Origin of the sequence: Paracoccus ferrooxidans, from assembly GCF_029909815.1 — a bacterium.
Taxonomy (GTDB): Bacteria; Pseudomonadota; Alphaproteobacteria; order Rhodobacterales; family Rhodobacteraceae; genus Paracoccus; species Paracoccus versutus.
The window spans coordinates 1-54341 of the sequence record NZ_CP038202.1; the positions used below are offsets into that span (position 1 = coordinate 1).

Here is a 54341-nt window from a genome sequence, read left to right on the forward strand (position 1 = left end):
ATGGACAGACTTTGGGGGCAGGCGCGTGAAGAACTTCAGAAGATCGTCGGAGCCGACAGTTTCTCGACCTGGATCGAGCCCCTGCGCCTGACCGGCGTCGAGGACGGCACCGCCACCATCGCCTGCCCGACCCGTTTCCTGTCCGACTGGGTCTCGCGCCATTACAGCGACGACATCCTGAAGGTGCTGGACCGCATGGGCGGCCCCGTGCAGCGCCTGAGCTTCCAGACCCGCAGCCAAACCGCGCGCCAGGCCGCGGCGCCCGCCGTCAAGCGCCCCGCCCCGCGCCCCGCGGGCGAGGAGGAGCTGGCCGCGCCGCTGGACAGCCGCTTCACCTTCGAGAATTTCGTGGTCGGCAAGCCCAACGAGCTGGCCCATGCCGCCGCCCGCCGGGTGGCCGAGGGCGGCCCCGTCACCTTCAACCCGCTGTTCCTTTACGGCGGCGTCGGCCTGGGCAAGACCCACCTGATGCATGCCATCGCCCGCGAGATCCAGATCCGCCAGCCCGAGGCGCGGGTGCTTTACCTGTCGGCCGAGCAGTTCATGTATCGCTTTGTCCAGGCGCTGCGCGACCGCACGGTGATGGATTTCAAGGAGCTGTTCCGCACCGTTTCCGTGCTGATGGTCGATGACGTGCAGTTCATCGCCGGCAAGGATTCCACGCAGGAGGAATTCTTCCACACCTTCAACACCCTGGTCGACCAGGGCAAGCAGATCGTCATCTCGGCCGACCGCGCGCCGGGCGAGATCAAGGACATGGAAGAGCGCATCAAGTCGCGCCTGCAATGCGGCCTGGTCGTGGACCTGCACCCGACCGATTACGAGCTGCGCCTGGGCATCCTGCAAAGCAAGACCGACAGTTTCCGCGCGCAATATCCCGGCTTGCAGATCGCGCCGGGGGTGCTGGAGTTCCTGGCCCATCGCATCACCTCGAATGTCCGGGTGCTGGAGGGCGCGCTGCAACGGCTGTTCGCCTTTGCCAGCCTGATGGGGCGCGAGATCACGCTGGACATGACCCAGGAATGCCTGGCCGACATCCTGCGCGCCAACGACCGCAAGGTTTCCATCGAGGAGATCCAGCGGAAAGTGGCCGAGCATTACAACATCCGCCTGGCCGACATGATCGGCCCCAAGCGGGTGCGCACCGTCGCCCGGCCGCGGCAGATCGCCATGTATCTGTCCAAGCAGATGACCTCGCGCAGCCTGCCCGAGATCGGGCGCCGCTTCGGCGGGCGCGACCACACCACCATCATGCATGGCGTGAGGAAGATCGAGGAGCTGCGCGGCTCGGACCGCAGCCTGGCCGAGGACATCGACCTGCTGCGTCGCCTGCTGGAGGCGTGAACGCATCTGCTTGACCTTGCGCGGGATTGTGCCACATTGGCGCCCCGCGTCGCCGGGTGCGGGACGAGGCCAGAACGACATAAGGGTTGACCATGAAATTTTCGATCGAACGTGCCGATCTGGTGAAAGCCGTTTCCCAGGCCCAGTCCGTGGTCGAACGCCGCAACACGATCCCGATCCTTGCCAACGTGCTGATCGAGGCCGCGCCGGACGGCGTCAGCTTCCGCGCAACCGACCTGGATACCGAGATCGTGGACCGCGCCACGGCGCAGGTCGAGCGGCCCGGCGCCACCACCGTCTCGGCTGGGATGCTGAACGACATCGCCCGCAAGCTGCCGGACGGCGCGCTGGTGCAGCTTAGCCTGGATGCCGCCTCGGGGCGGCTTTCGGTGCAGGCGGGGCGCTCGAACTTCAGCCTGGCGACCCTGCCGCGCGAGGATTTCCCGGTCATGTCCTCGTCGGAATACAGCGCGAATTTCTCGGCCCCCGCGGCGGTGCTGCGGCGGCTGTTCGACAAGTCGAAATTCGCCATCTCGAACGAAGAGACCCGCTATTACCTGAACGGCGTCTACATGCATGTCGCGCAGGCCGAGGACGGGCCCAGCCTGCGCTGCGTCGCGACCGACGGCCACAGGCTGGCGCGGATCGACGCGCCGCTGCCCGCCGGGGCCGAGGACATGCCCGGCGTGATCGTGCCGCGCAAGACCGTGGCCGAACTGCGCAAGCTTCTGGACGATGACGAGGCCGAGATCGCCGTCTCGGTCAGCGAGACCAAGGTGCGTTTCGCCACGCCGACGATCACGCTGACCTCGAAGGTGATCGACGGCACCTTCCCGGATTATTCCCGCGTGATCCCCTCGGGCAATACCCGCAAGCTGGAAGTCGATGCCGGCGATTTCGCCAAGGCGGTGGACCGGGTGGCGACGGTCAGCAGCGAGCGTTCGCGCGCCGTCAAGCTGTCGCTCGACGAGGACCGGCTGGTGCTGTCGGTGAACGCGCCGGATGCCGGCGCGGCGGACGAAGAGCTGCCGGTCGCCTATGCCGACGAGCCGCTGGAGATCGGCTTCAACGCCAAATACCTGCACGAGATCGCCAGCCAGATCGAGCGCGAGAACGCGGTCTTCCTGTTCAACGGCTCGGGCGACGCGGCGCTGATCCGCGAGGGCGGCGACACCAGCGCGGTCTATGTCGTCATGCCGATGCGCGTGTGACGCTGAGCCGCCTGCACCTGACCCAGTTCCGCAGCTGGGCCAGGCTGGAGATCGAGGCCGACCGCCGCCCCATCGCCATCCATGGCCCGAACGGGGCGGGCAAGACCAATATCCTGGAAGCCGTCTCGATGCTGTCGCCCGGCCGCGGCATGCGCGGCGCGGCGCCCGGCGACCAGGCCCGCAAGGGGCCCGACGTCGGCTGGCAGATCCGGGCCGAGATCGGCCAGCATCAGGTGCTGACCCGCGCCCTGCCCGGCCAGCCGCGCGAGGTGGTGATCGACGACAAGCCCTCGACCCAGCTGGCGCTTGGCCGGCTGATGCGGGTGATCTGGCTGACCCCCGCCATGGACCGGCTGTGGACGGATGCGCCCGAACAGCGGCGGCGCTTCCTCGACCGGGTGACGCTGAGCTTCACGCCCGGCCATGCCGAGGATGCGCTGGCTTACGACAAGGCCATGCGCGAGCGCAACCGGCTGCTGCGCGACGAGGTGCGCGACGCCGGCTGGTATCGCGCGCTGGAGGCGCAGATGGCCGAGGCGGGCGCGGCCCTGACGCGCAACCGGCTGGACGCCATCGCCCGGATCATGGCGGCGCAGCAGGGGGCCGAGACCGCCTTTCCCTGGGCCAGCCTGGTGCTGCTGCCCGGCGAAGGCGCGGCCGACGACCCCGACCCGGACAGCATCGCCGCCCGGCTGGCCGAGGGGCGCGGCCGCGACATGGCCGCCGGGCGCACGCTGACCGGCCCGCACCGCGCCGATCTGGGCGCGCATTGGGGGCCGCAGGCGATGCCCGCCGCCCTGTCCTCGACCGGCGAGCAAAAGGCGCTGCTTCTGTCGCTGATCCTGGCCAATGCCCGTGCGCTGGCCGACGAAAGCCCGGTGCTGCTGCTGGACGAGGTGGCGGCGCATCTGGATGCCGACCGCCGCGCCGCGCTTTACGACGAGATCTGCGCACTCAGGGCGCAGGCCTGGCTGACCGGCACCGGCCCGGAGCTGTTCGCGGCGCTGAGCGGCCGGGCGCAATCCCTGGCGGTCGCGCGCGAAGGCGACAGCTCGCGGCTGGTCGGGGACGGTTCGTGATCGGGCCCTGACGGGTTTCCTTGTCCGTCGGGACCACCCTTCGGACGCCGGGACGCTCGGCCGTTTCCTGGGTATTTGTCCAACGGAGAAGCGCATCAGGCGTCGAGGTCGATCCAGACCGGGACGTGGTCGCTGGGCTTGTCCTTGGCGCGTTCGTCGCGGTCGATGCCGACGTCGATCAGCAGGTCGGCGGCCTGCGGCGACAGCAGCACGTGGTCGATGCGGATGCCGTTGTCCCTTTGCCAAGCGCCCGCCTGGTAGTCCCAGAAGGTGAAGGGGCCGCGCGTGCTGCCCGGATGGCGCAGGCGCACCGCATCGGCCCAGCCGTCGAACAGGATGCGGCGCAGCGCGGCGCGGCTTTCGGGCTGGAACAGCGCATCGTCCAGCCATTTTTCCGGGAAGGCGGCGTCGCGGGGCTCGGGGATGACGTTGTAGTCGCCCAGCATCGCCACCGGCGTCTCGGTCGCCAGCAGCGCCCTGGCCCGCGCGTGCAGCCGCTCCATCCAGGCCAGCTTGTAGTCGAATTTCGGCCCCGGCTGCGGATTGCCGTTGGGCAGGTAAAGCCCGCAGATGCGCACCGCGCGATGGCCGACCACCGTCGCCTCGATATAGCGGGCCTGTTCGTCGCCGTCGTCGCCCGGCAGGCCGCGGCTGACATCCTCGAGCGGCAGCTTCGACAGGATGGCCACGCCATTGAAGCCCTTTTGCCCGTGGGTTTCGATATTGTAGCCCAGATCGGCGATCGGCTCGCGCGGGAAGCCCTCGTCCTGGGTCTTGATCTCTTGCAGGACCACGACATCGGGCCGGGCTTCGGCAAGCCAGCCGGTCAGGGTCTCGATACGGGCACGGATGCCGTTGATGTTGAATGTCGCGATCTTCATGCGCGCGAGACTAGCCGGCCCGGCGCGCCCGCGCCAGACCGGATCGAAAACCCGCGGTCAGATCGAAAACGAGGTGCCGCAGCCGCAGGAGGCGCTGGCATTGGGGTTGTCGATGGTGAAGCGGGCCCCGATCAATTCGTCGGCGAAGTCGATGGTGGCGCCGGCCAGGAAGGGCAGCGAGACCGGATCGACCACGACGGTTTGCCCGGCGCCGCTGAGGACCAGGTCGTCCTCGGCCGCCTCGTCCAGGCGGATGTCATACTGGAACCCCGAGCAGCCGCCGCCCGCGACCGCGACCCGCAGGGGCCGGGCGGGGCCGCCTTCGTTGATCTCGGCCAGGCGCGCAAAGGCGCGTTCGGTGACCTTGGGGGGCAGGTTCAGACCTGTGTTCATGGGGCGTTCCCGTTTCCGACTTCCGGTCTGGAATATAGGCTCTGGCCCGAACCCTCGCAAGGAACGCAGGACCAGATGACGGCACCCTATGCCTGCCAGCCCCAAGACAGCCGCGGCCGCCGCTGGCCCGAGCGCATGTCCACCTTTCGCAGCCCCTGGCAGCGCGACCGCGACCGCATCATCCATTCCAGCGCCTTCCGCCGGCTGAAGCACAAGACCCAGGTCTTTGTCGAGCACGAGGGGGATTACTACCGCACTCGCCTGACCCATACGATCGAGGTGGCGCAGGTCGCCCGCACCATCGCCGGCGCGCTGGGGCTGAACACCGACCTGGCCGAGACGGTGGCGCTGGCGCATGACCTGGGCCACCCGCCCTTCGGCCATACCGGCGAGGATGCGCTGGCCGCGCTGATGGCGCCCTATGGCGGCTTCGACCACAATGCCCAGGCCCTGCGCATCGTGACCCGGCTGGAACGGCATTACGCCGATTTCGACGGGCTGAACCTGACCTGGGAAAGCCTGGAGGGCATCGCCAAGCATAATGGTCCCGTGACCGGCGAATTGCCCTATGCCCTGGCCGAGGTGAATGCGGAATGGGATCTGGAGCTGCACAGCAATGCCAGCGCCGAGGCGCAGGTGGCGGCAGTGGCCGACGACGTGGCCTATAACCACCACGACCTGCATGACGGGCTGCGCGCGGGGCTGTTCACCGAGGCGGATCTGGCACAATTGCCCGTCGTCGGCGAGGCCTTTGCCGAGGTCGATGCCCTGCATCCCGGCCTGGCGCCGATGCGGCGCCGGCACGAGGCGCTGCGCCGCGTCTTCGGCGTGATGGTCGAGGATGTGATCGCGGTGGCGCAGAACCGCCTGACCAGCCTGCAGCCGCAAAGCGCGCAGGACATCCGCGACATGGAGGGGCCGATCATCCGCTTTTCCAAGCCGCTTTACCAGAATCTCAAGGCGATCAAGCTGTTCCTGTTCCAGCGCATGTATCGCGCCCCCTCGGTGGTGGTCGAAAGGCAGCGCGTGACCGAGATGCTGAACGGGCTGTTCCCGCTGTTCCTGGCCGACCCCTCGAAGATGCCCCCGACCTGGTTCGAGGCCGCCGAGGCCGCCGGGGACGAGACCGGGCGCGCGCGAGTGGTGCTGGACTACGTCGCCGGCATGACCGACCGCTTCGCCATCCAGGAGGCGCAGCGCCTGCTGGGCTGAGGACGGGCGCCGCTGGCGACGGGATGGCCGGCATGCGCTTTCCCTACGCGCCGGGGGACGGGGCTTTATACCGTGGCGGGCACGCTGGCTGTGCTACGCTTTCCCTGCGCGCCGGGGACGGGCGATTGAACCCGCGCAAGGGATCGCGCGTTCGCCCCCCAGGTCACGGCAGAAAAGGAGAACGGCGATGATCGTGAATTCCGGTTCGGCGAAATGGGAGGGCGGGCTCAAGGACGGCAAGGGGTCGCTTTCGACCAAGTCCGGGGCGCTGAGCAGCCAGCCCTATGGCTTCAACACCCGCTTCGAGGGGCTGCCCGGCACCAACCCCGAGGAGCTGATCGGCGCGGCCCATGCCGCCTGTTTCAGCATGGCGCTGTCGATGATCCTGCAAGAGGCGGGGATCGGCAATGTGCGGATCGAGACGACGTCCGAGATCGGGCTGGCCAAGGAAGGCGACGGCTTCGCCATCAAGACCGCGCATCTGAACACCAAGATCTGGGGCGACGGCGACAAGGCGGTGATCGAGGATTGCGCGCGCAAGGCCGAAAAGGGCTGCCCGGTCAGCAAGGTGCTGAACGCCGAAGTGACGATGGACGTGACGGTGGCGTAAGATCGGCCATGCGGTGCGGCCTTGCGCCGTGCCGCATGCGGTCGAGGCGGCGGTTATGCGGGACGGAGCGGACATTCGGTAATCCCGCTTAGCGGCAACTATCCTCGCTGGCGGAATGCATCGCCTCACACTGCCGTCACGCCGGTAGCCTCAACAGCCCGATCATGGCCGACATCGCGAAACTATTTGCGCAATTTCCATTCTGTCCCAGCCCTTGGCTCTGCTGACGAGATGCGGGATCAGGAGACACCTAGTTGGTCGGCCCATCCATTTGGCATCCCCAAATTGGTGAAACGGCCCGGAAGAGAGATTGGCGGGGCCACATTCCAAGATGCGACGACCCAGTACGGCCTGCTTTGCTTCATCGCCATGAACGATAACCATCAGCGGCCGTAGAGAGGACAAATAGTCCGTTGCGATCTGTGCGCCGATGGACCGAACTGGAGACCGCTGCAACTCCGACGAGTCCTTCGTGGGGAGCGCATTCGAATTAGTTTCTGCTACTCGGAACTGAGAATAGGCCTCTACGAGCTGAGACAGCCGCTTGCGTGTAGGTGAAGTACTGGACTTACCTCTCGCGACCCTGAGCCGCTGATAAACTTCTTCGAAAGCAGATCTGTCGGTTAAAAGCTCACTATAAGTCTCTATAGGGCATTCGGCCGGCGTTATGGGCGTAGCAGGATTGAGTCCGACAATCGCTATCTCGACAGCAAATGGGTCCCCCTCGGTCACAAAAGGTCGGCTCCATCGCCCGCCTATTTCACGAACTAATTGGTCGTACACTGCTACCCCCCCCCGGTGTGTTGCGTAAAACCGCGATATCAGCAAAGATGAAGGTCAGCCTACGATAACTCCTTTGGCGAAGGTCGGCTTTGTGGGCTCCTCCACGCCGTTCAGGAACCGCGGGGCGACATGCGCGCACCATAGCCCGTCAGACAAGCCGGGCTTTTGCCGAGATCGGCGCGCTTACACCATCATCTCCTTGGTCGCCGTCAGCTTCAGATCGGGATGGTCGCGCTCTACGCGGTCGATGTCCCATTGCAGCCGCGTCAGGTAAACCAGGTCGCCGTCATGGTCCTGCGCCATATGGCCCTTGTTCGTATTGGCGAAAGCCTCGACCTTGTCCTTGGGCCCGGACACCCAGCGCGCGCTGGTGAATTGCGAGGATTCGAAGCGCACCGGCAGGCCGTATTCCAGCTCGATGCGGCTGGCCAGCACCTCGAATTGCAGCGCCCCCACCACGCCGACGATGAAGCCCGAGCCGATCATCGGCTTGAACACCTTGGCCGCGCCCTCCTCGGCGAATTGCATCAGCGCCTTTTCCAGGTGCTTGGCCTTCATCGGATCGCCCGCGCGCACCGTCTGCAAAAGCTCGGGCGCAAAGGACGGGATGCCGGTGAAGCGCAGCGCCTCGCCCTCGGTCAGCGCGTCGCCGATGCGCAGCTGGCCGTGGTTCGGGATGCCGATGATGTCGCCGGCCCAGGCCTCCTCGGCCAGTTCGCGGTCGGCGGCCAGGAACAGGACCGGGTTGCTGACCGCCATCGGCTTCTTGGACCGGACGTGCAACAGCTTCATCCCGCGCTCGAAATGCCCCGAGGCCAGGCGGACGAAGGCCACCCGGTCGCGATGCTTGGGGTCCATGTTGGCCTGCACCTTGAAGACGAAGCCCGTCACCGGCTTTTCCTCGGGGGCGATCTGGCGCTCGGCGGCGTTCTGCGGCTGCGGCTGGGGGCCGAACTCGCCGATGCCGGTCATCAGCTCCTTGACGCCGAAGCTGTTGATGGCGGAACCGAACCAGATCGGCGTCATGTGCCCTTCCAGGAAGGACTTGCGGTCGAAGGCGGGCAGCAGTTCGCGCGCCATCTCCAGCTCTTCGCGCAGCTTTTCCAGCAGGTCGGCGGGGACATGCTCGGCCAGCCTCGGATCGTCGAGCCCGCTGATCTGGATCGACTCGGCCACCTTGTTGCGGTCGGCGCGGTCCATGATCTCCAGCCGGTCGTTGAGCAGGTCGTAGGCGCCGATGAAGTCGCGGCCCATGCCGATGGGCCAGCTGACCGGCGCCACGTCGATGGCCAGGTTTTCCTGGATCTCGTCGATGATCTCGAAGGTGTCGCGGCTTTCGCGGTCCATCTTGTTGCAGAAGGTCAGGATCGGCAGGTCGCGCAGCCGGCAGACCTCGAAGAGCTTGCGGGTCTGGCTTTCGACGCCCTTGGCGCCGTCGATCACCATGATCGCCGCATCCACCGCGGTCAGCGTGCGATAGGTGTCCTCGGAGAAATCGCTGTGGCCGGGCGTGTCCACCAGGTTGAAGCGATAGGGCCCGAAATCGAAGCTCATGGCCGAGGCCGAGACCGAAATCCCCCGGTCCTGCTCCATCTTCATGAAGTCCGAGCGCGTGCGCCGCGCCTCGCCCTTGGCGCGGACCTGGCCGGCCATCTGGATCGCGCCGCCGAACAGCAGGAACTTTTCGGTCAGCGTGGTCTTGCCCGCGTCCGGGTGCGAGATGATCGCAAAGGTGCGGCGGCGGGCGATTTCGGGCGGAAGTTCGGGACGGTTCATCATGCCCGGCCGTTTAGCGCGCGCCGCGCACAGTCTCAAATGGAATCGCGGCTCAAAGGGAATCGGGCTCGAACGGAATCGCGGCTCAGACGAATTGTTCGCGGATCAGCCGTTCCTCCAGCCCGTGGCCGGGGTCGAAAAGCAGGTGATGGCGGATGGTGTTTTCCGAACGGATCTCGACCCACAGCACCGAATCGACGCCGCGCGAATCGGCATCGGCCATCACCGGGCGCTTGTCGGGGTCCAGCACGTCGATGCGCACCGTCGCCGACTTGGGCAGGATCGCACCGCGCCAGCGCCGCGGACGGAAGGGCGCGATCGCGGTCAGCGCCAGCACGTCCGAGCCCAGGGGCAGGATCGGCCCGTTCGCCGAATAGTTGTAGGCGGTCGAGCCCGCCGGGGTCGACAGCAACATACCGTCGCAGATCAGTTCCTCCAGCCGCACCCGGCCGTTCACGCTGATGCGCAGCCGCGCCGCCTGCGGTCCGGCGCGCAGCATGCTGACCTCGTTGATCGCCAGCGCGCAATGCTCGTGCCCGTCGGTGGTGCCGGCGGTCATGGCCAGGGGATTGACCACGGTTTCCTCGGCGGCGCGGATGCGGCCGGGCAGGTCGTCCTCGGAATAGGCGTTCATCAGAAAGCCCACGGTGCCCCTGTTCATGCCATAGACCGGCAGGCCGCGATTCTGGTGCATGACCGACAGCATCAGCCCGTCGCCGCCCAGCGCCACGATCACCTCGGCCTCGCGGATCGGCACATGGCCGTAGCGCGCGGACAGCGTCTCGGCGGCGGTCACGGCGGTTTCGGTGCTGGAGGCGATGAAATGCATCTTCATGCGGCCATCATGGCCAGCCGCCGGGCGGAAGCAAGTCCCGGCGACGCATGGAATATCTACCACCAAGGCGTCGCATCCGTCCTAGCGGGGCGCGGCGAAAGGCGCTAGAAGGCCGGCAAGCCGCTTTTTGCATGAGGACCAGATGACCGACACCGGATTCTTCACCGAGACGCTGGACAGCCGCGACCCCGACATCTTCGGCGCCATCCGCAAGGAACTTGGCCGCCAGCGCGACGAGATCGAGCTGATCGCCTCGGAAAACATCGTCTCCAAGGCCGTGCTGGAAGCGCAGGGCTCGGTGCTGACGAACAAATATGCCGAGGGCTATCCGGGCAAGCGCTATTACGGCGGCTGCCAGTATGTCGACATCGTCGAGGAACTGGCGATCGAGCGCGCCAAGGAACTGTTCGGCTGCGCATATGCCAACGTCCAGCCGAACTCGGGCAGCCAGATGAACCAGGCGGTGTTCCTGGCGCTTCTGCAGCCGGGCGACACCTTCATGGGCCTCGACCTGAACTCGGGCGGGCACCTGACGCATGGCTCGCCGGTCAACATGTCCGGCAAGTGGTTCAATGTCGTCAGCTACGGCGTGCGCCAGCAGGACCAGTTGCTTGACATGGAAGAGATCCGCAAGAAGGCGCATGAGAGCAAGCCCAAGCTGATCCTGGCCGGCGGCACCGCCTATTCGCGCGTCTGGGACTGGGCTGAATTCCGCAAGATCGCGGACGAGGTCGGCGCCTGGCTGATGGTGGACATGGCCCATATCGCGGGCCTGGTGGCCGGCGGCCAGCATCCCTCGCCGCTGCCGCACGCCCATGTCGTGACCACCACCACCCACAAGTCGCTGCGCGGCCCCCGCGGGGGCATGGTGCTGACCAACGACGCCGACATCGCGAAAAAGATCAACTCGGCCGTCTTCCCCGGCCTTCAGGGCGGCCCGCTGATGCATGTCATCGCCGCCAAGGCCGTGGCCTTCGGCGAGGCGCTGCGCCCCGAATTCAAGGACTATGCCGCGCAGGTCGTGGCCAATGCGCGCGCCATGGCGGACGAGCTGATGAAGGGCGGCATCGACATCGTCTCGGGCGGCACCGACAACCACCTGTGCCTGGCCGACCTGCGTCCGAAAGGCGTGACCGGCAAGGCGACCGAGGCGGCGCTGGGTCGCGCCCACATCACCTGCAACAAGAACGGCGTGCCCTTCGACCCCGAAAAACCCTTCGTGACCTCGGGCATCCGCCTGGGCGCCCCCGCCGGCACCACTCGCGGCTTCAAGGAAGAAGAGTTCCGCCAGATCGCCCGCTGGATCGTCGAGGTCGTCGATGGCCTTGCCGCGAACGGCGAGGAAGGCAATGCCGAGGTGGAAGCCCGCGTCAAGGCCGAGGTCGAGGCGCTTTGCGCCCGCTTCCCGCTTTATAACGGTATGTAATCCCGGCGCGGCGCGGGTCCGAACGAACCCGCGCCGCCCCTTATTGCCCCGCCAGCCGTTGCCCCGGCCGGACAGCAGGGCGGCCCCGGCACCTGGGCCGGTATCCGGGCCTCTCCCTCCTTTGCCGTCCCGCCCAGCCGGCACAGTTCCTCGCTTCGCCCGGCAGCGCCGAACCTACCACAAGGCGCGCAACCCGGAGCCGACCGCGCGGCTGTCCTGACGCCAGCGGCGACGGTGCTGCAAGAATCAGGTCCACCGGAGCCAGTCGAGCCGGCTTCAAAGCGGGCGATGCGGACAAGACGTGCGGCGGGGCCCCTTCACGAATCGCAACACCTTCACCGGCAGGGAGCAAGCGAAGCTCAGGTCACCTCACGGCGACTGCGGCCAGCGTGCCGGCTTGGCACAGATACTGCGGCGACGGCCCTGACAATCTTGGAAAAAGCGGCAATCCATCGCAATCCACTGATTTATATAAAGAAACAAGCATGCGGCCGCACTTCCAGCAAGGCGCACGGCAAGTCTCTTCACAAATCGGGACATCTCCATCGGCGCAGAGCAAGCGCCGTTCCGATCAGCCCGCGGCGGCCTTTCCGGCGCAAGACGCCCAGTTCGGCGCAGATGACTGAACCGCGCGGCCACTCCATCCCCGGCGACGGCCTAGTCTTGCAAGAAGCGCGATCCAACGTAACCCGTGGGTCCGGTTGAAAAGCAGGCCTTCCGAGAGGACGTGGAAGGGCCTCTCCACGAATCGCGACACCCTTGCCGGCGCCCGGCAAGCGACCCTAGATCAGCCCGCGGCGGGTCATGATCCAGAGGGCGACGGCACCCAGCAGCAGCAGGCCGAACAGCACGCTGGCCGCGATGCTGGCCGCGCCGCCCCGCAGCCGCATCCCCTGCCCCAGCGGCCGCAGATAGGCCGTCAGCGCCTTGTGCGCATGTTCCAGTCGCGTGAAATCCACTTGGCGCGCCAGCTTGGGCTGGCCGGCCTTGCGGTCGGCCTCGGCCAGGATGCGCGCCTCGCGCCGCAGCCGCCGCGGCAGCGCGCCGCCGCGCTTGCGCAGCATGCTTTCCAGATCGGCCTGCTGGCCGCGCCTGAGGCCGCCGAACCGCGCCGCCATCAGGCTGGCGACCTCGTCCGCCATCGGCCGGATGCTTTCGATGCCCATCGCCCCCATCCCGTTTTCGCCAAGGCTAGCGCCTCTGGCGCCGCTTCGCCAGTGCCGCTAGGCTGCACGCATGATGCTGAACATGACGATGACAGGAATGGATTCGGATCGCCCGCCGGTGCTGCTGGCACATGGGCTGTTCGGATCGGGGCGCAACCTGGGCGGCCTTGCGCGGCGGCTGGGGGAAAGCCGGCGGGTGATCTCGGTCGACATGCGCAACCATGGCGACAGTTTCCACGATCCCGACCATGGCTATGCCGCGCTGGCCGGCGACCTGGCCCAAGTGATCGCGGCGCAGGGCGGCCGGGCGGATGTTCTGGGGCATTCGATGGGCGGCAAGGCCGCGATGATGCTGGCGCTGACGCAGCCCGACCTGGTGCGCCGGCTGGTCGTCATGGACATCGCCCCCTTCGCCTATGGCCACAGCCAGAGCGGCCTGATCGACGCGATGGAGGCGGTGGACCTTGCCGGGCTTCGCCTGCGCTCCGAGGCGGATGCGCGGCTGGCCGAACACGTCGCCGATCCGGGCGTGCGGGCGTTTCTGCTGCAATCGCTGGACCTCAAGGCCGATCCGCCGCGCTGGAAGTTCAACCTGCCGGCGTTGCAGGACCAGATGCCCCGGCTGGTCGGCTGGCCTGGGGCGCCCAAGGGTGGTTTCACCGGCCCCGCGCTGTTCCTGGCCGGAGCGGATTCGGATTACTGCCGCGCGCCGCAAGCCGAGGCGATCCGCGAATATTTCCCCCAGGCCGAGATCCGCGTCATCCCCGGCGCGGGACATTGGCTGCATGCCGACCGCCCGGCCGAGGTCGCCGAAGCGGTGGCGGCCTTCCTGGACTGATCCCGCCGGCGGCACGGGCCCTTCAGCCGTCGGGACAGCGCAGCGACAGCCTCGCCTCGCCGGTATCGCCGGGGATGCGGCTGCGCAGGCTGTTCGGAATCGCCTGGCATCCGGTCGTCCGCTCGGCGGCGATCACCATCAGCTCCGGCACCACTGCCCGCGCATCCCGGCCAAGGTAGCCCAGGCGGATCACCTCTGCCTGGCTGCCGTCCTCGATCTGCTGGACCCTGCCGAGCGCGTGAAAGACCCTCTCTTGCGCGGCTTTCGCATCCTGCAGGCCGGCAGGGCGCAATGCCTTTCCGATAGAGGCAAGGTCGGCAAGAAGCGCCCTGCGCCGCATGATCAGCATGGTCTTGCGCGCATTCAGGTCCATGGAACTTCCTCTCTTGATCCCGGCGTTCTGGCACAGCTGCGCGGCGGCCCGCTTGACTTGCGTCAAGTTGTCACGGGGCCGCGTGGCGGGCCCCGCCCAGCCGGATCGGCCGGGATCCGCCTGCGGGAGCGTCCCTTTCAAGACAATCCTTGCCGATCGGGCGGGCGCTGGCCCGGCTGTGACTTGAGCGGCTTGCCAAGGAGATTAGGCTTTGCCGACAACGAGCAGAAAAAAGAAAGGAACGAGCATGCGTCGGATGGTTACGGTCGGCCTTTGCCTGGCCGGCATGGCGGTCGCGGGCTGCGAGACGATGCAGGGCGCGGGGCGGGACATGCAGACCGCGGGACAGTTGCTGAGCGAACAGGCGGCAAACAGCCAGGTGCAGATGGGACAGCCGGCCCCCTATGGAGCCGCACCGGCCCCTTATACGCCGCCGGAAGTGGCGCCCGCGCCCTACTGATCCAGGCGGCCGGCCGGCTGTCCAGGCCGTCGCGGGCTAGGCCGCGCCCGTCTCCTTGCCGGCCAGCCGCGACAGGAGCCGGTCCAGCGCGGCGGCATCCGGCCCCAGTTCGGCCAGCAGATCGGCCTGGAACGCCTCGGCGATGCGGCCCAGCCGCAGCATCAGCGCCTGCCCCTGGGGCGTCAGTTCCAGCACGATCAGCCGCCGGTCGGCGTCGTTGCCCGATTTCCGAACCAACCCCGCCCCCTGCAGGCGCGAGGCGGCACGGCTGACCACGGACTTGTCCAGGTTCACGCGGGCATGGATGTCGCGGATGCTGACCGCGCCGGAATGGTCCAGATGCGCCAGCACCCGCCATTCGGGGATGGTCAGCCCCGCCTCGGCCTCGTAGAGCGCGGCGAATCGGCGGCTGACCTGCGCCGCCGCCACGGACAGGCGATAGGGCAGGAAAGCGTCCAGCCGAAAGGTCATGGGGCACCTCTTTTTCCGGCCAGAACAGCAAGGATTCGTCGCCTTGGCAACAGGAATGGGCGGCGCTTGACAGGCCTGCGGCCCAGGCGGCATTATCGTTGCAACTGCAATGATCTTGCAGGGAGGAGCCCGATGACCAGCCCTGCTCTGCCCGGCGGCATGATCCGCGCGACCGTCACCACCGGCACGCATCCGGGCTACATGCCCGGCTTTGGCAATGATTTCGAAACCGAGGCCCTGCCTGGCGCCCTGCCGCAGGGCCAGAACAGCCCGCAGAAATGCGCCTATGGGCTTTATGCCGAGCAGCTTTCCGGCACCGCCTTCACCGCGCCGCGCGGCCGGAATGAGCGGACCTGGTGCTATCGCATCCGCCCCTCGGTCCGGCATACCGGCGATTTCGCCGCGATCGACCTGCCCTATTGGAAGACGGCGCCGAATGTGCGCGACGACATCGTCAGCCTGGGGCAGTATCGCTGGGATCCGATCCCGGTCCCGGAGGAGGCGCTGACCTGGATCACCGGCATGCGCACCATGACCACCGCCGGCGACGTGAACATCCAGGTCGGCATGGCCAGCCATGTCTACCTGGTCACGCGTTCGATGCAGGACGAATATTTCTTCTCGGCCGACAGCGAATTGCTGGTGGTCCCGCAGGAGGGCCGGCTGCGCTTTTGCACCGAGCTGGGGGTGATCGACCTGGAGCCGCGGGAAATCGCCATCATCCCGCGCGGCCTGGTCCATCGCGTCGAAGTGCTGGAGGGCCCGTGCCGCGGCTTCGTCTGCGAGAATTACGGGCAGAAATTCGACCTGCCGAACCGCGGCCCCATCGGCGCCAATTGCCTGGCCAATCCGCGCGACTTCAAATGCCCGGTCGCGGCCTTCGAGGACCGCGAGGCGCGTTCCCGCGTGGTGATCAAGTGGTGCGGCCGGTTCCACGAGACCTGGATCGACCACAGCCCGCTGGACGTGGTGGCCTGGCATGGCAATTACTGCGCCTATAAATACGACCTGCGCACCTATTCGCCCGTCGGCGCGGTGCTGTTCGACCATCCCGACCCGTCGATCTTTACCGTGCTGACCGCGCCCTCGGGGCAGGAGGGGACGGCGAATATCGATTTCGTGCTGTTCCGCGAGCGCTGGCAGGTGGCCGAACACAGCTTCCGCCCGCCTTGGTATCACAAGAACATCATGTCCGAGCTGATGGGCAATATCTATGGCATCTACGACGCCAAGCCCCAGGGCTTCGCGCCGGGCGGCATCAGCCTGCACAATTGCATGCTGCCGCATGGGCCGGACCGCGGCGCCTTCGAGGGCGCCTCGAACGCCGCGCTGAAGCCCGAGAAGCTGGACAACACCATGTCCTTCATGTTCGAAACCCGCTTTCCCCAGCACCTGACCGAATTCGCCGCCCGCGAGGCGCCGATGCAGCGCGACTATGTCCAGGTCTGGCAGCAACTGGAGAAGAAATTCGACGGAACCCCCGGCGGCCAATAAGCGGGTAGCGGTGCGGTGCATCAATCCGCCCGCTCGCCCCCGCCGAACGGCTTGAGCGTCGGGGGCGAAGAAGGACGCGGGCAGCATTCCCCGCCTTTCCCGGCGCGGCGCCGGGATCAAGGCGGGCAGCCGCCAGCCAGAACCGGCGTGCCGGGCCGAAGGCGACGGCGCGCCGCCTGCCGCGCTCAGACCGCGGGCAGGCCCACCCCGCCGGCCGAGGCCGCGCTCAGCGCGACGAAGTTCAGCGCCTGCTGGCGGATGGCCGCCGCCAGTTCCTGGCGGGCCGAGAGCAGGCTGCGCTCGGCATCGAGGACCGGGAAGAAATCCGCCTCGCCCAGCTCATAGGAGCTGCGGGTCAGGTTCACCGTCTCGCGCGCATTCTCGACCAGCCGCGATTGCGCGGCGACGGCGCGGGCGTCGCGGTTATAGCCGGCCAGCGCGTTCTCGACCTCCTCGACCGCACCCAGCACCGCGGCCTGCCAGGCCAGCCGCGCCTGTTCCGCCCGCGCCTGCGCCGCGGAAAGCCGGGCCTGGTTCGCACCGCCCGAGAACAGCGGCAGCGAGATCTGCGGCCCGAAGCCCCAGGTCTTGCCATTCGTCGGCGTGATCGAGCCCGAAAGCGTCAGCCGCGGATAGAAGGCGGCCTGCGCCTCGCCGACATCGGCGGCGGCGGCGGCGAGGTTGCGCTCGGCCATGCGCACGTCGGGGCGGACGCGGACCACATCCGCCGGCACGCCGACGCTGGCGCTGTAGCGCGCGCGCGGCTGGCCACCGCCTTGGCGCAGTTGCGCCGCAAGCTCGGCGCTGCGCCCGGCGGTCAGCGTGGCCAGCCGGTTCACCGACTGGTCGAAGCCGACCTCGAGGCCCGGCAGCGCCGCCTCGGCCTGCGCCACCAGCTGCTCGGCCTGCAGGACTTCCAGCCGCGAGACGCTGCCGAAGGCGTCCTGGGTGCGGGTCATCTCCAGCGTGCGGCGGCGGCTTTCCAGGCTCTGCCGGGTCAGCGCCAGCGCCTCCTGGTAATAACGCGCGTCGACATAGGCCGAGGCGATGGCGCTGGCCACGGTCAGCCGCGCCACCTCGGCCGACAGATAGGCCGCGTCCAGCCGGGCCGAGGCGCCCTGCCGCGCCGCGCGGGTCGAGCCGAACAGGTCGACCAGCCAGGACACGCCCAGCGTGGCGGAGCTGGTCTCGACGATCCCGGTCTCGCTACGGCTGCGCGCGGCCGAGCCCTGCACATCCACCTGCGGCAGGTCGCTGGCGCCGATCAGCTGGGCGTTGGCCTGGGCCTCGCGGATGGTGGCGACGGCGGTCTGCACGTCCAGGTTGCGCCGCAGCCCGGTGGCGATCAGCGCGTCCAGCCGCTTGTCGCGGAACGCGGCCCACCAGGCATTCGCCCCGGCGCGGCGGGCGGGCGAATCGGCGGCGAACTCGGCCGCCAGCTCGGCGCGGGGCGCGGCATAGCGGACCGGGTTGCAGGCCGCCAGCGCCAGACTGGAGACGAGCCCGCCCAAGATGCCGCGGCGGGAGAAAGGCAAGGTCTGGGTCATCCGAAACTCTCTGTTGGGTGGCCCGGCTTGCGGGCGCGAAAGGAACGGGCAGGGACGGTTCTCAACCGCCCCTGCCATGGGCTGCGGCGCGACTCAAGCGGCCGTATCGCCGCGGATGGGCGCGGACTCGCGGCGGCCGGTCGCCCGGCTGAACAGGCCCAGCACGAAGACGAAGAACACCGGCACGAAAAACACCGCCAGCACCGTGGCCGCGACCATGCCGCCGATGACCCCGGTGCCGATGGCGTTCTGGCTGGCCGCCGACGGTCCGGTGGCGATGGCCAAGGGCACCACGCCCAGCGTGAAGGCCAACGAGGTCATCAGGATCGGCCGGAAGCGCAGCTTCGCCGCCGTCACCGCCGCCTCGATCAGGCTTTGGCCCTCGTCGCGCAGATCCTTGGCGAATTCGACGATCAGGATGGCGTTCTTGGCCGAAAGCCCGATGATCGCGATCAGCCCGACCTTGAAATAGATGTCGTTGGGCATGTCGCGCAGCATGACCGCGACGACGCAGCCCAGGACACCCAGGGGCACGACCAGCATCACCGACAGCGGGATCGACCAGCTTTCGTAAAGCCCGGACAGCAGCAGGAAGACGAACAGGATGCTCATGGCGTAAAGCAGCGTCGCCTGGCTGCCGGCCTGGATCTCCTCCAGCGACTGCCCGGTCCATTCGTAGCCGAAGCCCTGCGGCAGTTCGGCCGCCAGCCGCTCCATCTCGGCCATGGCGGCGCCGGAACTGTAGCCCGGCCCGGCGGCGCCGGCGATGCGGACCGCCGGATAGCCGTTATAGCCCACGACCTGCGACGGCCCCTGTTCCCACGCCACGCTGGCGAAGGACGAAAACGGCACCATCCCGCCATTGGCGTTGCGCACGGTCAGCGCCAGGATGTCCTCGGCCTGCATGCGCGAGTCCTCCTCGGCCTGCATGACCACGCGCTGCATCTTCCCGGCATTGGGGAAGTCGTTGATATAGGCCGAGCCGAGGTATTGCGAGATCGTCGCCGAGATGTCGGCGAAGGTCACGCCGAAGGCATTGGCCTTTTCGCGGTCGATGGTGACGAAGACCTGCGCGGCCGAGGGCAGCCCCTCGATCCGCAGCCCGGTGGCGATGCCGTTTTCCTGGGCCTGGGCAATGATCTGCTGGGCGGCGGCCAGCAGCGCCTCCTGCCCCTGCCCGCCGCGGTCCTGCAGGCGGAAGCTGAAGCCGCCGGTGGCGCCGAAGCCGGGGATCGGCGGCGGCGACAGCGCGAAGGCCTGCGCGTCCTGATAGCCGAACATCTGCATGTTCGCGGCATTGGCGATGTCCTGCGCCGATTGCTCGCGCTCGGCCCAGTCCTTGAAGGTGACGAACATCAGCCCCGCATTCGGCCCCTGCCCCGAAAAGCTGAAGCCGCGGATCGCCACGGTATTCTCGACCGCCTCGTTCTGCTGGAACATCTGCGTGGCCTGGGCCAGCACCTCGTCGGTGCGGTTGGAACTGGCCGTGGCCGGGGTCTGGATGTCGGCGATGATGAAGCCCTGGTCCTCGTTCGGCAGGAAGCTGGAGGGCAGGCGAAGGAAGCCCATGGCCGTCGCCCCGACCAGCACCAGGTAGAAAGCCATCATCACCAGCCGCCGCCGCGTGACCAGCCCGACCGCGCCGGTATAGCGGTCGGTCAGCCGGTCGAAATTGCGGTTGAACCAGCCGAAGAAGCCCTTCCTTTCGTGATGGCCGCTGATCGGCTTGAGGAAGGTCGCGCAAAGCGCCGGGGTCAGCGTCAGCGCCAGGAAGGCCGAGAACAGGATCGACACCACCATGGTCAGCGCGAACTGGCGATAGATGATGCCCGAAGAGCCGGGAAAGAAGGCCATCGGCACGAAGACCGCCGCCAGCACCAGCGTGATGCCGACGATGGCGCCCGAGATCTGGCCCATGGCCTTTTCGGTGGCCTCGCGCGGCGGCAGGCCCTCGGTCGCCATGATGCGTTCCACGTTCTCGATCACCACGATGGCGTCGTCGACCAGGATGCCGATGGCCAGCACCATGGCGAACATGGTCAGCACGTTGATCGAGAACCCCGCCGCCAGCATGACCGCCACCGTCCCCATCAGCGCGATGGGCACGACGATGGTCGGGATGATGGTATAGCGGAAATTCTGCAGGAACAGGAACATCACCACGAAGACCAGCGCCATGGCCTCGACCAGCGTATGCAGCACCTTCTCGATCGAAGCCTCGACGAAAGGGGTGGTGTCGTAGGGGATGGTATAGCTCACCCCCTCGGGGAAGAACTGCGACAGCTCCTCCATCTTCTGGTGCACCGCTTCCGAGGTGTTCAGCGCATTGCCGGTGGCCGACAGCTGGACACCCAGCGCCGCCGCCGGCTTGCCGTTGATGCGCGAGGCGAAGCTGTAGCTTTCCGCCCCCACTTCCAGCCGCGCCACGTCGCGAAGCAGCACGGTCGAGCCGTCGGGATTGGCGCGCAGCACGATCTTGCCGAACTCGTCCACGTCGTCGAGCTGACCCTTGATCAGCACGGTCGCGGTCAGCTGCTGGCCGATGGGGTTCGGGTCGGCGCCGACCTTGCCGGCCGCCACCTGCGCGTTCTGCGCCCGCACCGCCGCCACGATCTCGGCCGAGCTGAGGTTCAGCCCGGTCATCTTGACCGGATCGACCCAGATGCGCAGCGCGCGTTCCGGGGCAAAGACCTGCGCCCGGCCCACGCCCTCGATGCGGCGGATCTCGCCCACCACGTTGCGGTTCAGGTAGTCGCCCAGCGCGATGTCGTCCAGCGAGCCGTCGTCCGAGGTCAGCGCCACCATCATCAGGAAGCCCGTGCCCGCCTCTTCGATCAGCACGCCCTGGTCGACCACGCTTTGCGGCAAGAGCGGCTCGACCCGCGCCACGGCGTTCTGCACGTCGACCTGGGCGCGGGCGATGTCGGTGCCCGGCTCGAAGGTGGCGGTGATCGACATGGCCCCGGAACTGTCCGAGACCGATTCGTAATAGGCCAACCCCTCGACGCCGTTCAGCTCGTCCTCGATGGGCTGGGCGACCGCCTGGTTGATCTCGCCCGGCGCAGCGCCGGTATAGGCGGTCGAGATGGTGATCTGCGGCCAGGCCACCTGCGGATATTGCGCGACCGGCATCATCGGCAGCGCCAGAACGCCGGCGATGACGATGAAGATGGAAATCACCCAGGCCAGCACCGGCCGGTGAATGAAGAACCGTGCCATCGCCCTACTCCTGCGCGGGCGCTTCGGCGGCCGCGGCGGCGCCGGCCGGCACCCTGGGGGCCTCGACCGGCTGCGCCACCACCTTGGCGTCGGGGTAAAGCTTCTGCGCCCCCAGCACCACGACGCGGTCGCCCGGCTCCAGCCCGCGTTCCACCAGCCAGCGGTTGTCGGTGGTCTGGCCCAGGGTCACGTCGCGGCGCTCGACCGTCTCGTCATCCTTCAGCGCATAGACATAGGCCTGGCCCGACTGGTCGCGCTGCACCGCCATCTGCGGCACGGTCAGGGCGTTGTCGCGCATGGCCTGCTCGATCCGCACCCGGACGTAAAGGCCGGGCAGCAGCTCGCCCTCGGGGTTCGGGAACTCGGCGCGCAGGGTGATCTGCCCGGTCGAGCTGTCCACGCTCGCCTCGGAAAACAGCAGCTTGCCGGGATGGGCATATTCGCTGCCGTCGTCGAAGATCAGCCGCACCGCCGCCTCGTCGGCCGACATCATCGCCAGCTGCCCCGCCGCCAAGGCCCGGCGCAGCGCGAAAAGCTCCGAGGAGGACTGGGTGAAATCCACATAGACCGGGTCGAGTTGCTGGATCGTCGCCATGATGTCGGTCTGGGCGTTGACCAGCGCCCCCTCGGTCACCAGCGCGCGGCCGACCACGCCGGCGATGGGCGCCGTCACCTCGGTATAGGAACGGTTCAGCTGCGCCTCTTGCAGCGAGGCGCGGGCAATGGCGACATCCGCCTGGGCCTGGGCCAGCGCGGTGGCGGCATTGTCCAGGTCGACCCCCGCCGTCACCTTGCGCTCGCGCAGGGCACGGGCGCGCTTTTCCTGGTCGGCGGCGTTCAGCGCGGTGGCCTCGGCACGGGCCAGCGCGCCCTGGGCGCTGGTGACGCGCACGTCATAGGGCGCCGGGTCGATGCGATAAAGCACATCGCCCGCCTCGACCTTGCCGCCTTGTTCGAAGACGCGCTCGACGACGATGCCGCCGACGCGGGGCCGCACCTCGGCGATGCGGGTCGCGGCGACGCGGCCGGGCAGTTCGTTCACCACCGGCAGCGCCTCGGGCGTCATCACCTGCACGCTGACCTGGGGCGGCGGCAGTTGCTGCGCCGCCGCCGGGGCGGCCGCCGTCAGGCAGCAAAGCACAAGCCCGGCGCAAAGGCCGGGAGACAGTCTCATGGTCATGGTTCTTTCCTGGGAGGGCTGAATGGTTGGGGGGAGGGGTCAGTCTCCGGCTGTGCCGGGGTCGCTTTCCGCGACCGCCATCAATTCATCAAGGATCTCATCGCGGGTTTCCTGGTCGAAGCGGTGGAAGCCGAAATATTCCAGGAAGGCCATGCCGTGCAGCGTCAGCAGCGCCATCAGCATCCGGCGCCGGTCGGCCGCCTCGGCCGCGACCGCCTCGGCATCGCCGGCCAGCACCTCGCGCATGATCTCGCGGCATTCGGCATGCTCGCCCATGCTGGCGCTGATCAGCAGCGCCATGTCCAGTTCCTCGTCGGTCGGAACCCGGCGATATTCGTCGATCAGCGCGCGCAGCCGGGCATTGGGCTCGCCCTCGTGCCGGGCGCGCACCTCGGCGAATCGTGCCCGGTGCTGGGCCATCTTGTGGCGGATGAAGGCGGCCAGCAGCCCGGCCTTGCTTTCGCAGTCATAGACCACGCTGGACTTGCTGATCCCGGCCTCCCTGGCCACCGCGTCGATGCTGAGCCCGGCAATGCCCGAGCGCCGCGCCACCCGTTCGATGGCGCCCATCAACTCGTCGCGGTCGATCGTGCGCTTGCGTCCCATATCCACCACCAAGATTTCAATACGGTCGTTCGTTTATAATTCTGGCCCTCTCCTGTCAACCGCTTCTCCGCGTCGGATGCCGCAAGCCCTGCTTGACTCGCCGAGCCAGCCATAGGTATACCGACCTACCTACTCCGTGGAGGCGATGATGGAAGCTCCCCAGCCCCCAGCGCCGGAAAGCGCGCGCGAGCGGCTGCTCAAAGCGGCTGCCGTGCTGTTCTACAACAACGGCATCGGCGGGACCGGCATCGACGCCATCGTCGAGCGCGCGGGTGTGGCGAAGAAAAGCCTCTACAACAACTTTTCCTCCAAGGCCGACCTGGTGAACCAGTACCTGCAGGCGCGGCACGAGGAATGGCTGGGCCTCCATGAAGCTCGGGCGCGGGATGCCGAAACGCCCCGCGCGCGTGTGCTGGCGGTGTTCGACGCCTATCAGGACCATGCCGAGCATGAATACGAGCGCGGCTTTCGCGGCTGCGGGTTGCTGAACGCCGCCGCCGAACTGACCGCCGGCGACATCGGCCGCCAGGCCGTCCGCCGCCACAAGGAAGAGGTCGAAGCCCTGCTGGCCGCGCCCCTGGCCGAACTGCTGCCTGATGATCCCGACCGCGCCCGCCGGCTGGCGCAGCAGCTCTCCTTCCTGCTGGAAGGGGCCATCGCCCGCGCCGGGCTGGAAGGCACCAGCGCCCTGGTGCACGAGGCCCGCGCCATGGCCTCGGACATGCTGGAGGCGCTGTGAGCAGCCCGTCCAGGGATCACGGCATCGGCGTCGCCGCGGTCCTGTTCTCCTCGGTCGTCTGGGGCACCACCGGCACCGCCGCCACCTTCGCGCCCGAGGTCGGCCCGGCCGCCATCGGCGCGGCGGCGATGGGCGTCGGCGGGCTGCTGCAGGCGCTGCTGGCCGGCGGGCGCATCGCCCGCGCCCTGCCGGAACTGGCACGGCATTGGCGCAACCTGCTGCTGGGCGGGCTGGCGGTGGCGATCTATCCGCTGGCCTTCTACGCCTCGATGCGCCTGGCCGGGGTGACCATCGGCACGGTGGTGACCATCGGCTCGGCACCGCTGCTGTCGGCCCTGATCGAATGGCTTTTCGACGGCGCGCGGCTGTCGCGGCGTTGGCTGGCCGGGGCCTCGATCGGGCTTCTGGGCATGGTGCTGCTGTGCCTGGCCGAGGATGCGGGACACCAGGCCGGCGAGGGCGCGACCCTGCTCGGCATCGCGCTCGGCCTGGTCGGCGGGCTGACCTATGCGCTTTACTCCTGGACGGCGCGGCGGCTGATGCTGCGCGGCATCCACTCGCGCGTGGCGATGGGCGCGACCTTCGGCATCGGCGGGCTGCTGCTGATGCCGGTGCTGGTCGCGACCGGCGGGCCGTTCCTGGCCTCGTGGGGGAATGCCACGGTGGGCATCTACATGGCGCTGGTGCCGATGTTCCTGGGCTATGTCTGCTTCGGCATCGGCCTGGCGCGGATTTCCGCCAGCATGGCGACGACGATCACCCTGATCGAGCCGGTAGTGGCGGCGATGCTGGCCATCCTGGTGGTGGGCGAGCGCCTGCCGGCGCTTGGCTGGATCGGCGTGGTGCTGGTCGTCGCTTGCCTGGTGGTGATCACCGTGCCGGTCAGGCTGAAGATACGCCCGGTCCGCACCGTGCAGAAGGCATGAAAACCCGCCATGGCCAGGCTTGTAACCGGCACCGGACCCCCTGATGCCTCGCGGCTGTCCCATTGGCCGGGATCGCCCCCGCCCATCGCATCGGCCCTCGGCAGCGCCGTTCTGACACCGCCCGCCTGCCAAGCCGAGGCAGGAGCGCGCCCTGGTCGCACCTCCGTTGCCCCTGGAAAAGAGCTATCGCCAAGGTGATGCTGACCAAGCGCGGCGCCGGTTGACTTCGCATAGATGCCGAACGCGATGCGCGACCTGGCTCGAACCCGTGCGACCGCAATGCCAGTGCTGAACAAGGCGCGGAGGCACCTGCCGCGTTTTCCGCTGCGCCACGGACGCAGCCATCCCGAAAGAAAATGCTGGCTGGATACCTGATCGGCGCACCTAATGTCGCCGCGCTCCCCACAGCAAGCGGAACAGATCCTGCTCCAAGACTGCCAAGACCGAAATGCGGGTCGAGCATCTGCCAGGACGAATCAAGGAACTCCTCCCGAAGCCTGGCGCCGTTTATCCCAGGGGTACACCACGTCGCGACCATGGCGCTGTCGCCGAGGGCAGCGGGTTTCGACACTCCGATAATCCCCGGCGCCCGATTGCCTCTCTAGGATCGACACCGCCGAGTATTCGAATGGCACCGCCAGAGCGGGATCGGCAAGACCGGCAGAGGACGTGCTTAACCATTCTTTCCAACCTGCAAGCGACCAGCCCCTTCCGCTTGTAAGGTTCTGGTGCGGTCCTCCCCCCCCCGCAAGAACACCCGCGGATTCGCCTTCCAGTTCGACCCGCATCTCCGTCCGCGCACATGTGGATCCAACGAAATCAAGCTGCGCAGCGCGGCCATGGCTTCCACCTTAATGCCCAAGGGGAACAGAACGGTGACGAAGTTAGTGATCTGGACCGGCTCTGTTGCATAACTCAGGTGATGGGCGCGGTTACCCCCTCCCCGGACAGACTTATCCTACAGCTTCCGTGACCGGGATGCCGAGCGCGGTGTAGCCGTTCAGGACGGCGATGCGGATCTGGAACTCGGCGACCTGACGGTCGAAGTCCCTTGCCATGAGCCGCTGGCCCAGCAGTTTGACACAATGCATCTTCGTCTCGATGCGGCTCCGGCGGTGGTATCCACTCCATCGTCGCCACAGGGTGCGGCCGAGATACCTGGACGCCCGGAGGGCCTCGTTGCGCGCGACGGCTCCAGCGGTGATGGTCTTCCAGGTCTTCGCGTTCCTGCGCGGTGGGATGACGGCATGGGCTCCGCGATCTGCAATCGCATCGTGGCACTTGCGCGTGTCGTAGGCGCCATCTGCCGTGACGCTACCGATTTCCTGGTCCTCCGGGATCTGGTCGAGAAGGTCAGGTAGGATCGGCGCATCGCCGACGTTGCTCCCGGTGATCTCGACAGCCCGGATCTCTAGCGTTTCCTCGTCGATCCCAAGGTGGATCTTGCGCCAGACCCGCCGTTTGGGGCCACCATGCTTGCGAGCGTGCCACTCGCCTTCGCCCTCGACCTTGATTCCTGTGCTGTCGATCAGCAGGTGCAGCGGCCCTTTGGAGCCGCGATACGGGATGTTCACAGCCAAGGTCTTCTGGCGGCGGGACAGTGTGCTGAAGTCAGGCACCGTCCAGTCGAGGCCAACCAGACGCAGCAGGCTCTCGACGAACCCGGTCGTCTGCCGGAGCGCCATGCCGAATAGCACCTTCATCGTCAGGCAGCTCTGAATGGCAGTATCGCTGTAGGTCTGCTGGCGGCCACGCCTCCCCGTCGGCACGGCATCCCAGCTCATCTCGGGGTCGAACCAGATCGTCAGCGAGCCCCGGCGCTTGAGCGCTTCATTGTAGGCTGGCCAGTTTCTGGTCCTGTAGGTTGGCGGTGTGGGTCTGCTCATACATCACAGCTACCACCCTGGATTCACGATCTGAATCCCTGACGGGATTTGTGCAACAGAGCCGAGCCAGAGGCGGATCGACGTGATGTCGATGAAGCCCAGGAAGCTTTCGGCGGTCTTGTCGTAGCGGGTGGCGACGCGACGGGCATTCTTGAGCTTGTTGAAGCACCGCTCAACGAGATTGCGCAGGCGGTAGAGCCTGCGGTCAACGGCGACCCGTAGCTTCCGGGTTTTGCGCATGGGGATGACCGGCACCACGTCGCGCACCTCCATGGTCTTGCGGATGTTGTCGGAGTCGTAGCCGCGGTCTGCGAGCAGAACGCTTGGCTCGGGCAGGTTGTCAGCCATGACCAGATCGAAGCCGAGGTAGTCCGATGTCTGCCCGGCCGTGATCTCGGTTCTCATGGGCAGGCCTGCCGCATTGACCCGCAGATGGATCTTGGTCGTGAAGCCACCTCGCGAGCGGCCGAAACCTTGGCGCGGAGTCCCCCTTTTGCGCCCGCTGCCTGATGATGAGCGCGAACCACGGTGCTGTCGATCATCTGCAGCGCATCCGGCACGATCCGGCTCTCGTTCAGCGCCTCCAGGATCTGTTCCCACAGCCCCGCCAACGTCCAGCGCCGGAACTGCCGATAGACAGACGACCATTTGCCGAACTCTTCCGGCAGGTCGCGCCAGGGCGACCCCGTTCGGGCGATCCAGAAAATCCCATCCAGAACAAGCCGATGGTTCGTGGGCTTGCGGCCGTTCGGAGAACGGACAGCCAGGATGAAGCGTTCAAAGAACGCCCACTCGTCGTTCGACATCAGGTTTCGTGCCACGCTGGTCTCCATTGCAGATACCAGCTTGAATCACGATCACCGCGCCCGGTGAATCCCTTTTGTCAACACGCCCTAGACCTATATTGGAACGAAGGGCGCCCCACAGGGCGCCCTTGCTAGATTATCGGAATAGCGACAGAATCGTTTGCGGCGCCTGGTTGGCGATCGACAACGCCTGCACCCCAAGCTGCTGCTGGGTCTGCAGCGCCTGCAGACGGGCTGACGCTTCCTCCATATCGGCATCCACCAGCGCACCGATGCCGGCAGTCAGCGAATCGGCCAGCTTCGATACGAAATTCGATTGATCGTTGATCCGCTTGGCGGCCGTACCAAGTTCTGCTGCCCCTGTCTTCGCGATGTCGAGCAACGCCTCGATTTCACCAACCGCAGTTCGTGCCGTGGTGCTGTCCGTAATGGTCGTGATCGTAGCGCCTTCAATATCCGCCTCGAAGTCCACAGAATTGACCGTAATCGTCTGCGCAGTGGTTACAGCTGTACCCGCTGTCCGGTCCAAGGACGCCAAGACGCTGAAGGATGTCGCAGTACCGATCGGGTTGGTCTTGAGCAGATTGACCCCATTCATCTGGGTTCCGTCAATCGTCGAAATAATCTGGTTCCTTTTCTCCACGATCTGCTCGTTCACAGTCGCAAAATCGTTCGCATCACTGCCGGCACTGCTTGCCAGCCTTCTCATTTCATCAAGCAAATCACGGATATCTTCAGCACCGTCCCGCGCAGTCGTCACCACCGCCGCAGCAAGATTCAGGTTGCTCTGAAGCGTCTTGAAGACTGCTTGGTCGGATTCCATGACCTTCGAAATGGCCCAAACCGCAGCATTGTCCTGTGCGTTGGCGACCTTTTTTCCGGTCGAAATCTCATTCTGGGCTTTCGTCAGATTCGCATTGATCCCCTTCAGGGTTTGCAGCGCGACCATCGCGCCATTATTGGTCAGAATGCTGGACATCTTCAATCTCCATTCCTGGGTGGTTTACCCGTTTCTAGTGCAAGAGGCCTTCTGACCTACGGGACGGACCCGATGACTATGTCACGTCATTCGATCTATCCGCCCTTCCTGAATAAACTCCTGACCAGGCGACCCAGGCAATCAAAGACTACAGAAAAGTTTACTCAAAATCTTCTATCATGCGGTGAAGAAATAGGATTGCCGATCCTGCGGCCCTGGCGATCATAGGTGTTCAGGTGGTGACCTGCCCCCCGGTCGTCCCTCGTTCATAACGAGAGTCCTTGGGGTTGATATTGGTTGGTTTCGGGTGTGGCAAGCGCGCCGGGCGCGGAGCCCTCAGATTGCTCAAGCGCTCGGCGCGCGTCGGACGGGGTCTTGTTGCCCAGCGAGGAATGGGGCCTGACGTTGTTGTAGTCGTAGCGCCAGAGGGCCAGTTTGCGGCGGGCATCAGCCAGGCTGTCGAAGATTTCCTCGTTCAGGCATTCGTCGCGCAGGCTGCCGTTGAAGCTTTCGATGTAGCCATTCTGCTGCGGCTTGCCCGGGTCGATGTAGTGCCATTCGACGCCGTTCGCGTTGGCCCATTTCAGGATGGCCTTGCTGGTGAACTCGGTTCCGTTGTCGCTGACGATGCAAGCGGGCTTGCCGTAAATCCTGACCAGCGCATCCAGTTCCCGTGCCACCCGAGCCCCAGAGATGCTCGTGTCAGCGATCAACGCCAGGTTCTCGCGGCAGCAATCGTCGTTCACAGCCAGAATGCGGAACTTGCGGCAGGCCCCGAACGTGTCGGACAGGAAGTCTAACGACCACCGCTGGTTTGGCCTCAACGGCGCTGGTATTGGCGTCCGGCTACCTCGTGCCCTCTTGCGGCCACGCCTGCGGCGCACCGACAGGCCCTCTTCCCGGTAGATGCGATAGAGCTTCTTCTCGTTCATGATCATGCCCTTGCGCTCCAGCAGGATGCCCACGCGCCGGTAGCCGAACCGCCGGCGCTTCTCGGCAATCTTGTGCATCTCCTCACGGATTTCCGGGTTGTCGGGTGGCCTGTCACGCCGCACCGTCTTCGGATCGACACCGATCAGGACACAGGCCCGACGCTGAGAGATCGGATGATCCTTCATCGCCCGCAGCACCGCGTCCCGCCGTTGCACCGGTGTCGTCAGGGCTTTCCCAAGAGATCCTTCAGAACCACGTTGTCCAGCATGGCATCGGCCAGAAGGCGCTTCAGCTTCGCGTTCTCGTCCTCGAGCTGCTTCAGCCGCTTGGCGTCCGACAGGTCCATCCCGCCATACTTCGCCTTGAGCTTGTAGAACGTCGCGGGGCTCAACCCGTGCTTCCGGCAAAGCTCGGAAGTCGGCAAACCCGCCTCCTGCTCCTTGATCATCCCGATAATCTGCGCCTCGGTGAACCGGCTTTTCCTCATGTCGTCTGCTCCTTCTCAGGTTGGGCAGACTCTACATCACAGCGAGGGAACTTCCGGGGGGCAGGTCACGGATGCTGATATCACCGGGCGACAATCCGGCCGTAACGATTCTTGCCGAACGGCCAGAGACGTTCGATTTGTTGAGGAGAAACATAGATCTACTCTCAAAGGAGCTTCGTGACGCAGGGATTTCAGGCGCAGACATCTCATTTTCCGATGGTGAGGAGGGATGGAGCTCGCAAAACAATTTTTTGGCGGGAAAGTCTAATCCTCTGCCAGAATCGGCGCCGCAGCCATATCTGGAAACTACGGACTCGATTAAAACTACCGCAACCTTTGTGAACACCGGAATTGATATCAGGATCTAGGGGAAAGAGATGGTGACTATCAATACAACTTCTGCGGTTGGCGGAATTGATGCAAGAAGCCTCCAATCCTCAAAAGAATCCAGCGAAACCAGCTCCACGAACCAGTTCGAAATGTTCCTGAAGATGCTGACGACGCAGATCAAGAACCAGGATCCGCTTAATCCAATGGAGAACACGGAATTTGCCGTGCAGCTTGCGACATTTTCCGGGGTTGAGCAGCAGGTTCAGACCAACTTGCTTCTGACGCAGCTTCTGGGCAATATCGATGGAGGGGAGATCGGTCAGCTTTCGACCTGGATAGGCCGGGAGGTGAGAACGAATGCTCCTGTATGGTTCGACGGATCCTCCTTGATACTGGCGGCGGACAGAAGCGCGAAAGTGTTACGCTCGTTACGCTGAATGAACAGGGCAAAGAGGTGCTACGACAAGCCATAGGATCAATGTCTGGGGAGATTGAATGGCATGGTCGATATGCGGATGGCACTTCACTCCCTGCGGGATTTTACACCTTCCGCATCGAGGAAGAAAGCAGCAACGGCAGCGTGACCCTACGCGATGTCGAATCCTATAGTCGCGTGACCGGGATCGAATTAACCCAAAACGGCGCCGAACTGGTTCTGAAAGGCGGCGGATCTGCAAGAGTCGATCAGGTCAGCGGCCTGCGGGAATGATTTGCTTCGATCAGCTATCCGGTTTACAGAACACGGTTTCATCGCAAGGAGTCGCCCTGTCTCGCAGCAAAGGTCGGCGAAGTATCTGGACCACCCACGTTCCCGGAGACATGTTGCGCGATCGATATTCAGCGACTGCTAGGCGTTGAAACCCATGTCATGCGAGTTGAGCGAAAAATGCCACGGATACGAGGAAAATGACCTTTTACTCGCAATTCCAGCCGCCGGATTTGCAATGCAAAACGGCACGCCGGGCGGCGTGGGGACCAATTCGACCCGCATGGATTCTTCCGCTTCTTGTAACGTGAACCGGCAGTTTCACGGCGGCAAAGCCAGACCGGAGGCTGCTTTAAACTTACACGTTCTGACAGTTCGCCTTGGTATTGGAGGAGATTCTACGGAGGTAACGAAATTCTATAGCCGTCGGGGGAACGCAGTATTTCCATATTTGCCGTCGGACACGACAAAAGGCTTGCTTCACGATCGCCTTGATGGCGCCCGGCAAAGCAAACCGAAGTGCGGGCCTTCATCCGCACACAAGCCACGGCACGGTTTCGCCATATCGGCTATAGGACGACGGGCGCGCCGGCATCAAGGCACAGCAGCATCAGGTCTTGTCGCTGCCCCTGCCACGACAACGACCGCCTGACCGCCCGGCTACCTCGTCAGGACGGAGGGCGCGAACCCCGCTGGCGGGCTTGAGCCAGGCTCATCAGGCCGGCCGGGGCCCGCGTTCCAGGCAACTGCACGTCCGGGTCGCCTCGAAATGCCGGGGGGCGTGAGCCCGCGGAAGCGGCGGCAGGTCATGACACGCCCGGCCGCCAGCAACACCGCTAGCAGACTGCGGAGAAAGGGCCCTGACAGGGCGTCGTGACGGAATTCGTTCTGGATTCGGCGAAGATCGGCCTGAAAACCGGGAATTTCCGGCAGAATTGAGGCGGATTTCCCGGTTCCCGGCCCAAGCTCTCCTGTCGCACGGATTTTTTCAGCAGCCTGCTAGACAGCTGCTAATGTAAACAGCCGCTATTGGGGGCCTGCGTGCAAATGATGACGGATGCCGGGGCCGGCGGCCGCGCGGATGGCGCGCCTGGCCACCAGGGAAATGCCAAGGAAACCCGGCTCTATCCCCGCCTTACCAGCAAAACGGGCGGTCCGAGCGGCGGGCGACCGCGCGGGTCATGAATGCCGATACGCAGGTCACGGATGCAAAAATACTGGCAGGACCAGCAGCAGGATTGCCGCGGTCCCCGCCCCGGCCAGGGTCGTTCGCCACCAGCCGGAGGCATAGGTCAGCATCATCGCGACCGCGAAGGCCGCCACGGACAGGATGCCCAGCCAGGACGAAACCGCGACAGCGGGGTTTCCCCACCAGATCAGCGCGGGCCAGGCCGACAGGCCCAACAGCACCGCGCCGGTGATCCGTAGCAGCCAGACCAACCCTCGGCCGGGCTTGCGGCCGCGCAGCTGCTCGTGGTGCCGCGGCATCGCTAGGGCCAGCGCAAGGAACGCCAGGTAGCAAAGGACAAAGGACAGCCAGACCAGCATCCTACTCTCCCGGAACCTGGCTGGCCTGGACACGGGCGCGTGGCTTCGGTGCCTTCACCCGTCCGGGCCGGGCCCTCCAGGCGGCATGAGCGCAGGCAAGGCCGCACAGGATCGCCATCAGATCGACCGAGGCCAGCACCCAGTTCCCCTGCCCCATCGCCTGCAACAGGCTGGACGGGCCGGTCGCCGCGTTCAGCAGCGGCAGGGCCAGAAGCAGCAAGGCGGCAAGGCCAAGCTGCTCGCTCCAGGCTTTCGCGGGCGGGCGCAGGAAGGGCCAGATCGCCGCGGCGAGCCAGATCAGGAAGAAGGCGCGGATCTCCAGCAGCGCGCGTTCCGGCGCATCGGCCGGGATCAGCCGGTTGGCCCAGAAATAGCCCGCCGTGGCCAGCGTGAGCCCGGCGATGCCGCCGATGTTCAGCCGCTCGACCAGCCACAGCCCGCGGGGCTGGCGCTCGGTACGGGAATGCCTGGCGGCGCGTTTCGACACCCACAGCACCAGCCCGCTGCCCACCATGACGGTCCCGGCCAGGCCGGCGACGAAGAACAGCCAGCGCAGCGCAGTATCGGCAAAGCGGGCGCGATGCAGCGCGCCGAGCGCGTGGTTCACCTTTGCCGTGGCCGAGGCCTCCGGCCGGCCGGTCTGTTCGATCAGCGCCCCGCTCAGCCCGTCGAAGCGCATCCGCTCGACCCCGTTCGCGCCCGAGCCGCTCTGCACCGTCAGCACCGAATTGCGTTGCGGGACCAGGACGATCTCGGGCCGGGGGCCGTCGAGCTTTTCGATGCCGATCCGGCCGACCGACATGGCCCAGGCCGCCTCGGCCCGCGCCAGCAGCGGCGCCAGCGGGACCAGTTGCGGCAGCACCCGCTGCGGGGGTGGCGCGGCAACGGCGGATGCCTGCGGGGCCGGGCCGCGCGGCGCGGGGCGGTCCACCACCAAGGGCATCAGCGTCGCCGCGAACAGCACCAGCCCCGAAAAGGTGATCATGACATGATAGGGCAGCGCCAGCACCGCGGTCATGTTGTGGATGTCCAGCCAGGAGCGCTGGCCCTTGCCGGGGCGGAAGGTGAAGAACTCCTTGAAGATCTTCTTATGGGTGATGACGCCGCTGATGATGGCGACGAACATCGCCATGGTCGCGATGCCGACGATCCAGCGCGCGAAGCTGCGCGGCAGGCCGTAAAGCTCGAAATGAAAGCGGTAGAGGAACTCGCCCCCCGCCGTCGGGCGCGGCGAAAGCGTCGCGCCCGTGGCGGCGTCGATCACCATGGTCTCGCCGCCGCGCCGTCCCGCCTGCTCGCCCGGCTTGGCCCAGGACAGCGCCAGCACCGGGCTGCGCTCGTCTGGCAGGGTGATGTTCCAACTTGCCGCCTGCGGCGCGACCTCGGCCAGGCGGGCCAGGGCAAGTCCGGCCGGGTCGGCGCCCTGGACCGAGCCGTGCAGCTCGGGGCGCATCCAATAGGTCACCTCGCTGCGGAAATAGGCGATGGTGCCGGTCAGGAAGATCGCAAAGAGCAGCCAGCCCAGCAGCAGCCCGGTCCAAGTATGCAGCCAGGCCATCGACTGGCGAAAACCGTTCTTCATGCGCCACCCCCCGGCAGGGCCGCGACGACCAGCGCAAACAGCGCCGCGGCGCCCAGGATCCCCGCCCAGGCCCGTGCGGCGCTGCGGCAGGCGAAGGCCCAGACCGAGGCCGCGGCGAAGACGACGAAGGACAGCATCAGCGCCAGCTGCGTGGCGTCGCGCGGCGGCATCGGCACCAGCCTGGCAAAGGCCGGCACGAAGAGATTGGCGGCCAGGTAGCCGCCCAGGATGGCGGCAAGGCTGCGCGAGGCGACCGAGAGCCGCTGCCGGGAAACGGGCTCAGGCATGGCACCCCCGTCGGGACGGGGGCTGGCAACGGGCGAAGGGCTGGGCGTTGGCGGGCATGGATGGGGTCCGGGATACTGGGTGACGGGACGGGGCGGTCTCTGCCCCCAGAGGGACGGGGCAGAGACCGGGGACCGCGCGCGGCAGGGATACCGCGCCTTGCGGTCACGCCTTGGGCGCGATGCGGGTCAGGCGGTCGCCTTCGGGATCGTCCTTGCCGCGCGCCTTGTTGACCGAGAACACCGTGCCTTCCGGCGCGACGACCAGGTGGTTGGGGAAGGAGCCGCCATCCAGGTTGGCCTTGATCTCGCCCGTGGCGGCATCGAGGACCGTGATCGTGTCCGAGGCGCGGTTGGCCACGAACAGCCGCCCGCTTGCGGCGTCGAAGGCGACGTTCAGCGTGCCCGCGCCGACCGGCGTGTCGAACAGCACCGCGCCGCTTTCGCCGTCGATCGCGATCACGTTGTCGCTGCCCTGCGAGGCCACGAAGACCCGCCCGGTCGCCGGATCGAAATCCACGCCCGAGGGGGTCTTGGCGCCCGGCAGCGCCAGGATCTTCGCCTCGCCCGAGACCAGGTCGATGCGCGCCAGTTCCGGCGTGCGCAGCGAAACGGTGTAAAGCCGGCCGGCCTTTTCATCCAGCGCCAGGCTCATGGTGGCGAACTGCCCGCCGCGCTCTGCGGATTGCAGCTCGAACCCGTCGAGCTTTTCCAGCGTCTTGGTGTCGAAGGCCTCGATCCGGCTGCGATGGGTGCTGACATAGGCGCGGCCGCGCGCGGCGTCGATCACCACGTCGCGCGGCTTTTCGACCGAGCCCGCCTCGAACTGCCTGACCAGCGACAGGTCGTCCTGGGCATAGACCGCGACCGCGTCCTGGCGGGTGTTCGTGACCCATAGGGTGCCGTTCGCATCGTCCACGGCGATGCCGAAGGCGCCGAAATCGCCGGGATTGACCTCGGCCAGAACCTCCAGCGTGCCAGCGTCCAGCTTGGCGATGCTGGACGTGCCCTCGGGCGGCCGGCCCACGGCGGAGGCCACGAAAACCGTGCCGTTCTGCGCGCTATGGGCGACCTGGTAGACGCCGGGCCCCACCTTGGCCGAGCGGATCTCATAGCCCTCGGCCCCGGCAAGCGGCACCTGGGGCGAGACCTTCAGCTCGGCCACGCCGGCGGTGTCCGGGCCTTCGGTCTGGACGACGACCGGATGCAGGCCGACCGCCGCGTCCTGGGGCAGGTCGAAGGCAAAGCTGAAGCCGCCCTCGGCATCGGCCTGCATGTCCTGCGGCGACAGCAGCGTCTTGCCGCGTTGCAGGCTGACCTGCTGCTGCGGGGCAAAGCCCGAGCCGCTGACCTCGACCTTGCCGCCGGCATGGATCGCGCCGCGCTCGGGGCCCGAGAACATGACGCGGCCGGCGAAATCCGCGGGCGTGTCGAAAGCGGTTTCCGCGCTCAGCCCCGAGGCCGAGGCGAAAAACGCGGCCAGGGTCAGCGCCCGGCCTGCATTGCGAAGGGGAAAAGCCATGTCGGCTCCTGAAGTTGCAATTGGCATGATCCGGCCGCCGCTGCGGCGGCCGGAGGGGGTTCCGGTGGTTCAGAAGGTGCTGGTCAGGCCCATGTAGAACCGGCGGCCGTCGTTGTAGCCGGTATTGTCGAAGGTCTTGTCATCGACGTTGTAGATGGCCAGGCTGCCCATCACGTGGTCGTTGAAGTGATAGTCGGCGCCCAGGTCGACGATCGCATGCTCGCGGATATAACCGCTGCCGGTATCGGTGGTGGCGCTGCGATACTGGACGTTGCTCCACAAGGACAGCGCATCCGTGGCCTGCCAGTCGAGGCCAAGGTTCGCCACATGCAGCGGGCTGTTGTTGAAGGCGGTGCCGACGGCGTCGCCCTTGGTGATCTTGCTGTCGGCATAGGTATAGTTGAACGAGACATCGACGTTGCGCAGGGTGAAGTCCACCGTGGCCTCGACCCCGTTCAGCTCGGCGGCATCGCGGTTGACGTATTGGTTGATCCACTTGATCGGATCGGTCGGGCTGTTCATGCCGCAATCCGTCGGCAGGCCCGGAACCGGCGTGTCATGGGCGCAGATTTGCTCGGTGGTGATCTTGTTCTTGAACCGGGTGTGATAGGCGGTCAGCCCCAGCTGCACGCCGCCCGCCGTCTCCCAGATCGCGCCGATTTCATAGTTGGTGCTTTCCTCGGGCTTCAGGGCGGTGTTGCCCTGGTCGCGCGCCCGGCCGTCGCCGCCCGAGGGCTCGAAGATGTTGCTGTCGGCCTGTTTCAGCGTCGGCGTCTTGTAGCCGCCGCTGACCCCGCCCTTCAGCGTCAGCGAGGGGTTGGCGTGCCAGACCGCATAGACCCGCGGCGTGACCTGCGAGCCGTAGCGTTCGTTATGGTCGTAGCGCAGGCCCAGCGTCAGGGTCAGGTCGTCGCGCAGGTGGAAGTTGTCCTCGGCGAACAGCGCCCATTGCCAGCGGGTCATCTCGGGATCGACGCTGACCCGGTCGGGGTCGTGCCGGGTGGTCTCGTCCCGCCAGTCGGCGCCAAAGGTCAGGTCGTGGCGGCCCAGGCTCATGCTGGTCCGGGTGTTCAGGTTCAGCATCTCGTAGCCCGAGACGTTCGAGCCGTTCTCGAAATCGACATCCTCCAGCGTCAGGAAGCTGTCGGTGCGATAGTCGTCGCCCCAGGTGATCTCGTGCGACAGGCCGTAGTTCATGCGCTTGACCTTGACGCCGCCGGGCGTCCCGCCGCCCTGCGGGGTCGAGATGGTGTCCTGTGCGCTATAGACCGTCTCGAAATCCAGGTTCTGCGTCTCGTCGATCTTCCAGGTCAGGCGGGCGCCCAGCGACTTGCGCTCGATGTCCTGGGACTGGTAGCTGACGCTGCCGCCGCGGCCCGCGACGGCCATCTCGTCCTTGCTGCGGTCATGGCGCGAGCCGAACAGCGCCAGCCCCAGCCGGTCCTGGACCAGCGGCCCGCTGAGATAGAACCGCCCCTCATTGGCACCGCCGGCGCCGCTATGCTTGTAATGGCTGCTGCCCAGCGTCAGCGAGCCCGACCAGACATCCGAGATCGGCTTGGTGATGATATTGATCACCCCGCCCGAGGCGGCCGAGCCGTAAAGCGAGGACATCGGGCCGCGGATCACCTCGATGCGCTCGATGGCCGAAGGCGGCGGCAGGTAGGACATCGCCAGCCCCGAGCCGAAACCGTTGTAGGTCGCCTCCTGCGAGTTGCTGATGGGCTTGCCGTCGACCAGGGTCAGCACATAGCTCTCGCCCAGGCCGCGGATCGAGATGGTCTCGGCCCCGGACCGCCCCGAGGGCGCGCTGACGATCACGCCCGGCACGTTCTTCAGCACATCGGCCACGGTGGCATAGGGTTTCGAGTTGATCTCCTCGCCGTCGATCACCGTCACCGTCGCGGGCGCGTCCGGCAGGGCCTGGGCCTGGCCGGTCGCGGTCACGACCACGGTGTCGAGCTGCACCACCGCCTGCTCGTCCTCGGCCGTCGCCTGTGCCAGCGCCGGCGCGGCGGGCAGGGCCGCCGCCCCCGTCACCGCCAGCCACAACGGCAGCCGGCCCAGCATATCGGCCGTGGTATTCTTCAATCCTCTCATCGGTTCGGTCCCTCTTTCCTGTTCGGCGTTCGGCCTTGTTACGAGGGCTTCACGCACCAGGGCGGCGGACACTGAACCCGATCGCAGAGTTTTTTTGTCGGCTTTCTCGGCGCGACTGTATCGGAACTGCAACAACGGCCCGCCGGGCGCCGGCCAGAGGGGTGGACAGCCCGTCCCGCCGCGGCCTAATCTCGCCCCGGTCAGCCGATGCGCCGCGCGCATTTCGCCAGAACGCTCTTCCTGCCCCGATGCGGACCCCGATGCGGATGTTTGGCTGCTGCGATGTCTTCCTGCGACAGTGACAAGGTTGGCCGGCTTTACCGCGACGAGGGCGCGCGGCTGGAACGCCAGATCGCGCGGCGCATCGGCAATCGCAGCATCGCGCGGGATCTGGTGCATGACGTCTTCCTGCGCTTCTGGGAACGGGCGGGCGAGCTGCGCGGCAATCCCGCCGCCTTCGTGACCCGTTCAGCCCGCAATGTCGCCATCGACCACCTGCGCCGCGAAAAGGTGCGCTGCACCCATGCGGCCGGGGCCGAGGCCCCCTTGCCGGCGCAGGATCCGGCCTTCGACGCGCTTTCGGCGCAGCAATCGGGGGATGCGGTGCGCAGGGCCATCGCCGACCTGCCCGAGACCACCCGCCGGCTTTTCCTGATGAACCGCGCCCAGGGGCTGAGCTTCCAGGAAATCGCCGCGATCTGTGGCATGTCCGAACGGAACGTGGCAAAACACATGGCCAAGGCCGTGGCCCGCTGCGCGCAGGCCCTGGAAGATCTTCGCAACGAATGAGGGCCACCCCCTTGCTGCCACGACCCGATCCGCAGGAACGACTCCGGGCAGAGGCTGCGGATTGGGTGGTGCGGATCGTGGCCGATCCCGCGCTGGAACACGACCCGGCCTTTCGCCGCTGGCTCGGGGGCGGCAAGGACCGGGCACGCGCCTTTGCCGACGCGCGCCTGGCCTGGCAGATCGCCGGCGAGGTCGGCGGCACGGTCATGGCCGGCACGCAGCCCATCCGGCCGGCGGGCCAGCGTCCGTCAGGGACGGGCCGGGGCTGGTTCCGCCCCCTCGCCGCGGGACTCGCGCTTGGCGCCTGCGCCATGGCCGCGCTGTGGCTGGACCTGGCGCGGCCCGACCTGCGGCTGCGTCTGCTGGCCGATCACGTCGCCCGGCCCGGTCCCGCGCAGGATCTGGCGTTGCCGGACGGCAGCCGGACCCTGCTCGACGGCGGCTCGGCGCTGGACTATGCCGAGGACGGCGCCACCCGCCGCGTGACCCTGCGCTCCGGCGCCGCCTTCTTCGATGTCCAGCGGGACGGGCGCCCCTTCTCGGTCCGGCTGGGCGGGAACGAGGTGCGCGTGCATGGCAGCCGCTTCGAGGTGCGCGATTGCGGCGGCTGCATGCTGGTCACGCTGGAAGAGGGCCGCGTCGAGATCCTGGACCCGCAGGGGCAAAGCCTGGCGATGCTGGAACCGGGGCAGCAGGCCCGCATCCCCGCGCAGCCCGGCGCCCGCCCGCTGGTGCAGCGGGTCGACGTGCCCGACGCGCTGTCCTGGCGCGAGGGCCGCTTCACCTTCTACGACGCCAGCCTGCGCGAGGTGGCCGGTGTCCTGCAACGCCACGGCGCGGGCGCGATCCTTTTCGCCAGCGAGACGCTGGCCCGGCGGCCGATCACCGGCAGCATCAGCCTGGCCGACCCCAGGGGCGAACTCGAGGCGCTTGCCGAGGCCGTGGGTTTCCGCATCCTGCCCCTGCCCGGCGGCAGCCTGCTGATGTAGCCCTGCATTCCGGGCCGGGGCGCGCCGCCCTTGCCCGTTTCCGCCAGCCCTTCCGCCAGCGCCTGAAAAACGAAAACGCGGGTTCAGCGTGCCGCCTTCTCATGCGTCGAGCATGTGTCGGCCGGCATTCGGCCGGCCCCTCGCACGGAAGGAACGATGTCGCCGCTCTTGTCTCGATACGGGGTCTCGCTGCTCGGGCTGGCCGTCCTGCTGTCGCTGGGCTGCGCCGCCGCGCCCGCGCCGGCCGTCGCGGCGGCCGGGCAAGCCGCGGCGGCGGAATACGACTTCGACATTCCCGCGCAGCCGCTGGCGCGGACGCTCAACCGCATCGGGCAGGTCGCGGGCCTCTCCGTCCTGGTCGAGGGGGATGGCGCGGCCCTGGTCGCCCCGCCGCTTTCCGGGCGCATGACGCTGGACGCGGCCCTGCGCAGCGTGCTGCCCGCGGGGCGGGGCCGGCATCGCTTTACCGCGCAGGGCAGCCTGGTCGTCGAATTGCCGGCGCCGGCGGATGAGGCCGCGCCCACGGTCACGCTGAAGACCGTCGTGGTCACGGCGACCGGCTATCCCCAGCAGCTGGCCGATGCGCCCGCGACGATGACCGTGGTCGGGGCCGGGGATCTGGCCCGCCGCCCCGGCCCGACCCTGGCCGAGGCGCTGCGCGACGTGCCGGGCCTGTTCGTCGGCGCGCCGGGCCGCGACGGCGGCACCCCGATCACCCTGCGCGGCATGGGGCAGCCCTATGTGCTGTTCATGATCGACGGCAAGCCGCTCAGCGCCTCCGAGGAGGCCGCCTATAACGGGCGCGGCGTGGGCGCCAAGGCCGGCTTCCTGCCCCCCGTCCCCGCCATCGACCGGATCGAGGTGATCCGCGGCCCGATGTCGGCGCTTTACGGATCGGCGGCCTCGGGCGGCGTCGTCAACGTCATCACCCGGCCGGTGCCCGACGCCTGGACGGGCAGGCTGGACCTTGGCCTGACGCATGACCTTGGCCCCGGCGGGGCGAACGAGGCGCGCTTCATGCTGGGCGGGCCGCTGGTCCGCGACCGGCTGGGGGTGATGCTCTACGGCTCGCGCCATCGCCAGGACGGGGCCGTCGCGCCTTCGTCCTCCGGGCGGCGGGCCAACCTGGGCGGCAGGCTGGGCTGGACCCCGGCGCCGGACCAGTCGCTGGAACTGGACCTGTGGGGCAGCCGCCTGCGGCTGGACGAGGGCGGGCCCGCAGCCCCGGCCCCGACCGTGATCCGCGACCGGGGCACCAGCCTGACCCACCGCCTGCGCCGCGGCGACGAGGCCGAGACGGTTTCCTTCCTATTCCGCGAGACCACGGATTTCGATGCCGGCAATCGCAGCGGGCACGAGGCGCTGACCTTCGGCACCCGCTCGACCCAGCCCTGGGGGCGGCATCACCTGACCTTCGGGTTCGAGCATCGCCGCGAGCACACCCGGCACGACCCCGGCCGCCTGCCCGATTCCGCCGTCACCGATCCCGGCCGCTGGCACCAGGCGCTTTACGCCGAGGGCAGGCTGGCGCTGTCGCCCGACCTGACCCTGACGCTGGGCCTGCGCCACGACCGCAACCAGAGATACGGCGCGCAGCTGACGCCCAGGGCCTATGCGGTCTGGCGCCCCCTGCCCGGCCTGACCATCAAGGGCGGGTTCGGCAGCGGCTACCGGGTGCCGGCGCTGAAACAGGCCGACGACGGGGTGTGGGAGCCGTCGGGCGGCGACGGCCGCTCGCGCGACCGCGGCCACAGCGCCCTGAAGCCCGAGCGGAGCAGCAATTACGAACTGGGCCTGGTGTGGGAGGGGCAAACCGGCCTCCAGTTCGGGGCGACCGCCTTCTACACGCGGTTTCGCGACCGCATCGGCCGGGTGGACCTGTGCCGCACGCCCGCGGGTCAGGCCCCGGCCTGCGTGCTGAACGGCGCGCATTACGTGGCGGTCACGCAATACCGCAACCAGGACGAAGCCCGGCTGCGCGGGGTCGAGCTGACGCTGGACATCCCGCTGGGGGATGCGACGGTGTCGGCGAATTACACCTGGTCGGATTCCCGCATCGCCAGCGGCCGCAACGCCGGGCAGCCGTTTCACAACCTGCCCCGGCACATTCTTAACCTGGCGCTGGACTGGCAGCCGGACGAGGCGCTGAACCTCTGGGCCCGCGCCCGCTATCGCAGCACCTCGCAGGCGCTTGGCCGCACCGCCGGGCTGCGGGCGCATCTGGTCGTCGATCTGGGGCTGGACTACCGCCTGCGCGAAGGCGTGACCGGCGCCATCGGCCTTTACAACGTCGCCAACGTGGTGCCGGACGAAAGCATGGTGGAGGGGCGGCGGCTCTACCTGGGCCTCAGCAACTCCTTCTAGGGGGCATCGGCCCGACCCGCCGCCGGGCCCGGCGCAAGGCCAGCCGTCGCGATAGCGGCCGCACCTGCCCTCGCCGATGCGGTCGTCGGATCGGCTGCAGGGGCGGAGGCACTCGTCATGGTCGCGCTGCGCGTCCTGGCGATGGCAGCGCTCGGCCTCCTCCGGGCCGAAGCAGGACGCCGCGTCGTCCCCGGCGGGGTCCATCCAGTCCCGGTCCCGGCGGTCGCGCCAGCCGTCATCGTCCGGTAGCCGCGGCGATAATCGCCAAGGCCGCCACGGACATGGTCGTCATCCCGCCGGAAATCCCCCCATAGGCCCCGCGCCCATAATCGCCATAGCCGGGTCGTGGTCGTCGTCCCGGCCATGGGCGCCGCGCCAATCCTCGCGATCGGAATGGTCCCGTCGCGGCGGTTGCGCTCTTTGTCGCTCCAACGATCTGCCTTGTCATCCTCCTGTCTCGCGGATCGACCGGCGCCGTCCTCGACGGGGGGCGCATAACCAGACCCATGCGGTTTCGGAGGAACGCGGCCCCTGCGGGCCTGCAACCCCAGCCTGCCGCAATGCCTGGGCATCGCCGCAGGCAGGCGCCCCGCTAGAATCGGGGCGGTCCGACCCACAGCCCCATGGACTGCATGGTCAGCACCGACGCGGCCGCGATGCTGGCGCTGGCGATGACGCCGAACACCAGGGCGGAGGCGAAAACGGTTTCATGTGGCATGCTCAACTCCTCATGTCCTGAGCGGTGCCCTCGGGCGTGCTTGCAGAGTCAACGCGCAAGCGCAAACCCCTGGGCGGAAAATGGCCGTCCTGCCCAATCCGGCGGCGCTTGCGGCGGCGGCCCGCCCGGTCTGGAACATTGTCCGGGCTTGGCGGTTGTCCGCCTTCTTTCCCGGAAATCCTTCAGCAAGGAACACCGACATGACCGACAAGCAACCCAAGCCCAGCCAGCCCTCGGACGCGGACCTGCGGCACGATCCGGGCATCGGCCGCTCCAAGGGCGCCGGTCGCAAGGACCCCGAGATCGGCGGCGAGAACACCTTCGAAGGCGACGTGCTGAACGACACCACCCCGCAGGGCGGCATAGACCCCCGCCAGCGCGGCCGCGAGAACAAATAGCCAGCCGGAGGAAAAGGAGACCGGACATGATCGGCAAGAAGACCCGCCAGCAGCAGCGGCAGATCATCGAAAAGCGCGTGGATACCAGCAACGCCGGCAAGGATTTCGACCCCCGCCCCTATCTGGACGCGGCCAAGCACCCGCACCAGGAGATCGCCGAGTCCCCCAAGCCGCGGGCCGAGGCCAAGGAGGACGGCGATCCCACGCCCAGGGGCGAAAACCAGGAAAGCCGGCATCGCAAGCACACCGGCAAGCCAGAGGACCAGGCCGAGGGCTGAAAGCCCCCTGCCCTGCGAGACCATCCGCCGGCATCGGTGGCGGGAACAACCGCCGCCCGCTTGGGGTTCGGCCTGAAGGCGGCATCTGACGAAAGGGACAGCACATGGCCGACGAGCCCGAATTCTCGCTGGGCGTCGAAGAGGAATACCTGCTGGTCGATGTTGAAACCGGCGACGTGCGCGAGGCACCCGATGCGCTGATGGCCGCCTGCAAGGCCGAGCTGGCCGACCAGGTCGGCCCCGAGTTCCTGCGCTGCCAGATCGAGATCGGCACCCCCGTCGCCGCCGATGTGCGCGAGGCGCGCGATCATCTGGCCCGGCTGCGCGGCAGCATCGCCCGCCATGCCGCCGAATTCGGCCTGGCGCCGATTTCCGTCGCCTGCCATCCGGTCGCGGACTGGCGCAGCCAGGACCATACCGACAAGGACCGCTACAACCAGCTTTCGCAAGAAATGGGCGGGGTGTCCCGGCGCATGCTGATCTGCGGCATGCATGTCCATGTCGGCATCCCCGACCAGGACATGCGCATCGACCTGATGAACCAGTTCTCGTGGTTCCTGCCGCATCTGCTGGCGCTTTCGGCCTCGAGCCCGTTCTGGCTGGGCGAGGATACGCTGCTCGCCTCGTATCGCACCACGGTCTTTGCCGGCTATCCCCGCACCGGCCTGCCGCCGCGGCTGGGCAGCTGGGCCGAATACGACCGCTCGGTCGCGGCACTGACCGAGACCGGGATCATCGGCGATGCCAGCAAGATCTGGTGGGATCTGCGCCCCTCGGCGCGCTTTCCCACGCTCGAGACCCGGATCTGCGACGCCTGCCCCCGGCTGGATGACACGATCACCCTGGTCGCGCTGGTGCAGGCGACGCTGCGCATGTTGTGGCGGCTGTCGCGGCAGAACCTGCGCTGGCGGCAATACGACAACTTCCTGCTGGGCGAGAACCGCTGGCGCGCGACCCGCTATGGGCTGACCGAGGGGCTGATCGACTTCGGCACCCGCCGCATCCTTCCCTTCGACGAGATCGCCGAGGGCTGGCTTGCCGCCATCGCCGAGGATGCCGATGCGCTGGACAGCCAGCCCGCGGTGGCCGGGCTGCGCGACATGATCGCCCGCGGCAGCGCGGCCGAGCGGCAGCGGGCGCTGTTCGCCTCGGCCATGGCCGCCGGGGCCACGCCGCAGGAAGCCTTTCGCAGCATCGTCGCCTGGCTGGTCGAAGAGTTCCGCCGCGGCCTGTGATCCGGCCTGGCGGCGGATTTCCCCGGCTCGCGGGAACAAAGCCCGCAGGCCGGGGGTTCCCCCGCCGACATGCAGCACTGGGAGAAACAGCAATGCCCAAATATCTTCTGGCCCTCGGCCTCGCCCTGATGCCGCTTTCGGCCCATGCCCAGGATGCCAAGGCGGTTTTCCTTGACACCGAGGGGCAAGAGGCCGGAACCGCGGCGCTGACGGCGACGCCGACCGGCGTGCTGATCGAGGTCGAGGCGACCGGGCTGCCGGCCAGCCAATGGGTCGCCTTCCACGTCCACGAAACCGGCAGCTGCGACCACGCCACCGGCCATGAATCGGCGGGCGGCCACTTCAACCCCTCGCAGGCCCCGCATGGCGTGCTGGCCGAGGGCGGCCCCCATGCCGGCGACATGCCCAACATCTGGGTCGATGCCGAGGGCACCGCGCGGGCGCAGGTCTTCAACCCGCTGGTGACGCTGGCCGAGGGCGACAATGCGATCAAGGGCCGGGCGCTGATGATCCATGCCGGCCCCGACGACTACCAGACCCAGCCCACCGGCGGCGCCGGCGACCGGCTGGCCTGCGCGGTGATCGAATAGGCCAGCGGCGCCGGGATCAGCCCGGCGCACCCTCGCCCTCGCCCGCGCCCAGGTGGCTCATGCGGCTGTGCAATTCGCAGCGCAGGCCCTCGGGCTCGTGGCGGATCACGCTTTCGCCCATGAAGTCCTGGGCCAGCGCCTCCTCGATGATGAGCGAGCCGAAGCCCTTGCCGGCATGGGAGGCGACGGGCGGGCCGCCCGATTCCGCCCAGAGCAGCCGGAACGGGTCGTCGCTGCCCGGCCGCCCGCCGGTCCAGGCCAGGTCCACCGCGCCCTGCGGGACCGACAGCGCGCCGTATTTCAGCGCGTTGGTCGCCAGTTCGTTGATGGCCAGCGCCAGGGTCAGCGCCTGCCTGGCCGACAGCCGCACCGGCGGGCCGGCGATGCGGAAGCGCCGCTGCCCGGTGCGAAACGGCGTCAGCGCCTGCCGGACCACCTGGCCGATTTCGGCATCCAGCGCGCTGGAATCGGTCAGCAGCGTCTGCGCCTGGGCCAGGGCGCCGATGCGCTGGCGCAGGATCTCGCGCGCCTCGGGGCCGTCATGGCTCAGCAGCGTCTGGTTGACGATGGCCGAGACCACGGTCAGCGTGTTCTTGATCCGGTGGCCCAGCTCGCCGTTCACCAGCCGCAGCTGGCGGGTGGCCTCGACCTTGCCGGTGGTCTCGATCACCGTGTCGATCATGCCGCGCACCACCCCGTTCTCGTCGCGGATCGGGCTGTAGCAAAAGGTGAAATGGCATTGCTCGGGATAGCCGTAGCGGTCGATGACCAGCGGAAAATCCTCGATGAAGGTCGCCTCGCCGGCATAGGCGCGCTCGGCGAGGGGGCCGATCTCCTCCCAAGCCTCGCTCCAGACCTCGGCGAAGGACCGGCCCAGCACGTTGCCCTTGTCGCCCAGGATCGGGCGAAAGGCGTCGTTGTGCAGGGTGATCAGCCCCGGACCCCAGACGATGCATTTCGGGAATTTCGAGTTCAGCGCCATCCCCAGCGCGATCTTCAGCGCCGAGGGCCAGCCGTCGGGCGGGCCAAGCGCGTTGCCGGACCAGTCATGGTCGCGGATCGCCCTGCCCATCTCGCCGCCGCCATCCAGAAAATGCACCGATCCGTCCATCGCCCCTCCGTCGCGCTGCTGCCGCCCCATCCGGTATGCCCGTCCCCGTCCGACGCAAAATAGCGCAACGCGGGACATTGTCCGGCGGTTTCCCATCCTGGCACGCGGCGCCGGGGAAAATGACCGGCGCCGGCTCGTGCCGGCCGCGATCGCGGCCCGCCGCACGAAATCATGCGCCACCCAACCGGCCGGGCGCGGGAATGTTCCCGGAAAAACTCGCCCGCCCCAGGCCCTGACACGGAACGATTGCGGCGCTGCCCGGTTCTGCATGGAACGTCCCGATCATCAAGACCCCCGGCGCCATGGCAGAAACCCTTCGCTTCGGCCGCCTTCCGGCGGCGACGGTTCATCTTTGCGTCGACATGCAGCGGCTGTTCGGGCCCGGCTCTGCCTGGGCGGTGCCGTGGATCGAGCAGGTTCGGCCGGCGGTTGCGACGCTGGTCGAAGCGCGGCCGCAGCACACCGTCTTCACCCGCTTCATCCCGCCCGAGCGGCTCGGGGCGGCGTCCGGCGCTTGGGCGCGCTATTACGCGCAATGGCCCGAGATGCTGCGCGAGCGGCTGGACCGGACATGGCTCGAGCTGCTGCCCGAGCTGGCGCGGCATGTGCCGCCGGCCAGGGTGGTCGACAAGCCGGTCTATTCGCCCTGGCACGACGGGCGGCTGCACCGCTGGCTGCGCCGCGCCGGGATCACCACGCTGGTGATCACCGGCGGCGAGACCGACGTCTGCGTGCTGGGCACGGTGATGGGCGCGGTCGACCTGGGCTACCGGGTGGTGCTGGTGGGCGATGCGGTCTGTTCCTCGACCGACCAAGGCCATGACGCGGCGATGACGCTCTACCGCACGCGGTTCTCGCAGCAGGTCGAGACCGCACCGCTGGGCGAGGTTCTGGACGCCTGGGCCGCGGCCTAGGGGAACAAGCCGGGGGCGGCGGGTGTTTCCTTTCCATGGCCGTCCCCAAGCACGCCCGAGGGGGACCCCGCGGAAGGCCGCCCGACGGGGCGGCCGCGCCAATGGGTCCCGTCTAGGGCCTGTCCGACACCAGCACAGGAGCTTTGCAATGTCCGCACCCCGCACCGACCTGGAAAGGCAAAGACGCCACCACCTCGTCCCAATCATCGGCATCCTCGCGGCCGTGCTGATCGCGCTGGCGGGGTTTCTCTGGTGGTTCAACGACGAGACCAGCGATCCCGAGATCCCCGGCCAGGTGCCGGGTCCAGTGGACGAGATCACCGACCCCCCCGCCGCCGGGGTGGAAACCGCACCCGCCACCACACCCGCCGACGCGGGGCCTGCTGCCGACGAGACCGCGCCCACCAGCAGCACGCCCGAGGCCGCGCCTGCCGATACCGCCCCTGCCGACAGCACCCCTGCTGACGCGGCGCCCACGGATACCACTCCTGCCGAGACCGCACCTGCCGACGCGGGGTCTGCTGACGTCTCGCCCGACGGAACCGCGCCGGCCGGCAGCGCGTCCGAGACCGCGCCGAGCGATACCGCCCCGGCCGGGACTGCCCCCGCCGACGCCGCATCCCCGGACAGCGCCCCCGCCGGAACGGCACCGGCCGATCCCGGCCAGCCGTCGCAATGAGCGCCTCGGGCGGCACCGCCGGGCCGCCCGAGCCCCCAAGCAGCATGGGAAGCCCCGCGATGCCCGACCGCAACACCCTCGCCAGCCTCCCGCCAGCCGGGACCGCGCGTTTCCCTCGCAAGGCCGACCTGCCCCCAAGCAGCACGAGAAGCCCCGCGATGCCCGACCGCAAGACCCCCGCCAGCCTCCCGCCCGCCGGGACCGGGCGTTTCCCTCGCAAGACCGACCTGCCCCCGGCATCGCGGGAAGGGGAAAGCGCCGTCTGCCGGTCCTGGCGGCTGGCGTTTGGGCGCCTTTCGTCGCCTGCCGGGGCCTGAGGATCCGGGTCATGCCGAACCGGAAAACCCTTTCCTGCATCTCGCCCGCGGGGGTGCGGCATTTCTACCGCAGCGCCGACCTGCACGGGCTGCGGCTGGCGCTGTGGGAGGACGGCGCGGCCGGGGCGGGATCGGTGGCGGATTACCTGCGCCAGGCCGGCGCTTCGGTCGAGGTGCTGGTGGAGGATGCGCCCCGGACCCATACGCAAACCTGCGCGCCAACCCATGCTTCGGCCCATGCTTCGGCCCACCCGCCAACCCATGCGTCGGTTCACGCGCCGGTCCTGCCGCCGATGCTGGCGCGCCACCGGCTGGCCGCACCTTGGGACGGAGACGGGGCTGGGGACGGAGACGGGGCCAGGGATGGGGCCGGGCCCGCGGAGATCCGCTTCAGCGGCAGCCTTGTGGCCGCGCTGGTCCGGCCCGGACCGATGCAGGTCGACGCGGCGGTGCTGAACCTGCGCAACCCGGCGCCGCTGGCGCAGAGCCTGCAGGCCGCCGGCATCCCCTTCGTCATCTTCGCCCAGGCGCCTGGGCCCGGCCTGGGCCTCTACCCGCATGGCCATTGCGTGCCGAGCCACGAGGGCCCCGAGGCACTCGCCTCGGCCATCCTGCTGCACAGCGCAATCTACCGGGCCGGGCTGTGCTGCACGCCCGAGATGACGGTGACGGATATGCTGCCGCGGCTGCGGGCGCTGGCGCGCTATCTGGTGCAGGACGCGGCGCTGGCGGATGCGCTGGTCGAGGATGCGCTGGAACAGGCGCTGGCGCTTCTGCCGCATCTCGGCCGCGAGCGCGAGCTGGGCGCGCTGCTGGTCACGCTGGTCGAACGGATCTGGCAGCGGCAGAAGATGTCGCGCCCGACCTGAAGGGTCGGAGGCGCAGGCCCGGCAGCACCAGCAAAAGCGCGACCGGCTGCAGGGCCAGGAACGCGGCGCTTGCGGACGCGGGCGCTGGGATAGGCGGCGGCGGCCGCATCTGGGCCGGGAGCGCGAGCTGGCCGCCCCGCTGGTCACGCTGGTCGAGCGGATCTGGCAGCGGCAGAAGATGCCGCACCCGGCCTGAGGAGGCAGAAGCGCAGGCCGGGCAGCACCAGCAGAAGCGCGACCGGCTACAGGGCCAGGAACGCGGCGAGGCCCAGCCGCTGCAGCAGCGGCCTCGACTCCGGATCGTGGGGCAGCCGGGGCGCGGCCTTCAGCTCGGCGAAGCGGCCCCTCCGCCGCTGCACGCGGCCACCTCACCGATGCCGAACGGGGCCGGAGCGGGATCGGGGAAGGCGACCTTGTCGCCGGTCCGGCCGCGGCCAGTCGCCTGGCGCGGATGCAGCGGTTACCCTGCGTTTTTCGGTGTTGTGCGGCCATGATCCCCTCCGGGAGGGCGAAGGAGACCGGCGCGCCCCCCCTTCCTGCCGCGCCTCAGCGCCGCCCGCGCGCGGCATGGCGGCGGTCGTCGTCCTCGTCGGGGTGCGAGGAATAACGGCGATCATCGTCGTCCCGGCGGTGGTCCCAGCCCCGGCGGGTGGCCTCGGCATGGCCCTCGGGGTGGCCGAACCAGCCTCCTAGCGCGGTCCCGCGCATGGTCGTCATCGCGGCCGCGCGAATAGCGGCGCCGGTCGTCGTCATGACAGCGCGAGGATGCGGCGGTCGTCAGCGCCGCGGTGCGAACCGTAGCGCCGGTCGTCGTCGTCGTCCCGATGATGGTCCCAGCTGTGGTAGGCGGCCTCGGCATGGCCCTCGGGGCGACCGAACCAGCCTCCTAGCGCGGCGCGCGCATGGTCGTCATGGCGGCGCGAGAATGCACCGGCCGTCCTCGTCGCGGCGCGGGGAGGCATGGCGGTCGTCGTCGTGGCCCGCAAGCCTTTCCCCGTTTTCGGAAGGGACAGGCCGGGGCCGATTCGCGGTGCGGGCCACGACGGGGCACCGAGGCACGCCTTCAGGCCCCGAAAAGCCCCGACGGCGCACGGGGGGCAAGCTGGGAACCCGCACTCAGGCCGGTTCGGCCGCTTCGCGGTTGGCCTCGCTTTCGGCGATCTCGGTCAGCAGCTCGTCGGTCGCCGATTCCTCCTCCAGCGTCTGGCCCAGAAGCGCCGCGGCCTCCTTCAGGCCCAGCTGCTTGGCCCATTGCCGCAAGGTGCCGTAGCGGGCGATCTCGTAATGCTCGACCGCCTGCGCAGCCGCCACAAGCCCGGCATCCAGCGCCGGGGCGCCCTTGAAGGCGGCCATCACCTCCTCGCCCTCCTCGATGATGCCGTCGATGGCCGGGCAGGTCTTGCCGCGCGCCGCCTTGCCCAGGATCTCGAACACCTGCTGGAGGCGCTCGACATGGATCTCGGTCTCCTCGCGATGCTTCTCGAAGGCCTTGCGCAGCCGGTCGGACTGCGCGCCCCGCGCCATCTTGGGCAGCGCCTTCAGGATCTGGCGCTCGGCATAATAGATGTCCTTCAGCGTGTCGTGGAACAGGTCGTCAAGAACCTTGTGGGCCATCTCTCAGGTCTCCTGCGTTGAAAAAATCCAATCGGGACGCCCTGAACCAGAACCGGCGGAAAATGTTCCAAGGAACAAACGCCCCGGCCGCTGGTTGCCCGTCAAAGAAGGAGGAAACCCATGGCCCGTCCCATCCCCATGGCCCGCTTTACCCTGGCATGGCCCTTGGCCGGCGCAGGCGCGGCGCTGCTGTCGATCCCGGTCCTGGCGGCGCTTTCGGCCGGGCGCGGCCTGCCGCCCTGGATGCCGCTGAACGCCACCACCCATGCGCTGCACGGGGCCGAGGCCGCCCGGACCACCGCCCTGGACCTGGCCCATACCGGCCTGGGCACCGCCATCCATGTCGCCTCGTGCTTCTTTTGGGCGGGGGTGGCGGTGCTGCTGGTCCGCCGGGCGGCACGGGGCGGGCCATGGCTGGCCTGGCTGGCGGGGCTGGCCACCGCCGCCATGGCCGGGCTGATCGACTATGGCCTGCTGCCCGCCCGGCTGCGTCCGGGATGGGAGCTGGTGCTGCCGCCCTGGGCCGTCCTGGCCGGGCTTGCCGCCCTGGGCGTCGGGCTGTCGCTGGGATTGCTGGCCGCATGGGCCATCGGCCGGCGCGCGCCGGGAACATCGCCGGCGCCGGATCGTTATCCCCCCGTCCCCGGCGCGGCCGAGCCGCCGCAGGCGCCGGTCTCGGCCGTCGAGCGGCTGCGCCATCCCGCGCCGCATGTGCTGGACCAGCGCCAGCAGCGCATGGACCCGGCCGGCACCGTCACCGAGGATCCGAACCGCCAGGGCGACGGCAACAAGCAGCCCGGCGTCCCCCATCCCGATGAAAGGCCCGACAGATGAGCGATTATCCCAAGCCGCCCTTTCCGAAACAGCAGCAATCCCTGCCCGGCAGCTTTCGAAACATGGATCCGCGCCCCGACCATGGCGAGGAAAGCTGGAAGGGCGCCGGCCGGCTGGAGGGCAAGGTGGCGCTGATCACCGGCGGCGACAGCGGCATCGGCCGCGCCGTCGCCATCGCCTATGCCCGCGAGGGCGCCGACCTGGCGCTGTCCTGGCTGAACGAGACCGAGGACGCCGCCAGCACCGCCGATCTGGTGCGCGAGGCCGGGCGCGACTGCCTGTCCATCCCCGGCGACATCGCCGACCCGGACCATTGCCGCAAGATCGTCGCCGACGTGATCGAGCGCTTCGGCCGCATCGACATCCTGGTCAACAACGCCGCGCACCAGGCGCTGTTCGACGGCATCGAGGAGATCGCGGACGAGGAATGGCGCCGCACCTTCGCGGTCAACATCGACGCGATCTTCTACCTGACCAAGGCGGCGGTGCCGCATATGCCCAGGGGCTCGGCGATCATCAACACCGCCTCGATCAACGCCGACAAGCCCAATCCCAAGCTTCTGGCCTATGCCACGACCAAGGGCGCGATCCAGAACTTCACCACCGGGCTGGCGCAGATGCTGGCCGAACGCGGCATCCGGGTGAATGCCGTGGCGCCCGGCCCGGTCTGGACGCCGCTGATCCCGGCCAGCATGCCGCCCGAGGAGGTGGCCGAGTTCGGCGCCAACTACCCGATGAAGCGTCCCGCCCAGCCGGTCGAGCTGGCCTCGGCCTATGTCATGCTGGCCGAGCCGATGTCGAGCTATGTCTCGGGCGCAACCATCGCCGTCACCGGCGGCAAACCGATGATCTGAGAAGGGAGTCGACCATGAACAACCGCCATCTTGCGTTCCTCTGCGGCCTGGCCGCCGGTTTCGCGCTCAAGGGCGCCTGCGATGCGCTGGCCCGGCCCGCCACCGGACCCCGCCACCGCAGCCGCCGGCGCCAGGACGAGATCCGCCCCGCCGGCCGGCGGCAGATGGAAAACCCGCCGCGCAACTGGGACATCGTGGACGAGCAAGGCGACGAATCCTTCCCGGCCAGCGACCCGCCGGGAAACTACTGAACGAAAAGGGGCGGGGACCGCGGTCTCTGCCCCCTTTCCGGCGCCTGTCGGCCCCGGTTCAACCCTTGTGTTCGGGGTCAGCCCTTGTGTTCGGGCTTATGTTCGGGCTTGCCCTTGCGCTTGGTGGCGGCCAGTTCCTCAAGCTCGCTTTCGCTCATCGAATCGTGCATCTGCTTCGAGGGGCCGCGCAATTCGTCCTTGCTCGTCTCGCCGCGCTTGGCGGCCAGCGCCGCGCCGGCCGCCTTCTGCTGCGCCTTGGATTTGGCTGGCATGGTCTCGATCCTCCTGCTTAGGCCTCCTGGTTAGGCGCCCGGTTCCGGCCAGGGCGCGGCATCATTCGCCGCCATTGGTGGCGCGGTCGTTCTGCCGGGCCTTGCGGTCGCCCGCCTCGCGGTTCTCCCCGCCGGCATTGGGTTCGTTCGAACGCTGCATCTGCTTGGGGTTCAGCACCGGATCGGCATTGCCCATCTTCAGCTGCTGCGCCCTTTGCTGGACGTTGAACTTTTCGTTTTCGGCTTTGGGATCGAATTTCTCGCCCATGGCGAAGTCCTCCTTGTCAGGGGCTGGTCAGGGCTGGCCGGAGCGGATCGCGGCCGGCCGCGGGGGTCAGTCCCGATGCTCGGGCATCTGCTTCAGCTCGTCCTTGGTCCAGCGCGAGACGGCGTGGACGCTGTTGCTGCCGTCGCGCATGAAATCCAGCTCGCGGGCGGGAACGGCGACGGGCTTCGAGCCGATGCCCAGGAAGCCGCCGACGTCGATCACCACCACCGCCTCGTTGCCGACGCCATGGACATGCGAGACATGGCCGATCCTTTCGTCGCCGGGGCCATAGATGGTGGCGCCGGTCAGCGCGGCCTCGGTCAGCTCGCTCTCGTTCAATGGGATATGGGTGCTGTGGTCCATTGGGCCCTCCTCTGCTTTGTCGGTTGAGGCACCCCCAACCGCCGGAAGGCCGGTCTGTTCCATAACGGTGCCGTGAAGGCTGCGGCGGGAACATTTGCCGCCGGCCACGGTTCAACCGCCCTGCGCAAACCCCGCATCCAGAGGAGGAATGAGATGAAACAGCTGTTCGTCACCACCGCCCTTGCCGCCGCGCTGAGCGTGACCGCCGCCCAGGCCCAGGAGACCGAAAGCCAGCCCGTTCCGATGGGTCAGGAAACCGCGCCCGCCGCCGACGAGCCCCTGCCCACCATCGCCCCGCCCGACGGCTATGTCGAAGGCGAGGTGGTGCTGACCACCGAGAACCTGCAGGGCGCCACCGTCTACGACGCCAGCGGCGACGAGATCGGCGAGGTGCATGGGCTGGTCTTCGCCAACGGCTCCACCTCGCTGCAAGGCGGCGACGCCGGCGCGGCGCTGCAAGGCAGCGATGCCGGCGCGGCGATGCAAGGCAGCGATGCCGGCGCGGCGATGCAAGGCAGCGATGCCGCCACGACCATGCCTGCGCCGGGTGCCGATACCGAAACCACGCCCGCCGCCCCGCCGCCCGCCGCGGCCGAGACGGGCACCGACACCGGCGACACGACCGACACGGCCACCACCGACTCCGCCACCGCCCCCGCCACCGAGGATGCGAACACCTCGGTCGAAAGCGGCACGGCGAGCCCCGAGGCCACGGCGCCGGCCCTCGACACCGATTCCTCGAACGTGGCCAGCGGCACCGACCGCGGCGACAGCGACCGGATCGAGGGGATCGGCTCGGATGCCGGCACCATCACCCCCACCGATGCCACCACGCCCCCGGTGCAGACCGCGCCCGAGGGGGAAGCCCAGCCGATGGGCTCGGCCGAGATCAGCCATGCCAT

Annotated in this window: 56 protein-coding genes (1 of these 56 running past the window's edge); 28 read left to right on the forward strand and 28 right to left on the reverse strand. The window is 67.9% G+C overall.

Annotated features, from left to right (window positions below):
- The 3 genes from dnaA to recF all read left to right on the forward strand — a co-directional run bounded on the left by dnaA (nt 1) and on the right by recF (nt 3634).
- The gene (gene dnaA / locus E3U26_RS17030) at nt 1-1344 is read left to right on the forward strand and encodes a chromosomal replication initiator protein DnaA (protein ID WP_114537622.1); all 1344 of its coding nucleotides are present in this window, start codon (nt 1-3) and stop codon (nt 1342-1344) included.
- 92 nt (nt 1345-1436) lie between these two features.
- Entirely contained in the window at nt 1437-2555 is a 1119-nt protein-coding gene (gene dnaN, locus E3U26_RS17035) for a DNA polymerase III subunit beta (protein ID WP_036754911.1), read from the forward strand.
- Nucleotides 2552-3634, forward strand: a complete 1083-nt coding sequence (gene recF / locus E3U26_RS17040) for a DNA replication/repair protein RecF (protein WP_114537567.1) — start codon at nt 2552-2554, stop codon at nt 3632-3634. The genes dnaN and recF overlap by 4 nt, the downstream gene beginning before the upstream one ends.
- 95 nt (nt 3635-3729) lie before the next feature.
- Here recF and xth read toward each other — a convergent pair whose 3' ends face one another.
- The gene (gene xth, locus E3U26_RS17045; protein ID WP_036754905.1) at nt 3730-4515 is read right to left on the reverse strand and encodes an exodeoxyribonuclease III; all 786 of its coding nucleotides are present in this window, start codon (nt 4513-4515) and stop codon (nt 3730-3732) included.
- Nucleotides 4516-4572: 57 nt separating this feature from the next.
- Nucleotides 4573-4908, reverse strand: a complete 336-nt coding sequence (locus E3U26_RS17050) for a HesB/IscA family protein (RefSeq protein WP_072463508.1) — start codon at nt 4906-4908, stop codon at nt 4573-4575.
- A gap of 75 nt (nt 4909-4983) precedes the next feature.
- On the opposite strand from E3U26_RS17050, the gene E3U26_RS17055 reads away from it, so the two are divergent.
- Both E3U26_RS17055 and E3U26_RS17060 read left to right on the forward strand, forming a co-directional pair.
- The gene (locus E3U26_RS17055) at nt 4984-6120 is read left to right on the forward strand and encodes a deoxyguanosinetriphosphate triphosphohydrolase (RefSeq protein ID WP_072463509.1); all 1137 of its coding nucleotides are present in this window, start codon (nt 4984-4986) and stop codon (nt 6118-6120) included.
- Nucleotides 6121-6307: 187 nt separating this feature from the next.
- The gene (locus tag E3U26_RS17060) at nt 6308-6730 is read left to right on the forward strand and encodes an OsmC family protein (RefSeq protein WP_072463510.1); all 423 of its coding nucleotides are present in this window, start codon (nt 6308-6310) and stop codon (nt 6728-6730) included.
- Between the two features lie 966 nt (nt 6731-7696).
- On the opposite strand, the gene E3U26_RS17065 is transcribed toward E3U26_RS17060, so the two are convergent.
- Together E3U26_RS17065 and E3U26_RS17070 are read right to left on the reverse strand one after the other, a co-directional pair.
- Nucleotides 7697-9292, reverse strand: coding sequence for a peptide chain release factor 3 (locus tag E3U26_RS17065; protein ID WP_036754887.1), 1596 nt, complete (start codon nt 9290-9292; stop codon nt 7697-7699).
- Between the two features lie 82 nt (nt 9293-9374).
- On the reverse strand, nt 9375-10124 hold the full coding sequence (locus tag E3U26_RS17070; protein WP_072462526.1) for an NAD kinase: 750 nt from the start codon (nt 10122-10124) through the stop codon (nt 9375-9377).
- Between the two features lie 142 nt (nt 10125-10266).
- Here E3U26_RS17070 and glyA point away from each other — a divergent pair, with 142 nt between their 5' ends.
- Nucleotides 10267-11550 carry a serine hydroxymethyltransferase gene (gene glyA, locus E3U26_RS17075; protein WP_114537570.1) on the forward strand — a complete coding sequence of 428 codons (1284 nt, stop codon included), beginning with the start codon at nt 10267-10269 and terminating at the stop codon, nt 11548-11550.
- 782 nt (nt 11551-12332) lie between these two features.
- Here the strand turns inward: glyA and E3U26_RS17080 are convergent.
- Entirely contained in the window at nt 12333-12716 is a 384-nt protein-coding gene (locus tag E3U26_RS17080) for a hypothetical protein (RefSeq protein ID WP_036754880.1), read from the reverse strand.
- Nucleotides 12717-12789: 73 nt separating this feature from the next.
- Here E3U26_RS17080 and E3U26_RS17085 point away from each other — a divergent pair, with 73 nt between their 5' ends.
- The gene (locus tag E3U26_RS17085; protein ID WP_243784120.1) at nt 12790-13554 is read left to right on the forward strand and encodes an alpha/beta fold hydrolase; all 765 of its coding nucleotides are present in this window, start codon (nt 12790-12792) and stop codon (nt 13552-13554) included.
- 22 nt (nt 13555-13576) lie between these two features.
- On the opposite strand, the gene E3U26_RS17090 is transcribed toward E3U26_RS17085, so the two are convergent.
- Nucleotides 13577-13927 carry a hypothetical protein gene (locus E3U26_RS17090; RefSeq protein WP_499106943.1) on the reverse strand — a complete coding sequence of 117 codons (351 nt, stop codon included), beginning with the start codon at nt 13925-13927 and terminating at the stop codon, nt 13577-13579.
- 247 nt (nt 13928-14174) lie between these two features.
- Here E3U26_RS17090 and E3U26_RS17095 point away from each other — a divergent pair, with 247 nt between their 5' ends.
- A complete protein-coding gene (locus E3U26_RS17095) occupies nt 14175-14387 on the forward strand; it encodes an entericidin A/B family lipoprotein (protein WP_072462523.1) in 213 nt (70 codons plus the stop codon).
- Between the two features lie 36 nt (nt 14388-14423).
- Here E3U26_RS17095 and E3U26_RS17100 read toward each other — a convergent pair whose 3' ends face one another.
- Nucleotides 14424-14858, reverse strand: coding sequence for a MarR family winged helix-turn-helix transcriptional regulator (locus tag E3U26_RS17100; protein ID WP_036754869.1), 435 nt, complete (start codon nt 14856-14858; stop codon nt 14424-14426).
- Nucleotides 14859-14990: 132 nt separating this feature from the next.
- Between E3U26_RS17100 and hmgA the strand changes: the two genes are divergently transcribed.
- On the forward strand, nt 14991-16352 hold the full coding sequence (gene hmgA, locus E3U26_RS17105) for a cupin domain-containing protein (protein WP_499106944.1): 1362 nt from the start codon (nt 14991-14993) through the stop codon (nt 16350-16352).
- A 185-nt stretch (nt 16353-16537) separates the two neighbouring features.
- Here hmgA and E3U26_RS17110 read toward each other — a convergent pair whose 3' ends face one another.
- The 4 genes from E3U26_RS17110 to E3U26_RS17125 form a co-directional block, all read right to left on the reverse strand.
- A complete protein-coding gene (locus E3U26_RS17110) occupies nt 16538-17899 on the reverse strand; it encodes an efflux transporter outer membrane subunit (RefSeq protein ID WP_036754864.1) in 1362 nt (453 codons plus the stop codon).
- Between the two features lie 93 nt (nt 17900-17992).
- Nucleotides 17993-21118 carry an efflux RND transporter permease subunit gene (locus E3U26_RS17115; RefSeq protein WP_499106945.1) on the reverse strand — a complete coding sequence of 1042 codons (3126 nt, stop codon included), beginning with the start codon at nt 21116-21118 and terminating at the stop codon, nt 17993-17995.
- Between the two features lie 4 nt (nt 21119-21122).
- A complete protein-coding gene (locus E3U26_RS17120; protein WP_499106946.1) occupies nt 21123-22298 on the reverse strand; it encodes an efflux RND transporter periplasmic adaptor subunit in 1176 nt (391 codons plus the stop codon).
- A 39-nt stretch (nt 22299-22337) separates the two neighbouring features.
- Nucleotides 22338-22904, reverse strand: coding sequence for a TetR/AcrR family transcriptional regulator (locus E3U26_RS17125; protein WP_036754860.1), 567 nt, complete (start codon nt 22902-22904; stop codon nt 22338-22340).
- A gap of 148 nt (nt 22905-23052) precedes the next feature.
- On the opposite strand from E3U26_RS17125, the gene E3U26_RS17130 reads away from it, so the two are divergent.
- Together E3U26_RS17130 and E3U26_RS17135 are read left to right on the forward strand one after the other, a co-directional pair.
- Nucleotides 23053-23643, forward strand: a complete 591-nt coding sequence (locus E3U26_RS17130) for a TetR/AcrR family transcriptional regulator (protein WP_499106947.1) — start codon at nt 23053-23055, stop codon at nt 23641-23643.
- Nucleotides 23640-24569, forward strand: a complete 930-nt coding sequence (locus tag E3U26_RS17135) for a DMT family transporter (protein WP_499106949.1) — start codon at nt 23640-23642, stop codon at nt 24567-24569. Before E3U26_RS17130 ends, E3U26_RS17135 begins: the two co-directional genes overlap by 4 nt.
- A 953-nt stretch (nt 24570-25522) precedes the next feature.
- Here E3U26_RS17135 and E3U26_RS17140 read toward each other — a convergent pair.
- The 4 genes from E3U26_RS17140 to E3U26_RS17155 all read right to left on the reverse strand — a co-directional run bounded on the left by E3U26_RS17140 (nt 25523) and on the right by E3U26_RS17155 (nt 29660).
- On the reverse strand, nt 25523-26455 hold the full coding sequence (locus E3U26_RS17140; protein WP_179921185.1) for an IS5 family transposase: 933 nt from the start codon (nt 26453-26455) through the stop codon (nt 25523-25525).
- Between the two features lie 9 nt (nt 26456-26464).
- A protein-coding gene (locus E3U26_RS17145) for an IS5-like element ISPme2 family transposase (RefSeq protein ID WP_499106950.1) occupies nt 26465-27288 on the reverse strand; the annotation gives its coding sequence in 2 pieces (ribosomal slippage) (nt 26465-26952 and nt 26952-27288; 825 coding nt in all).
- Between the two features lie 109 nt (nt 27289-27397).
- Complete coding sequence (locus E3U26_RS17150) at nt 27398-28240, reverse strand: flagellin N-terminal helical domain-containing protein (RefSeq protein WP_036754856.1); 843 nt, start codon at nt 28238-28240, stop codon at nt 27398-27400.
- Between the two features lie 266 nt (nt 28241-28506).
- A protein-coding gene (locus tag E3U26_RS17155; RefSeq protein ID WP_114537220.1) for an IS3-like element ISPfe1 family transposase occupies nt 28507-29660 on the reverse strand; the annotation gives its coding sequence in 2 pieces (ribosomal slippage) (nt 28507-29414 and nt 29414-29660; 1155 coding nt in all).
- Nucleotides 29661-29731: 71 nt separating this feature from the next.
- On the opposite strand from E3U26_RS17155, the gene fliK reads away from it, so the two are divergent.
- The 3 genes from fliK to E3U26_RS17170 are packed head-to-tail and all read left to right on the forward strand — an operon-like array spanning nt 29732 to nt 30699.
- Complete coding sequence (fliK, locus tag E3U26_RS17160; protein WP_499106951.1) at nt 29732-30028, forward strand: flagellar hook-length control protein FliK; 297 nt, start codon at nt 29732-29734, stop codon at nt 30026-30028.
- Between the two features lie 9 nt (nt 30029-30037).
- Nucleotides 30038-30427: a flagellar hook capping FlgD N-terminal domain-containing protein gene (locus E3U26_RS17165; RefSeq protein WP_499106952.1), complete on the forward strand. Its 390-nt coding sequence runs from the start codon at nt 30038-30040 to the stop codon at nt 30425-30427.
- Nucleotides 30358-30699, forward strand: coding sequence for a FlgD immunoglobulin-like domain containing protein (locus E3U26_RS17170; RefSeq protein WP_499106953.1), 342 nt, complete (start codon nt 30358-30360; stop codon nt 30697-30699). The genes E3U26_RS17165 and E3U26_RS17170 overlap by 70 nt, the downstream gene beginning before the upstream one ends.
- Before the next feature lie 1197 nt (nt 30700-31896).
- Here the strand turns inward: E3U26_RS17170 and E3U26_RS17175 are convergent.
- The 5 genes from E3U26_RS17175 to E3U26_RS17195 form a co-directional block, all read right to left on the reverse strand.
- Complete coding sequence (locus E3U26_RS17175) at nt 31897-32244, reverse strand: DUF3325 domain-containing protein (RefSeq protein ID WP_499106955.1); 348 nt, start codon at nt 32242-32244, stop codon at nt 31897-31899.
- A gap of 1 nt (nt 32245) precedes the next feature.
- Entirely contained in the window at nt 32246-33826 is a 1581-nt protein-coding gene (locus E3U26_RS17180) for a PepSY-associated TM helix domain-containing protein (RefSeq protein WP_499106957.1), read from the reverse strand.
- Nucleotides 33823-34113 carry a DUF3649 domain-containing protein gene (locus E3U26_RS17185; protein ID WP_499106959.1) on the reverse strand — a complete coding sequence of 97 codons (291 nt, stop codon included), beginning with the start codon at nt 34111-34113 and terminating at the stop codon, nt 33823-33825. Before E3U26_RS17185 ends, E3U26_RS17180 begins: the two co-directional genes overlap by 4 nt.
- A 163-nt stretch (nt 34114-34276) precedes the next feature.
- Nucleotides 34277-35632 carry a Vgb family protein gene (locus E3U26_RS17190; protein WP_499106960.1) on the reverse strand — a complete coding sequence of 452 codons (1356 nt, stop codon included), beginning with the start codon at nt 35630-35632 and terminating at the stop codon, nt 34277-34279.
- Nucleotides 35633-35701: 69 nt separating this feature from the next.
- Nucleotides 35702-37732, reverse strand: coding sequence for a TonB-dependent receptor (locus E3U26_RS17195; RefSeq protein WP_499106962.1), 2031 nt, complete (start codon nt 37730-37732; stop codon nt 35702-35704).
- 282 nt (nt 37733-38014) lie between these two features.
- Between E3U26_RS17195 and E3U26_RS17200 the strand changes: the two genes are divergently transcribed.
- From E3U26_RS17200 to E3U26_RS17210, 3 genes are all read left to right on the forward strand, one after another.
- Nucleotides 38015-38521, forward strand: a complete 507-nt coding sequence (locus E3U26_RS17200) for an RNA polymerase sigma factor (protein WP_036754846.1) — start codon at nt 38015-38017, stop codon at nt 38519-38521.
- Between the two features lie 11 nt (nt 38522-38532).
- Nucleotides 38533-39510 (forward strand): FecR family protein, encoded by a 978-nt coding sequence (locus E3U26_RS17205; RefSeq protein ID WP_499106963.1) that lies wholly within the window; start codon nt 38533-38535, stop codon nt 39508-39510.
- Nucleotides 39511-39666: 156 nt separating this feature from the next.
- Nucleotides 39667-41874 (forward strand): TonB-dependent receptor domain-containing protein, encoded by a 2208-nt coding sequence (locus E3U26_RS17210; protein WP_499106964.1) that lies wholly within the window; start codon nt 39667-39669, stop codon nt 41872-41874.
- Between the two features lie 592 nt (nt 41875-42466).
- On the opposite strand, the gene E3U26_RS17215 is transcribed toward E3U26_RS17210, so the two are convergent.
- Nucleotides 42467-42592 (reverse strand): hypothetical protein, encoded by a 126-nt coding sequence (locus E3U26_RS17215; RefSeq protein WP_255469536.1) that lies wholly within the window; start codon nt 42590-42592, stop codon nt 42467-42469.
- A gap of 200 nt (nt 42593-42792) precedes the next feature.
- Here E3U26_RS17215 and E3U26_RS17220 point away from each other — a divergent pair, with 200 nt between their 5' ends.
- The 4 genes from E3U26_RS17220 to E3U26_RS17235 all read left to right on the forward strand — a co-directional run bounded on the left by E3U26_RS17220 (nt 42793) and on the right by E3U26_RS17235 (nt 45093).
- The gene (locus E3U26_RS17220) at nt 42793-42990 is read left to right on the forward strand and encodes a hypothetical protein (protein WP_036754845.1); all 198 of its coding nucleotides are present in this window, start codon (nt 42793-42795) and stop codon (nt 42988-42990) included.
- Nucleotides 42991-43016: 26 nt separating this feature from the next.
- Complete coding sequence (locus E3U26_RS17225) at nt 43017-43268, forward strand: hypothetical protein (RefSeq protein WP_499106965.1); 252 nt, start codon at nt 43017-43019, stop codon at nt 43266-43268.
- A 104-nt stretch (nt 43269-43372) separates the two neighbouring features.
- Nucleotides 43373-44503: a carboxylate-amine ligase gene (locus E3U26_RS17230; RefSeq protein WP_036754833.1), complete on the forward strand. Its 1131-nt coding sequence runs from the start codon at nt 43373-43375 to the stop codon at nt 44501-44503.
- A 92-nt stretch (nt 44504-44595) separates the two neighbouring features.
- Nucleotides 44596-45093 carry a superoxide dismutase family protein gene (locus E3U26_RS17235; protein WP_036754830.1) on the forward strand — a complete coding sequence of 166 codons (498 nt, stop codon included), beginning with the start codon at nt 44596-44598 and terminating at the stop codon, nt 45091-45093.
- 16 nt (nt 45094-45109) lie between these two features.
- Here the strand turns inward: E3U26_RS17235 and E3U26_RS17240 are convergent, their stop codons facing one another.
- Nucleotides 45110-46204: a sensor histidine kinase gene (locus E3U26_RS17240; RefSeq protein WP_499106967.1), complete on the reverse strand. Its 1095-nt coding sequence runs from the start codon at nt 46202-46204 to the stop codon at nt 45110-45112.
- A 302-nt stretch (nt 46205-46506) separates the two neighbouring features.
- Between E3U26_RS17240 and E3U26_RS17245 the strand changes: the two genes are divergently transcribed.
- The 3 genes from E3U26_RS17245 (at nt 46507) to E3U26_RS17255 (ending at nt 48983) form a co-directional block, all read left to right on the forward strand.
- A complete protein-coding gene (locus E3U26_RS17245; protein WP_036754827.1) occupies nt 46507-47118 on the forward strand; it encodes a cysteine hydrolase family protein in 612 nt (203 codons plus the stop codon).
- Between the two features lie 148 nt (nt 47119-47266).
- A complete protein-coding gene (locus E3U26_RS17250) occupies nt 47267-47797 on the forward strand; it encodes a RodZ family helix-turn-helix domain-containing protein (protein ID WP_499106969.1) in 531 nt (176 codons plus the stop codon).
- Between the two features lie 328 nt (nt 47798-48125).
- Nucleotides 48126-48983, forward strand: coding sequence for a hypothetical protein (locus E3U26_RS17255; RefSeq protein WP_499106971.1), 858 nt, complete (start codon nt 48126-48128; stop codon nt 48981-48983).
- Nucleotides 48984-49529: 546 nt separating this feature from the next.
- On the opposite strand, the gene E3U26_RS17260 is transcribed toward E3U26_RS17255, so the two are convergent.
- The 3 genes from E3U26_RS17260 to E3U26_RS17270 all read right to left on the reverse strand — a co-directional run bounded on the left by E3U26_RS17260 (nt 49530) and on the right by E3U26_RS17270 (nt 50597).
- Nucleotides 49530-49691: a hypothetical protein gene (locus E3U26_RS17260; protein WP_499106972.1), complete on the reverse strand. Its 162-nt coding sequence runs from the start codon at nt 49689-49691 to the stop codon at nt 49530-49532.
- 41 nt (nt 49692-49732) lie between these two features.
- Entirely contained in the window at nt 49733-49969 is a 237-nt protein-coding gene (locus E3U26_RS17265) for a hypothetical protein (RefSeq protein ID WP_499106974.1), read from the reverse strand.
- Between the two features lie 130 nt (nt 49970-50099).
- Nucleotides 50100-50597 carry a YciE/YciF ferroxidase family protein gene (locus tag E3U26_RS17270; RefSeq protein ID WP_036761186.1) on the reverse strand — a complete coding sequence of 166 codons (498 nt, stop codon included), beginning with the start codon at nt 50595-50597 and terminating at the stop codon, nt 50100-50102.
- Nucleotides 50598-50717: 120 nt separating this feature from the next.
- Between E3U26_RS17270 and E3U26_RS17275 the strand changes: the two genes are divergently transcribed.
- From E3U26_RS17275 to E3U26_RS17285, 3 genes are read left to right on the forward strand one after another with little or no spacing between them, the layout of a single operon-like run.
- Nucleotides 50718-51431, forward strand: a complete 714-nt coding sequence (locus E3U26_RS17275; protein ID WP_243700176.1) for a hypothetical protein — start codon at nt 50718-50720, stop codon at nt 51429-51431.
- A complete protein-coding gene (locus E3U26_RS17280; protein WP_499106977.1) occupies nt 51428-52285 on the forward strand; it encodes a Rossmann-fold NAD(P)-binding domain-containing protein in 858 nt (285 codons plus the stop codon). The genes E3U26_RS17275 and E3U26_RS17280 overlap by 4 nt, the downstream gene beginning before the upstream one ends.
- A 14-nt stretch (nt 52286-52299) precedes the next feature.
- A complete protein-coding gene (locus tag E3U26_RS17285) occupies nt 52300-52536 on the forward strand; it encodes a hypothetical protein (protein WP_072462496.1) in 237 nt (78 codons plus the stop codon).
- A 77-nt stretch (nt 52537-52613) separates the two neighbouring features.
- Here E3U26_RS17285 and E3U26_RS17290 read toward each other — a convergent pair whose 3' ends face one another.
- The 3 genes from E3U26_RS17290 to E3U26_RS17300 form a co-directional block, all read right to left on the reverse strand.
- A complete protein-coding gene (locus E3U26_RS17290; protein WP_116220523.1) occupies nt 52614-52808 on the reverse strand; it encodes a DUF3008 family protein in 195 nt (64 codons plus the stop codon).
- Between the two features lie 61 nt (nt 52809-52869).
- Complete coding sequence (locus tag E3U26_RS17295) at nt 52870-53076, reverse strand: hypothetical protein (RefSeq protein ID WP_036761175.1); 207 nt, start codon at nt 53074-53076, stop codon at nt 52870-52872.
- A gap of 66 nt (nt 53077-53142) precedes the next feature.
- On the reverse strand, nt 53143-53439 hold the full coding sequence (locus E3U26_RS17300; protein ID WP_449043605.1) for a PRC-barrel domain-containing protein: 297 nt from the start codon (nt 53437-53439) through the stop codon (nt 53143-53145).
- 153 nt (nt 53440-53592) lie between these two features.
- Here E3U26_RS17300 and E3U26_RS17305 point away from each other — a divergent pair, with 153 nt between their 5' ends.
- A protein-coding gene (locus E3U26_RS17305) for a photosystem reaction center protein H (RefSeq protein ID WP_499106980.1) crosses the window boundary here: on the forward strand, nt 53593-54341 show its 5' portion. Its footprint extends 175 nt past the window's final position; only the first 749 of its 924 coding nucleotides appear in the window; its start codon is at nt 53593-53595; the stop codon falls past the right edge of the window.

Excerpts from the sequence above, each read along its gene's own strand:
- dnaA (WP_114537622.1), top strand. The coding sequence starts at position 1 with ATGGACAGACTTTGGGGGCAGGCGCGTGAAGAACTTCAGAAGATCGTC.
- dnaN (WP_036754911.1), top strand. The coding sequence starts at position 1,437 with ATGAAATTTTCGATCGAACGTGCCGATCTGGTGAAAGCCGTTTCCCAG.
- xth (WP_036754905.1), bottom strand. The coding sequence starts at position 4,515 with ATGAAGATCGCGACATTCAACATCAACGGCATCCGTGCCCGTATCGAG.
- E3U26_RS17050 (WP_072463508.1), bottom strand. The coding sequence starts at position 4,908 with ATGAACACAGGTCTGAACCTGCCCCCCAAGGTCACCGAACGCGCCTTT.
- E3U26_RS17055 (WP_072463509.1), top strand. The coding sequence starts at position 4,984 with ATGACGGCACCCTATGCCTGCCAGCCCCAAGACAGCCGCGGCCGCCGC.
- E3U26_RS17060 (WP_072463510.1), top strand. The coding sequence starts at position 6,308 with ATGATCGTGAATTCCGGTTCGGCGAAATGGGAGGGCGGGCTCAAGGAC.
- E3U26_RS17065 (WP_036754887.1), bottom strand. The coding sequence starts at position 9,292 with ATGATGAACCGTCCCGAACTTCCGCCCGAAATCGCCCGCCGCCGCACC.
- E3U26_RS17070 (WP_072462526.1), bottom strand. The coding sequence starts at position 10,124 with ATGAAGATGCATTTCATCGCCTCCAGCACCGAAACCGCCGTGACCGCC.
- glyA (WP_114537570.1), top strand. The coding sequence starts at position 10,267 with ATGACCGACACCGGATTCTTCACCGAGACGCTGGACAGCCGCGACCCC.
- E3U26_RS17080 (WP_036754880.1), bottom strand. The coding sequence starts at position 12,716 with ATGGGCATCGAAAGCATCCGGCCGATGGCGGACGAGGTCGCCAGCCTG.
- E3U26_RS17085 (WP_243784120.1), top strand. The coding sequence starts at position 12,790 with ATGCTGAACATGACGATGACAGGAATGGATTCGGATCGCCCGCCGGTG.
- E3U26_RS17090 (WP_499106943.1), bottom strand. The coding sequence starts at position 13,927 with ATGGACCTGAATGCGCGCAAGACCATGCTGATCATGCGGCGCAGGGCG.
- E3U26_RS17095 (WP_072462523.1), top strand. The coding sequence starts at position 14,175 with ATGCGTCGGATGGTTACGGTCGGCCTTTGCCTGGCCGGCATGGCGGTC.
- E3U26_RS17100 (WP_036754869.1), bottom strand. The coding sequence starts at position 14,858 with ATGACCTTTCGGCTGGACGCTTTCCTGCCCTATCGCCTGTCCGTGGCG.
- hmgA (WP_499106944.1), top strand. The coding sequence starts at position 14,991 with ATGACCAGCCCTGCTCTGCCCGGCGGCATGATCCGCGCGACCGTCACC.
- E3U26_RS17110 (WP_036754864.1), bottom strand. The coding sequence starts at position 17,899 with ATGACCCAGACCTTGCCTTTCTCCCGCCGCGGCATCTTGGGCGGGCTC.
- E3U26_RS17115 (WP_499106945.1), bottom strand. The coding sequence starts at position 21,118 with ATGGCACGGTTCTTCATTCACCGGCCGGTGCTGGCCTGGGTGATTTCC.
- E3U26_RS17120 (WP_499106946.1), bottom strand. The coding sequence starts at position 22,298 with ATGACCATGAGACTGTCTCCCGGCCTTTGCGCCGGGCTTGTGCTTTGC.
- E3U26_RS17125 (WP_036754860.1), bottom strand. The coding sequence starts at position 22,904 with ATGGGACGCAAGCGCACGATCGACCGCGACGAGTTGATGGGCGCCATC.
- E3U26_RS17130 (WP_499106947.1), top strand. The coding sequence starts at position 23,053 with ATGGAAGCTCCCCAGCCCCCAGCGCCGGAAAGCGCGCGCGAGCGGCTG.
- E3U26_RS17140 (WP_179921185.1), bottom strand. The coding sequence starts at position 26,455 with ATGAGCAGACCCACACCGCCAACCTACAGGACCAGAAACTGGCCAGCC.
- E3U26_RS17150 (WP_036754856.1), bottom strand. The coding sequence starts at position 28,240 with ATGTCCAGCATTCTGACCAATAATGGCGCGATGGTCGCGCTGCAAACC.
- fliK (WP_499106951.1), top strand. The coding sequence starts at position 29,732 with ATGCTGATATCACCGGGCGACAATCCGGCCGTAACGATTCTTGCCGAA.
- E3U26_RS17165 (WP_499106952.1), top strand. The coding sequence starts at position 30,038 with ATGGTGACTATCAATACAACTTCTGCGGTTGGCGGAATTGATGCAAGA.
- E3U26_RS17170 (WP_499106953.1), top strand. The coding sequence starts at position 30,358 with ATGGTTCGACGGATCCTCCTTGATACTGGCGGCGGACAGAAGCGCGAA.
- E3U26_RS17175 (WP_499106955.1), bottom strand. The coding sequence starts at position 32,244 with ATGCTGGTCTGGCTGTCCTTTGTCCTTTGCTACCTGGCGTTCCTTGCG.
- E3U26_RS17180 (WP_499106957.1), bottom strand. The coding sequence starts at position 33,826 with ATGAAGAACGGTTTTCGCCAGTCGATGGCCTGGCTGCATACTTGGACC.
- E3U26_RS17185 (WP_499106959.1), bottom strand. The coding sequence starts at position 34,113 with ATGCCTGAGCCCGTTTCCCGGCAGCGGCTCTCGGTCGCCTCGCGCAGC.
- E3U26_RS17190 (WP_499106960.1), bottom strand. The coding sequence starts at position 35,632 with ATGGCTTTTCCCCTTCGCAATGCAGGCCGGGCGCTGACCCTGGCCGCG.
- E3U26_RS17195 (WP_499106962.1), bottom strand. The coding sequence starts at position 37,732 with ATGAGAGGATTGAAGAATACCACGGCCGATATGCTGGGCCGGCTGCCG.
- E3U26_RS17200 (WP_036754846.1), top strand. The coding sequence starts at position 38,015 with ATGTCTTCCTGCGACAGTGACAAGGTTGGCCGGCTTTACCGCGACGAG.
- E3U26_RS17210 (WP_499106964.1), top strand. The coding sequence starts at position 39,667 with ATGTCGCCGCTCTTGTCTCGATACGGGGTCTCGCTGCTCGGGCTGGCC.
- E3U26_RS17215 (WP_255469536.1), bottom strand. The coding sequence starts at position 42,592 with ATGCCACATGAAACCGTTTTCGCCTCCGCCCTGGTGTTCGGCGTCATC.
- E3U26_RS17220 (WP_036754845.1), top strand. The coding sequence starts at position 42,793 with ATGACCGACAAGCAACCCAAGCCCAGCCAGCCCTCGGACGCGGACCTG.
- E3U26_RS17225 (WP_499106965.1), top strand. The coding sequence starts at position 43,017 with ATGATCGGCAAGAAGACCCGCCAGCAGCAGCGGCAGATCATCGAAAAG.
- E3U26_RS17230 (WP_036754833.1), top strand. The coding sequence starts at position 43,373 with ATGGCCGACGAGCCCGAATTCTCGCTGGGCGTCGAAGAGGAATACCTG.
- E3U26_RS17235 (WP_036754830.1), top strand. The coding sequence starts at position 44,596 with ATGCCCAAATATCTTCTGGCCCTCGGCCTCGCCCTGATGCCGCTTTCG.
- E3U26_RS17240 (WP_499106967.1), bottom strand. The coding sequence starts at position 46,204 with ATGGACGGATCGGTGCATTTTCTGGATGGCGGCGGCGAGATGGGCAGG.
- E3U26_RS17245 (WP_036754827.1), top strand. The coding sequence starts at position 46,507 with ATGGCAGAAACCCTTCGCTTCGGCCGCCTTCCGGCGGCGACGGTTCAT.
- E3U26_RS17250 (WP_499106969.1), top strand. The coding sequence starts at position 47,267 with ATGTCCGCACCCCGCACCGACCTGGAAAGGCAAAGACGCCACCACCTC.
- E3U26_RS17255 (WP_499106971.1), top strand. The coding sequence starts at position 48,126 with ATGCCGAACCGGAAAACCCTTTCCTGCATCTCGCCCGCGGGGGTGCGG.
- E3U26_RS17260 (WP_499106972.1), bottom strand. The coding sequence starts at position 49,691 with ATGCGCGGGACCGCGCTAGGAGGCTGGTTCGGCCACCCCGAGGGCCAT.
- E3U26_RS17270 (WP_036761186.1), bottom strand. The coding sequence starts at position 50,597 with ATGGCCCACAAGGTTCTTGACGACCTGTTCCACGACACGCTGAAGGAC.
- E3U26_RS17275 (WP_243700176.1), top strand. The coding sequence starts at position 50,718 with ATGGCCCGTCCCATCCCCATGGCCCGCTTTACCCTGGCATGGCCCTTG.
- E3U26_RS17280 (WP_499106977.1), top strand. The coding sequence starts at position 51,428 with ATGAGCGATTATCCCAAGCCGCCCTTTCCGAAACAGCAGCAATCCCTG.
- E3U26_RS17285 (WP_072462496.1), top strand. The coding sequence starts at position 52,300 with ATGAACAACCGCCATCTTGCGTTCCTCTGCGGCCTGGCCGCCGGTTTC.
- E3U26_RS17290 (WP_116220523.1), bottom strand. The coding sequence starts at position 52,808 with ATGCCAGCCAAATCCAAGGCGCAGCAGAAGGCGGCCGGCGCGGCGCTG.
- E3U26_RS17295 (WP_036761175.1), bottom strand. The coding sequence starts at position 53,076 with ATGGGCGAGAAATTCGATCCCAAAGCCGAAAACGAAAAGTTCAACGTC.
- E3U26_RS17300 (WP_449043605.1), bottom strand. The coding sequence starts at position 53,439 with ATGGACCACAGCACCCATATCCCATTGAACGAGAGCGAGCTGACCGAG.